Source organism: Streptosporangium sp. NBC_01639, from assembly GCF_045209755.1.
Lineage (GTDB): Bacteria > Actinomycetota > Actinomycetes > Streptosporangiales > Streptosporangiaceae > Streptosporangium.
This window is the reverse complement of record NZ_CP109272.1, coordinates 173015-227743: the sequence shown is the minus strand read 5'-3', so window position 1 is coordinate 227743 and position 54729 is coordinate 173015. Positions and strand designations below refer to the sequence as shown.

General features: G+C 69.6%; 58 protein-coding genes and 2 pseudogenes (2 of these 60 only partly in view). 33 read left to right on the top strand and 27 right to left on the bottom strand.

The window, feature by feature from the left end:
* A protein-coding gene (locus tag OHA77_RS01105; protein ID WP_406313722.1) for an IS630 family transposase crosses the window boundary here: on the top strand, positions 1-1032 show its 3' portion. The gene continues 60 nt to the left of window position 1, outside the view; only the last 1032 of its 1092 coding nucleotides appear in the window; its start codon lies beyond the left edge, outside the window; it ends in the stop codon at positions 1030-1032.
* Positions 1033-1091: 59 nt separating this feature from the next.
* Positions 1092-2327, top strand: a complete 1236-nt coding sequence (locus OHA77_RS01100) for an IS701 family transposase (protein WP_406315412.1) — start codon at positions 1092-1094, stop codon at positions 2325-2327.
* Positions 2328-2584: 257 nt separating this feature from the next.
* Here OHA77_RS01100 and OHA77_RS01095 read toward each other — a convergent pair.
* Positions 2585-2785 (bottom strand): annotated as a pseudogene (locus OHA77_RS01095) (transposase); the annotation flags it as partial.
* A gap of 72 nt (positions 2786-2857) precedes the next feature.
* Positions 2858-3034 (bottom strand): annotated as a pseudogene (locus OHA77_RS01090) (hypothetical protein); the annotation flags it as partial.
* Between the two features lie 436 nt (positions 3035-3470).
* Here OHA77_RS01090 and OHA77_RS01085 point away from each other — a divergent pair.
* A complete protein-coding gene (locus OHA77_RS01085; protein ID WP_406319967.1) occupies positions 3471-3647 on the top strand; it encodes a hypothetical protein in 177 nt (58 codons plus the stop codon).
* Here the strand turns inward: OHA77_RS01085 and OHA77_RS01080 are convergent.
* Positions 3644-4504: a phosphotransferase gene (locus OHA77_RS01080; RefSeq protein ID WP_406315410.1), complete on the bottom strand. Its 861-nt coding sequence runs from the start codon at positions 4502-4504 to the stop codon at positions 3644-3646. The genes OHA77_RS01085 and OHA77_RS01080 overlap by 4 nt on opposite strands.
* Positions 4505-4530: 26 nt before the next feature.
* Positions 4531-5610 (bottom strand): phosphotransferase family protein, encoded by a 1080-nt coding sequence (locus OHA77_RS01075; protein WP_406315408.1) that lies wholly within the window; start codon positions 5608-5610, stop codon positions 4531-4533.
* Positions 5611-5774: 164 nt separating this feature from the next.
* On the opposite strand from OHA77_RS01075, the gene OHA77_RS01070 reads away from it, so the two are divergent.
* Both OHA77_RS01070 and OHA77_RS01065 read left to right on the top strand, forming a co-directional pair.
* Positions 5775-6623, top strand: a complete 849-nt coding sequence (locus OHA77_RS01070; RefSeq protein ID WP_326822541.1) for a universal stress protein — start codon at positions 5775-5777, stop codon at positions 6621-6623.
* Between the two features lie 220 nt (positions 6624-6843).
* Positions 6844-7725, top strand: a complete 882-nt coding sequence (locus OHA77_RS01065) for a universal stress protein (protein ID WP_406315406.1) — start codon at positions 6844-6846, stop codon at positions 7723-7725.
* 115 nt (positions 7726-7840) lie between these two features.
* Here the strand turns inward: OHA77_RS01065 and OHA77_RS01060 are convergent, their stop codons facing one another.
* Positions 7841-8659, bottom strand: a complete 819-nt coding sequence (locus OHA77_RS01060) for an FAD/NAD(P)-binding protein (RefSeq protein ID WP_406315404.1) — start codon at positions 8657-8659, stop codon at positions 7841-7843.
* Between the two features lie 286 nt (positions 8660-8945).
* Here OHA77_RS01060 and OHA77_RS01055 point away from each other — a divergent pair, with 286 nt between their 5' ends.
* The 9 genes from OHA77_RS01055 to OHA77_RS01015 all read left to right on the top strand — a co-directional run bounded on the left by OHA77_RS01055 (position 8946) and on the right by OHA77_RS01015 (position 16839).
* Positions 8946-9800, top strand: coding sequence for a universal stress protein (locus OHA77_RS01055; RefSeq protein ID WP_406315403.1), 855 nt, complete (start codon positions 8946-8948; stop codon positions 9798-9800).
* Positions 9801-9942: 142 nt separating this feature from the next.
* Positions 9943-10809 carry a universal stress protein gene (locus OHA77_RS01050; protein ID WP_326822545.1) on the top strand — a complete coding sequence of 289 codons (867 nt, stop codon included), beginning with the start codon at positions 9943-9945 and terminating at the stop codon, positions 10807-10809.
* Positions 10809-11288 (top strand): CBS domain-containing protein, encoded by a 480-nt coding sequence (locus OHA77_RS01045; RefSeq protein ID WP_326822546.1) that lies wholly within the window; start codon positions 10809-10811, stop codon positions 11286-11288. Before OHA77_RS01050 ends, OHA77_RS01045 begins: the two co-directional genes overlap by 1 nt.
* A 64-nt stretch (positions 11289-11352) precedes the next feature.
* Positions 11353-12018: a CBS domain-containing protein gene (locus OHA77_RS01040; RefSeq protein WP_326822547.1), complete on the top strand. Its 666-nt coding sequence runs from the start codon at positions 11353-11355 to the stop codon at positions 12016-12018.
* A 13-nt stretch (positions 12019-12031) separates the two neighbouring features.
* Complete coding sequence (locus OHA77_RS01035; protein WP_406315400.1) at positions 12032-13033, top strand: Acg family FMN-binding oxidoreductase; 1002 nt, start codon at positions 12032-12034, stop codon at positions 13031-13033.
* 58 nt (positions 13034-13091) lie between these two features.
* Positions 13092-13961 carry a universal stress protein gene (locus tag OHA77_RS01030; RefSeq protein ID WP_406315398.1) on the top strand — a complete coding sequence of 290 codons (870 nt, stop codon included), beginning with the start codon at positions 13092-13094 and terminating at the stop codon, positions 13959-13961.
* Between the two features lie 192 nt (positions 13962-14153).
* Positions 14154-15257 (top strand): glycosyltransferase, encoded by a 1104-nt coding sequence (locus OHA77_RS01025; RefSeq protein ID WP_406315396.1) that lies wholly within the window; start codon positions 14154-14156, stop codon positions 15255-15257.
* The gene (locus tag OHA77_RS01020; RefSeq protein ID WP_406315395.1) at positions 15245-15517 is read left to right on the top strand and encodes a hypothetical protein; all 273 of its coding nucleotides are present in this window, start codon (positions 15245-15247) and stop codon (positions 15515-15517) included. Before OHA77_RS01025 ends, OHA77_RS01020 begins: the two co-directional genes overlap by 13 nt.
* Positions 15514-16839 (top strand): lipopolysaccharide biosynthesis protein, encoded by a 1326-nt coding sequence (locus OHA77_RS01015; protein WP_406315393.1) that lies wholly within the window; start codon positions 15514-15516, stop codon positions 16837-16839. The genes OHA77_RS01020 and OHA77_RS01015 overlap by 4 nt, the downstream gene beginning before the upstream one ends.
* Here OHA77_RS01015 and OHA77_RS01010 read toward each other — a convergent pair.
* The 5 genes from OHA77_RS01010 to OHA77_RS00990 form a co-directional block, all read right to left on the bottom strand.
* Complete coding sequence (locus OHA77_RS01010; protein ID WP_406315391.1) at positions 16747-17664, bottom strand: class I SAM-dependent methyltransferase; 918 nt, start codon at positions 17662-17664, stop codon at positions 16747-16749. The two genes, OHA77_RS01015 and OHA77_RS01010, sit on opposite strands and share 93 nt — an antisense overlap.
* A 269-nt stretch (positions 17665-17933) precedes the next feature.
* Positions 17934-18338 (bottom strand): nuclear transport factor 2 family protein, encoded by a 405-nt coding sequence (locus OHA77_RS01005; protein WP_326822554.1) that lies wholly within the window; start codon positions 18336-18338, stop codon positions 17934-17936.
* Between the two features lie 196 nt (positions 18339-18534).
* Positions 18535-19344 carry a putative protein N(5)-glutamine methyltransferase gene (locus OHA77_RS01000; RefSeq protein WP_406315389.1) on the bottom strand — a complete coding sequence of 270 codons (810 nt, stop codon included), beginning with the start codon at positions 19342-19344 and terminating at the stop codon, positions 18535-18537.
* Between the two features lie 217 nt (positions 19345-19561).
* The gene (locus OHA77_RS00995; RefSeq protein WP_406315387.1) at positions 19562-20557 is read right to left on the bottom strand and encodes an NAD-dependent epimerase/dehydratase family protein; all 996 of its coding nucleotides are present in this window, start codon (positions 20555-20557) and stop codon (positions 19562-19564) included.
* A 133-nt stretch (positions 20558-20690) separates the two neighbouring features.
* The gene (locus OHA77_RS00990; protein WP_406315386.1) at positions 20691-21524 is read right to left on the bottom strand and encodes a pentapeptide repeat-containing protein; all 834 of its coding nucleotides are present in this window, start codon (positions 21522-21524) and stop codon (positions 20691-20693) included.
* Between the two features lie 425 nt (positions 21525-21949).
* On the opposite strand from OHA77_RS00990, the gene OHA77_RS00985 reads away from it, so the two are divergent.
* Positions 21950-22474: a DinB family protein gene (locus OHA77_RS00985; protein ID WP_326822558.1), complete on the top strand. Its 525-nt coding sequence runs from the start codon at positions 21950-21952 to the stop codon at positions 22472-22474.
* A gap of 72 nt (positions 22475-22546) precedes the next feature.
* Here the strand turns inward: OHA77_RS00985 and OHA77_RS00980 are convergent, their stop codons facing one another.
* Complete coding sequence (locus OHA77_RS00980) at positions 22547-23281, bottom strand: TetR/AcrR family transcriptional regulator (RefSeq protein ID WP_406315385.1); 735 nt, start codon at positions 23279-23281, stop codon at positions 22547-22549.
* A gap of 260 nt (positions 23282-23541) precedes the next feature.
* Here OHA77_RS00980 and OHA77_RS00975 point away from each other — a divergent pair, with 260 nt between their 5' ends.
* Positions 23542-25005, top strand: coding sequence for a GNAT family N-acetyltransferase (locus tag OHA77_RS00975; RefSeq protein WP_406315383.1), 1464 nt, complete (start codon positions 23542-23544; stop codon positions 25003-25005).
* 47 nt (positions 25006-25052) lie between these two features.
* On the opposite strand, the gene OHA77_RS00970 is transcribed toward OHA77_RS00975, so the two are convergent.
* Positions 25053-25661 carry a TetR/AcrR family transcriptional regulator gene (locus OHA77_RS00970; protein ID WP_406315381.1) on the bottom strand — a complete coding sequence of 203 codons (609 nt, stop codon included), beginning with the start codon at positions 25659-25661 and terminating at the stop codon, positions 25053-25055.
* Between the two features lie 119 nt (positions 25662-25780).
* On the opposite strand from OHA77_RS00970, the gene OHA77_RS00965 reads away from it, so the two are divergent.
* The 5 genes from OHA77_RS00965 (at position 25781) to OHA77_RS00945 (ending at position 30698) form a co-directional block, all read left to right on the top strand.
* On the top strand, positions 25781-26704 hold the full coding sequence (locus OHA77_RS00965; protein ID WP_406315380.1) for an NmrA/HSCARG family protein: 924 nt from the start codon (positions 25781-25783) through the stop codon (positions 26702-26704).
* A complete protein-coding gene (locus OHA77_RS00960; protein ID WP_326822563.1) occupies positions 26701-27636 on the top strand; it encodes a TIGR03620 family F420-dependent LLM class oxidoreductase in 936 nt (311 codons plus the stop codon). Before OHA77_RS00965 ends, OHA77_RS00960 begins: the two co-directional genes overlap by 4 nt.
* A gap of 17 nt (positions 27637-27653) precedes the next feature.
* A complete protein-coding gene (locus OHA77_RS00955) occupies positions 27654-28175 on the top strand; it encodes a GNAT family N-acetyltransferase (protein ID WP_406315378.1) in 522 nt (173 codons plus the stop codon).
* Between the two features lie 247 nt (positions 28176-28422).
* Positions 28423-29052 (top strand): TetR family transcriptional regulator, encoded by a 630-nt coding sequence (locus OHA77_RS00950; protein ID WP_406315376.1) that lies wholly within the window; start codon positions 28423-28425, stop codon positions 29050-29052.
* Positions 29053-29135: 83 nt separating this feature from the next.
* Positions 29136-30698, top strand: coding sequence for an FAD-dependent monooxygenase (locus OHA77_RS00945; RefSeq protein WP_406315374.1), 1563 nt, complete (start codon positions 29136-29138; stop codon positions 30696-30698).
* 235 nt (positions 30699-30933) lie between these two features.
* On the opposite strand, the gene OHA77_RS00940 is transcribed toward OHA77_RS00945, so the two are convergent.
* The gene (locus OHA77_RS00940) at positions 30934-31353 is read right to left on the bottom strand and encodes a MerR family transcriptional regulator (protein ID WP_326822567.1); all 420 of its coding nucleotides are present in this window, start codon (positions 31351-31353) and stop codon (positions 30934-30936) included.
* Positions 31354-31408: 55 nt separating this feature from the next.
* Between OHA77_RS00940 and OHA77_RS00935 the strand changes: the two genes are divergently transcribed.
* The gene (locus tag OHA77_RS00935) at positions 31409-32380 is read left to right on the top strand and encodes an SDR family NAD(P)-dependent oxidoreductase (RefSeq protein WP_406315373.1); all 972 of its coding nucleotides are present in this window, start codon (positions 31409-31411) and stop codon (positions 32378-32380) included.
* A 135-nt stretch (positions 32381-32515) separates the two neighbouring features.
* Here OHA77_RS00935 and OHA77_RS00930 read toward each other — a convergent pair whose 3' ends face one another.
* The 5 genes from OHA77_RS00930 to OHA77_RS00910 all read right to left on the bottom strand — a co-directional run bounded on the left by OHA77_RS00930 (position 32516) and on the right by OHA77_RS00910 (position 37315).
* Complete coding sequence (locus OHA77_RS00930) at positions 32516-33112, bottom strand: HAD family hydrolase (protein ID WP_406315371.1); 597 nt, start codon at positions 33110-33112, stop codon at positions 32516-32518.
* Positions 33109-34524, bottom strand: a complete 1416-nt coding sequence (locus OHA77_RS00925) for a pyridoxal phosphate-dependent decarboxylase family protein (RefSeq protein WP_406315369.1) — start codon at positions 34522-34524, stop codon at positions 33109-33111. Before OHA77_RS00925 ends, OHA77_RS00930 begins: the two co-directional genes overlap by 4 nt.
* The gene (locus tag OHA77_RS00920; protein ID WP_406315367.1) at positions 34517-35143 is read right to left on the bottom strand and encodes a helix-turn-helix domain-containing protein; all 627 of its coding nucleotides are present in this window, start codon (positions 35141-35143) and stop codon (positions 34517-34519) included. Before OHA77_RS00920 ends, OHA77_RS00925 begins: the two co-directional genes overlap by 8 nt.
* A gap of 211 nt (positions 35144-35354) precedes the next feature.
* Positions 35355-36083 (bottom strand): SDR family NAD(P)-dependent oxidoreductase, encoded by a 729-nt coding sequence (locus tag OHA77_RS00915; RefSeq protein WP_406315365.1) that lies wholly within the window; start codon positions 36081-36083, stop codon positions 35355-35357.
* A gap of 299 nt (positions 36084-36382) precedes the next feature.
* Complete coding sequence (locus tag OHA77_RS00910) at positions 36383-37315, bottom strand: zinc-binding alcohol dehydrogenase family protein (RefSeq protein ID WP_406315363.1); 933 nt, start codon at positions 37313-37315, stop codon at positions 36383-36385.
* A 130-nt stretch (positions 37316-37445) separates the two neighbouring features.
* On the opposite strand from OHA77_RS00910, the gene OHA77_RS00905 reads away from it, so the two are divergent.
* The 3 genes from OHA77_RS00905 (at position 37446) to OHA77_RS00895 (ending at position 39857) form a co-directional block, all read left to right on the top strand.
* Positions 37446-37760: an ArsR family transcriptional regulator gene (locus OHA77_RS00905; RefSeq protein WP_326822576.1), complete on the top strand. Its 315-nt coding sequence runs from the start codon at positions 37446-37448 to the stop codon at positions 37758-37760.
* A gap of 428 nt (positions 37761-38188) precedes the next feature.
* A complete protein-coding gene (locus OHA77_RS00900; protein WP_406315361.1) occupies positions 38189-39124 on the top strand; it encodes a nitroreductase/quinone reductase family protein in 936 nt (311 codons plus the stop codon).
* 283 nt (positions 39125-39407) lie between these two features.
* The gene (locus OHA77_RS00895) at positions 39408-39857 is read left to right on the top strand and encodes a hypothetical protein (protein WP_406315360.1); all 450 of its coding nucleotides are present in this window, start codon (positions 39408-39410) and stop codon (positions 39855-39857) included.
* Between the two features lie 26 nt (positions 39858-39883).
* On the opposite strand, the gene OHA77_RS00890 is transcribed toward OHA77_RS00895, so the two are convergent.
* The 5 genes from OHA77_RS00890 to OHA77_RS00870 all read right to left on the bottom strand — a co-directional run bounded on the left by OHA77_RS00890 (position 39884) and on the right by OHA77_RS00870 (position 42645).
* On the bottom strand, positions 39884-40027 hold the full coding sequence (locus OHA77_RS00890) for a hypothetical protein (protein ID WP_406315359.1): 144 nt from the start codon (positions 40025-40027) through the stop codon (positions 39884-39886).
* Positions 40028-40148: 121 nt separating this feature from the next.
* Positions 40149-40343, bottom strand: a complete 195-nt coding sequence (locus tag OHA77_RS00885) for a ferredoxin (RefSeq protein ID WP_406315357.1) — start codon at positions 40341-40343, stop codon at positions 40149-40151.
* Positions 40344-40395: 52 nt separating this feature from the next.
* Positions 40396-41565 carry a cytochrome P450 gene (locus OHA77_RS00880; RefSeq protein WP_406315355.1) on the bottom strand — a complete coding sequence of 390 codons (1170 nt, stop codon included), beginning with the start codon at positions 41563-41565 and terminating at the stop codon, positions 40396-40398.
* 265 nt (positions 41566-41830) lie between these two features.
* Positions 41831-42496 (bottom strand): TetR/AcrR family transcriptional regulator, encoded by a 666-nt coding sequence (locus OHA77_RS00875; RefSeq protein WP_406315353.1) that lies wholly within the window; start codon positions 42494-42496, stop codon positions 41831-41833.
* Positions 42493-42645, bottom strand: coding sequence for a hypothetical protein (locus OHA77_RS00870; RefSeq protein WP_406315352.1), 153 nt, complete (start codon positions 42643-42645; stop codon positions 42493-42495). The genes OHA77_RS00875 and OHA77_RS00870 overlap by 4 nt, the downstream gene beginning before the upstream one ends.
* 367 nt (positions 42646-43012) lie before the next feature.
* On the opposite strand from OHA77_RS00870, the gene OHA77_RS00865 reads away from it, so the two are divergent.
* A complete protein-coding gene (locus OHA77_RS00865) occupies positions 43013-44047 on the top strand; it encodes a zinc-dependent alcohol dehydrogenase family protein (protein ID WP_406315350.1) in 1035 nt (344 codons plus the stop codon).
* A gap of 197 nt (positions 44048-44244) precedes the next feature.
* On the opposite strand, the gene OHA77_RS00860 is transcribed toward OHA77_RS00865, so the two are convergent.
* Positions 44245-44748, bottom strand: a complete 504-nt coding sequence (locus OHA77_RS00860; RefSeq protein WP_406315349.1) for a GNAT family N-acetyltransferase — start codon at positions 44746-44748, stop codon at positions 44245-44247.
* Positions 44749-44774: 26 nt separating this feature from the next.
* On the opposite strand from OHA77_RS00860, the gene OHA77_RS00855 reads away from it, so the two are divergent.
* On the top strand, positions 44775-45290 hold the full coding sequence (locus OHA77_RS00855) for a CGNR zinc finger domain-containing protein (protein ID WP_406315348.1): 516 nt from the start codon (positions 44775-44777) through the stop codon (positions 45288-45290).
* 6 nt (positions 45291-45296) lie between these two features.
* On the opposite strand, the gene OHA77_RS00850 is transcribed toward OHA77_RS00855, so the two are convergent.
* A complete protein-coding gene (locus tag OHA77_RS00850; RefSeq protein ID WP_406315346.1) occupies positions 45297-46505 on the bottom strand; it encodes a cytochrome P450 in 1209 nt (402 codons plus the stop codon).
* A gap of 199 nt (positions 46506-46704) precedes the next feature.
* On the opposite strand from OHA77_RS00850, the gene OHA77_RS00845 reads away from it, so the two are divergent.
* The 5 genes from OHA77_RS00845 to OHA77_RS00825 all read left to right on the top strand — a co-directional run bounded on the left by OHA77_RS00845 (position 46705) and on the right by OHA77_RS00825 (position 50919).
* Positions 46705-47259 carry a TetR family transcriptional regulator gene (locus OHA77_RS00845; RefSeq protein WP_406315344.1) on the top strand — a complete coding sequence of 185 codons (555 nt, stop codon included), beginning with the start codon at positions 46705-46707 and terminating at the stop codon, positions 47257-47259.
* Positions 47260-47492: 233 nt separating this feature from the next.
* Positions 47493-47633: a hypothetical protein gene (locus tag OHA77_RS00840; RefSeq protein WP_406315342.1), complete on the top strand. Its 141-nt coding sequence runs from the start codon at positions 47493-47495 to the stop codon at positions 47631-47633.
* Positions 47633-48478 carry a shikimate dehydrogenase gene (locus OHA77_RS00835; protein WP_406315340.1) on the top strand — a complete coding sequence of 282 codons (846 nt, stop codon included), beginning with the start codon at positions 47633-47635 and terminating at the stop codon, positions 48476-48478. Before OHA77_RS00840 ends, OHA77_RS00835 begins: the two co-directional genes overlap by 1 nt.
* Positions 48479-48487: 9 nt before the next feature.
* A complete protein-coding gene (locus OHA77_RS00830) occupies positions 48488-50251 on the top strand; it encodes a bifunctional sugar phosphate isomerase/epimerase/4-hydroxyphenylpyruvate dioxygenase family protein (protein ID WP_406315338.1) in 1764 nt (587 codons plus the stop codon).
* Positions 50248-50919, top strand: a complete 672-nt coding sequence (locus tag OHA77_RS00825) for a TetR family transcriptional regulator (RefSeq protein ID WP_326822592.1) — start codon at positions 50248-50250, stop codon at positions 50917-50919. Before OHA77_RS00830 ends, OHA77_RS00825 begins: the two co-directional genes overlap by 4 nt.
* Before the next feature lie 73 nt (positions 50920-50992).
* On the opposite strand, the gene OHA77_RS00820 is transcribed toward OHA77_RS00825, so the two are convergent.
* Positions 50993-52348, bottom strand: a complete 1356-nt coding sequence (locus OHA77_RS00820; RefSeq protein ID WP_406315336.1) for a serine/threonine-protein kinase — start codon at positions 52346-52348, stop codon at positions 50993-50995.
* Positions 52349-52961: 613 nt separating this feature from the next.
* Here OHA77_RS00820 and OHA77_RS00815 point away from each other — a divergent pair.
* On the top strand, positions 52962-53318 hold the full coding sequence (locus tag OHA77_RS00815) for a DUF2809 domain-containing protein (protein WP_406315334.1): 357 nt from the start codon (positions 52962-52964) through the stop codon (positions 53316-53318).
* A 783-nt stretch (positions 53319-54101) separates the two neighbouring features.
* On the opposite strand, the gene OHA77_RS00810 is transcribed toward OHA77_RS00815, so the two are convergent.
* Positions 54102-54729 carry the end of an ATP-binding cassette domain-containing protein gene (locus OHA77_RS00810; protein ID WP_406315332.1) on the bottom strand. 1295 nt of this gene lie beyond the right edge of the window, so the window shows 628 of its 1923 coding nt (coding positions 1296-1923); its start codon lies off the right edge, out of view — the gene reads right to left on this strand; its stop codon occupies positions 54102-54104.

Here is a 54729-nt window from a genome sequence, read left to right as displayed (position 1 = left end):
CTGGAGCGCTGGGCGCGGCGGGCGAAGTCCTCACAGATGCTGGCGATGCGCTCCAAGATCGTGCTGGCGTGTGCGGACGGCAGAGACAACAAGGAGATCGCCCGGGATCTGCGGGTGCATCGGGACACGGTGTCCAAATGGCGCAACCGGTTCATCACACTGCGATTGCAGGGGCTGGTGGACGAACAGCGCCCGGGCCGGCCACCCTCCATCACGCTGGATCAGGTGGAACAGGTCGTGGTGGCGACGCTGGAGCAGACGCCTCAAAGCGCCACGCACTGGTCGCGGACCTCGATGGCCGAGCGCAGCGGGTTGTCGAAGTCGACGATCGGACGGATCTGGCGCGACTTCGGCCTCAAACCACATCTCTGCGACACCTTCAAGCTGTCGACCGATCCGCTGTTCGTGGAGAAGGTCGTCGACGTCGTCGGCCTCTACCACAACCCGCCCGAGCGAGCGGTAGTGCTGTGCGTGGATGAAAAGAGCCAGATCCAGGCCCTGGACCGTTCGCAACCGGTGCTGCCGATGATGCCCGGCACGCCCGAGCGCCGCACCCATGACTACGCCCGCAGCGGCATCACCAGCTTGTTCGCCGCGTTCAACATCGAAGACGGCACGGTCATCGGCGAACTGCACCGCCGGCACCGGGCCGCCGAATTCAAGAAGTTCCTGACCACGATCGACAAGACGGTCCCGGCCGAGTTGGACATCCACCTGATCTGCGACAACTACGGCATCCACAAGACCCCCGCGATCAGGGCGTGGCTGGCCCGCCGCCCGCGCTTTCACCTGCACTTCACCCCGACCGGATCCTCCTGGATCAATCAGGTCGAGCGCTGGTTCGGCTTCCTGACCGACCAGATGATCCGGCGCGGTGTTCACCAGAGCGTGCAGGCTCTGGAGAAAGACATCCGCGCCTGGATCGCCGACTGGAACACCCATCCCCGGCCGTTCATCTGGACCAAGACCACCGAAGAGATCCTCGAATCACTCGCCCGATATTGCCGACGAATTTCCGGCGCAGGACACTAGTAGGACTTTGTTGCCTCGGGTAGGAGACGGTATGTCACCTGCTGTGGGGGTGAGGGAAGATGACCCCTCTGGAACTCGAGGCCGTGCGGGTGCGGCTGGAGACGTTTGCCGCTGAGATGTTCTCCGGTTTCGCCCGTGCTGATCAGCGGCGGTGGGGCGAGCGGTATGTGCGTGGCCTGCTGACCGACGGGGCGCGTAAATCGATGGAGCCGATGGCGGGCCGGCTGGGCGTGGACCGCCAAGGGCTGCAGCAGTTCCTCACCGATGCTCCCTGGTCGCATCAGCTGGTTTTGGCTGAGCTGGCCTGGCGGATGGACGCGGCGATCGGCCCGGCCGCCTGGGTGGTCGATGATGTGTCCTTTGTCAAGGACGGCCAGGAGTCGCCGGGGGTGGCCGCGCAGTATTGCGGGGCGCTGGGTAAGACCGCGAACTGCCAGGTCGCGCCGAGCGTGCATCTGGTCACCGATGCCGCGTCCTGCCCGGTGAACTGGCGGTTGTTCGTGCCTGAGCAGTGGGATGCGGCCGCGCCGCGCACGGAGGATCCGGCCGCGGTGGCGGCACGCCGGCGCCGGGCCCGGATCCCCGCCGACGTCGGTCATGTGCCCAAGTGGCAGCTGGCGCTGGACATGATCGACGAGCTGGGCAGTTGGGGGCTGCAGGCACCGCTGGTGGTCGCCGATGAGGGCTATGGCCAAGACGGGGCCTTTCGCCTGGGCCTGACCGAGCGCGGCATCGGCTATGTGGTGGGGGTGCGTTCCGATACCGCGCTGCTGGAGGCCGGGGCCTGCCGCAGCGTCGCGCCGTATGCGGGGACCGGGCGGCGGCCGGTGCCCCGCTACCGGCAGCGGCGGATCAGCGCCCGGCAGCTGGTGGCAGAGGGCGGGCGGCGCGCGCTGCACACGGTGCGCTGGCGGATGGGGTCCAAGGGGCCGTTGCGTTCGCGGTTCGCCGCGCTGCGGGTACGGCCGGCGGGGGTACGGATCCGCCGCGCGTATGCGGGCGGGGAATTGCCGGTGTGCTGGCTGCTGGCCGAATGGCCGCCAGGCGAGAGCGAGCCGACCAAGTACTGGCTGTCCACCCTGCCCGGCGATATCCCGCTGCGGCGCCTGGTGAGAATGGCGAAGATCCGCTGGCGCATCGAGCACGACTACCGTGAGCTGAAGACCGGGCTGGGCCTGGATCACTTCGAGGGCCGTACCTGGAGTGGCTGGCACCACCACGTCACGTTGGTCTCGGTCGCACACGCCTTTTGCACCCTGCAACGGCTCGACCCAAAAGTCCTAGCTGTGGCTTGAGCACCTACCAGGTCATCACCGAGCTGCAGCTCCTGCTGGCCTGCTGGCCTGCTGGCCTGCTGGGCTGCTGGGCTGCTGGGCCGGATCCTGCCCCACCTGCCGCCGAGCGTTACCCCGACATGCCCAGCCCGTCCCCACCTAACCAAGCCCTCCTAGTAGTGCTTTGTTAGGTGTCGGGTGGTCGTTGTTGGCAGGTTGGGCAACGGCCGGACCAGATCGCCAGCGTGATCTGCAGCTCTTTGGGATTGTGTAGAGGGTCAGGCCGCCCCTGCTGCTTTTGGGTGGCTCAGGCGCAGCTCGGTACGGAGCAGGTGCGCGGCGCCGACCAAGGTGACATGGCGATGCCAGCCCGCCCACGAACGGCCCTCGAAGTGGTCCAGGCCCAAGGCGGTCTTCAATTCGCGGTAGTCGTGCTCGATCCGCCAGCGGATCTTGGCCAGGATGACCAGGTCAGCACCGTACAGTTCGGAGACGGTCACCCACTGACCGTCGAGCATGAACTCCGGCCAGGCGAGCACCACCTGATGCGGGATCAACGCTCGCAGCCGGGGAAAGCGCGGGTGCCAGAAGCGCCCGTCCACCAGCAATCCTCTGACCCGGCTGGCGATCCCGCAGGCCCGACCCACCGCTTCCAGAACCGCCAGCCGCTGACTGCATGATCCACGCGCCAGGAGAAGTGTCCTGGAGGCCGACTGCGTGTCGTTCATCGCATACACCGGACGCACCCGTGCGGCGATGAGCCGGTGGGCCGCGATGAGAAGATCCCGATCCGTCCCGGGGTTTCCACGCTGGGCTTCGGTCGCCAACTCCAGGATCCGGGGATGCCCCCAGTCGAGGATAGGCGTGGCTGCCAGCTCGCTCTCACCCGTTTCCCGCTGGACGGCGGCAGCGCGACGACACCATGACGGCGAGAGAGCCGACTTCATCGAATCTCCTTGAGCGTGGATACCCCGGCTTCAGCCGTGGGGAGGAAGCCAATCCATGATCGCATCTCGGAAGACTCGCTTAGGGTCTGTTCGAGGTTCAGCTCATTGAGGTTGCGGATCCGTCTGCGCGGTGCCGTCCTGGGGACGGCACCAGGGATACGTGCAGCGCCTGTACGGCGCAGCGTGGCGGGCCGGGAAAGCTCTCGGCTGTCAGCGGATGATCACTTACACGCGAAAAGACGAGAGCAGCACGTCGTTGCGCGCGGCAGGGTGGGAGCCTGTGGCGATGCGGCCATCGCGCGGCGACTGGTCGTGCCCGTCGCGGCCGCGCGGCGATGAGGGCGCGGAGCGGATCGAGCGCACCCTGTGGCAGGCTCCCGGCTCGGCCGTCTAGGCGTTCTTCTCAAGCCAGGCGACGATGCTGCGCACATACTCCTCGACGTTCGCCAGCGGACGGCCGTCAAGGACTCCGACGAGATGTCCGACGTCGAATGGGGCGTCGTAGATGCGGGCGCGTCGGTAGGTCTCGGGGTCCACTGCCTTCCTGATGGTGTCCCAGCCGTGCCAGGCCATCAGGGCCGCGTCGATGGCGGGGTCGAACAGATGTGCCTGGTCCCAGTCCAGGACGCCGATCAGTTGGCCGTCCCGGCTCCAGTGCACGTTGGCGCCGCACAGATCGCCGTGAACCAGTGCATCCGGTACGGCTTCCAGGTCCCGCGCTGCTTCCAGACGCGTGCGGCACTCGTCCCGCCATCTGTCCGGCAGGCGCGGAACGACCTCCTCGGCCAGGACTTCGGCCCAGCCCTTTTCTCTCGGGGCGTTGAGCAGTTGCCTCAGGCGTGGAGTGACGGTGACCTCTCGCACGGCGCGCAGCAGTTTCCCGATCTGGTCGGGGTCGCCCTGACCCTCAGGCTGTGCCTCACCGTCAATCCAGGAGACGGCGACCGCCGTACGCTCCCCGAACCGAGTCACGGGCGTGAGCGGCTCCGGCACCGCGAAGGGCAGCCCGGCCTGGGAGATCTCCCGCTGCGCCTCCATGCGGCGCGGCATCTCCTGCGCCGACGACGGACGCTTGCTCACCCGTACGGCTGCTGTTCCTGGGAGGAGGACGACGTGGTGAAGATTGCCCTCCGTGACCCGGGCGTTGTCCAGGGAGTGGCCGGGGAGAAGTGCGTCGGCGATCTCCAGTAGTTCGTTGGTGGTCGGGGCGGCGGGTGTGGGGCTACCGGTCATATTTTCTTTGAAATCCATCTAGAGATCCGAACTCGGAACACGCCTTAGAAGCCACCGAGTCTGCGGGCCTCGTCGGCCCATCCGGCGAGGAACATCATCGCTGCGCCCCGCTCCCGGTAACGGCGGGTCGCCGACACCGTCCGCCCGCCGCCGTAGTCCACCTGCTCTGCGCCGGCGTTGCGGAGCATCAGCGGGACGAGCCAGTCGTATTTGACGGCCGAGGCGCACACCCCCAGCCGGACCAGCCGCTCGTCTCCCGACCAGCCGGCCTCCCGGAGCCCGCGGAGGTAGGCGCCGTAGACGGCGTGATCCAGCTCCGGCAGCGTCGCGGCGTCGAGGAACAGGTCGAAGACACTGTCGGGGATGTGGTTGCCGATGTCCTCGCCGATCGCACCGTCCCCGGCGAACGCCCAGTCCACCAGGACGCTCTCGTCGCCGCGGGCCATGACGTTGTTGGGCCACAGATCCAGGTGGCTGAAGACCCGGGGCAGCGACTCCAGGGTCTTCAGGAACCACTCGCGGTCGCGGTAGAGCCGGGTCATCTCGTCCCTCAGCCGTGGCGGGAAGTTCTCTCGCACCAGGGGATGACTCCAGGCGGCGTCGTCATCGAGAAGCTCGCCGACCATGGTCTTAGAACCGGTGTAGTCACGGATGAACGAGCTGGTCAGCCAGGGCCTGTCGATCCGGCCCGCCCGCCCCTGCGCGAGGCCGAGCTGGTGGCCCAGCAACTCGTGCCTGCGGACGGACCAGGTGCCCGCGGGCTCTCCCCGGACGTCCTCGGTCCACAGGGCGATATCGCCGTCGTCCCGTTCGATGACCGCCAGCAGCCGGGGGGCGACGATGCCCGATCCCTTCCAGGCCTCGCTGAGAGCGTCGGCGTAGACGTGGGCCTCACGCCGCCAGTAGTTCCAGTGGCGCGGCTCCTCCGACGCCCGCCACTCCTGGTGAGCGGCGTCTCCCCGGCTGAGAACCTTCAGCACCGCCGACCGGTCGCCGCTGACCACGCGCCAGATGCCCCGGGTGACCGCGTTGGCGGTGTTGTGCGTCAGCGGCTCGGCCCGCCAGCCGTCACGCGTGCCCTGAAACACCTGGGCGATCTCGTCGGGGAGGTGAGGGCTGTCCACCCGCGTGATCATAGCCGTCGGCCGGAGCCTGCTCCGCGTGGGGGACCGGGCGCCGTGAGGGCGGCCCGAGCCGCCGGGGAAAGGGCGAAGGTCCTGTCCATCTCGGGACGATCGCCCCTGGGGAAGCCGCCCGTGCTGCGGTCCGATGGACAGCGGGAGGAACCATGACCGAATCGATCGTCGCCGGGACGGACGGCTCGGCCGCCGCCGCGGCGGCCGTGCAGTGGGCGGTCGACGACGCCGACCGGCGAGGGCTGCCGTTGCACATCGTCCACATCGTCGACCGCCGGCCGCACGGCATCACCCCCTTCCCCCCGCCCTACCGGGTCGATCTCATGATGCGCGCCGGCGAACAGGTGCTCGCCGAAGCGGCCGAAGCCGCCGTGCGACGGCAGCCGGACGTGCGGGTGACGACCGCGCTGATCGAGGAAGAACCCGTCAAAGCGCTGCGCAAACAGGCCGGAGCGGATGCCGAGCTCGTGATCGGCAGCCGTGGTCTCGGGGGGTTCACCGGTGCCCTGCTGGGGTCGGCGGTCCTCCACGTCGCGGGTCATGTGCCCGGCGCCGTGGTGGTCGTCGGAGGGGAGGAGGGCACACCGTCCGGTGAGATCGTCGTCGGCATCGACGGCTCCTCCGAATCCGAGCCCGCTCTGGGCTTCGCCTTCGAACAGGCCCGGCTGCGCGGGTGCGCCCTGCGTGCCGTTCATGCCTGGCAGGTGCCTGTCCACGCCTTCGCGCCGGAGGTCGTCTACGGCATCGACGACGTACGGCAGGCGCAGCAGCAGACGACCGCCGGCCAGCTGGCCGCCTGGGAGGGGAAGTTCCCCGGGGTCGAGGTCGTCCCGGATGTGACGTACGCCCACCCGGTGTCGGCTCTCGTGGACGCCTCACCATGGGCCGCGCTGCTCGTCGTGGGGTCGCGCGGCCGGGGTGCCGTCAGATCGGTCGTTCTGGGATCGGTCAGCCATGGGGTGCTCCACCACGCTCACTGCCCTGTCGCGGTCGTCAGGTGACCGCCGCCGGAAAACGGCTGACCGGCAGCGGAATCGCCACGGCTTCCAGGGGCCGGGACGACGGCCGATGCCAGCGGGGAACGACGGGCTGACGTCGGAGCCTCTCCGGTGGCCGTGGGGTCTCGGGCGCGTGAAAGGTCGGAAGTCACCCGGGAACAGGGACGTTCCGCCCTGCTGCCTCAGCCTGGTGTGGCCAACCATGGAAACAGGGGGGATGGCCATGACAGAGCCGCACAGGATCGTCGTCGGTTACGACGGTTCGGACTTCTCCATGCAGGCCTTGGCATGGGCGATGGACGAGGCCGAGTTCAGAGGGCTGCCGCTGACCGTCACCCACGCCTGGCGGTGGCCGTACGGCGAGGCGGACGACGAGGCCAAGCTCCATCTGCGCAAGGCGGCCGAGCATGTGCTCTACCACGGCGCCAACTGCGCCCGCGCGTGCAGCGCGATCACCGACGTGGCGGCCGACCTCTATGAGGGCTCCGCCGTACAGCGGCTCGCCGAACTGTCGGCCGACGCCGAACTCGTCGTGGTCGGCTCCCGCGGCCTGGGTGCGGCGGCCCGGTCCGTGGTCGGCTCCGTCACGGCCTCCGTCGTGGCCGTCGCGTGCTGCCCGGCGGTCGTCGTGCGCGGAGCGGGTCCGATCCCGGTGTCGCCGCATCCGGGACCGGTCGCCCTGGGGGTCAGGGACACCACGGCCGACCAGGTGCTGGACTTCGCCTTCCACGAGGCCGCCCTGCGGCGCCTGCGCCTGCGCGTGCTGCACGCCGGTCATCCGCGCTCCCTGACATGGGGCGTCGCGATGACCCACCTGCCCGACCTCGACGACTCGACTCGGGCCTGCCAGGAATGGCTGACCGAACGCCTGGCGCCGTGGCAGGAGAAATACGCGGGTGTCCCGGTCGATGTACGTTTCACCACGAACGCTCCGAAAGAGACTCTGCGGGCCGCCTCCATCGGAGCCACCGTCATCGTCGTCGGCTCGGGCCGGACGGCACATCGCACCGGCCGCTCCGGAGCGATCATCCGTTCTCTGGTCAGGCACTCGTCCTGCCCCGTCGCCGTCGTTCCGTCCGCCTCGGACGAGCTCCACGACCTTTGATGGGCGGCGCGGCGGGATCGGGGGCCGGTAGACCTTGTCCGGAGCCGGGTGGCCGCCGGGCGTGTGCGGTCCGGGGTCGATCCGATGACGGTGACAGAGCCACGGCGGGGGACCGTCACGGCTCCATCACCGCCAGCAGTCCGGCGGCCCGCTCGTAGCTCAGCACGGGGCCTTCGAGGCAGGCCGACAGCGGGTCGAGCCGGTGGTGACCGCACCGGCCGGCACCGCACTTCATGGTCCGCTCCACCGACAGCGCCACCTGCCCGGCGGGGACGCCCCGCCGTACCAGTTCGGCGGCGGTCACGCGCATCATGACCCCGGGGCCGCAGACGAAGGCGAAAGTACGGTGGGGCTCGAAGACGATCCGGTCGACCAGCTGGGCGACCGGCCCCACCTGCCCCCTCCAGGAGCGGTCGGGATGATCGACAGTGATCTTGACGTCGATGCCGTGCAGGTCCCGCCAGCGGACCAGCTCACCCGGATAGACCAGGGTCGCGGGTGAGCGGGTGCCGACGATCACGCTGATGCGCCCGTACCGGGAGCCGTGGGCGGCCAGTTCGCGGACGACCGGCCGCAGCGGTGCCAGGCCGAGCCCGTCGGCGGCCACGACCACGTCCAGTCCCGCCGCCGCCGGCACGTCCCAGGCCGTGCCGTACGGCCCGCGGACCCCCACGACGTCCCCGGGCCGCATGCGGCACAGCGCTCCGCTGACCGCGCCCACCGCGCGGATCGTCTGCGCGTACCCGCCGGACCGGGCACGGCCGCTGATCGAGATCGGTATCTCCCCGACGCCGGGGGCGTGCAGCATCGTGAACTGGCCGGGCAGGAACGGCGGGCAGGGGCCCTCGACCGGTCTGAGCGTCAGGGTCACCGTGTCGGCCAGATCCGGCCGGCGCGAGCACACCCGGTAGGGCGCCGGCGTCATCGGATGCATCCCAGCTCCTGGGTGAAATACGGAGGCGATGGTGTCTTCCTTCCACCTGAACTCGCCGGCCACGCCGGGGGCGTGCCGGGTTTTCACGGCAGTCGTACCAGGAGTGGGTGAAATACCGATTTATCCGGGCGTCATGGCGCGGAGTACGGGCGGGGCCGAAGGTCCTCAGGGGGCCGTCGGGAGAGAAGGGGCGGAGGTCCCGCGGGCGAGGGACGTTCGGCCGCTGTGGGATGCCGGCAGGAAGTGTGCGATGGAGATGACAGGACCGCGAGGCGGAGGAGGGGACATGGCCGGGCATGTTCTGGTAGGTACGGACGGTTCGAAACCGGCGGCCACCGCGGTGAAGTGGGCGGCGGAGGACGCTGTCCGCCGGCACCGCGCCCTGCGCGTCGTCCATGTGTGCGAGGCGTGGGCCTACGACGTGCCCTACCTGCAGGTGCCCGAAGCCCCCGAAGGCGTGTCACGGTCCTGCGAGGAGATACTCGCCGCCGCGGCCGGCTTCGCCCGGACCCGGGCACCCGGCCTGGAGGTGACCACCACGCTCATCTCCGGCCGGATCATCGAGACGCTGCTCCAGGAGTCCGAGCGGGCGGTCCAGGTCGTCGTCGGCAGCCGGGGGCTGGGCGGTTTCACCGGCATGCTGGTCGGTTCGGTGGGAATGGGACTGGCCGGTCATACGGCCTGCCCGCTGGTCGTCGTGCGCGGTGCGCAGGACACCGTCCACGCGGAGGTCGCCACCGGGTTCGACGGGTCGGAGTCGTCCCACGCCGCGCTGGAGTACGCCTTCGCGGAGGCCGTCCGCCGCGGAGCACGTCTCCGGATCGTCCACGCCTGGCAGGTGCCGTACGCGGTCGGCCGTGCCGCCCCTCCCGGCGACGTCTTCGGCTCCGATGAGAGCGCGGTGCGAAAGACGCTGAAGGCGTGGCTGGAACGTCGGCCGCAGGTGGAGACGGTCGAGACAACGGTCCAGGCCCATCCGGTGTCCGCCCTCCGCGACGCCTCGGCCCAGGCCGACCTGGTGGTGGTGGGATCACGGGGGCTCGGCGGCTTCGGCGCGGCCATACTCGGCTCGGTGAGCCGTGGCGTGCTGCTCCATGCCCACTGCCCGGTCGCGGTGGTGCCGCACCCGCCCGAGGCCTGACAGGCGAGGGGAGGCTCACCTCCGGGCAGGTTCCGGAGGGCGCCGCAGCCAGGGCCGGAAGTCCCTGACGACCAGGTCTTTCGGCCGCTGCGAAAAACACCGGGAGACGGTCGGATGGAAGCAAGGACCTGAGGAGGACGACATGACAGCGCATGTAGTGGTGGGCGCGGACGACTCACCTTCCTCGCGGGCCGCGGTCGCATGGGCCGCCGCCGACGCGGCACGGCGGGGACGAGCCCTGCGGATCGTCCACGTGTGCGAGCCGTGGGGCTACGATATCCCGCTGCAGACCCCTCCCGGTTTCCGTGACTCCATGACCGACTACTGCCAGGGCGTGCTCGACACCGCGATCGAACTGGTACGTGAACGCGCGCCGGGAGTCGAGGTGGACACCGTGCTCGAAAGGGGCCGGATCGTCGAGGTCCTCCAGCGGGAGGCCGAGGACGCAGAAGAGGTCGTGGTGGGCAACCGGGGACTGGGCGGGTTCACCGGGTTGCTGCTCGGCTCGGTCTCCCTCGCGCTGACCGGGCACGTGACCGTACCGCTCGTGGTCGTCAGAGGATCACAGGAACGGACGTACGACGAGGTCGTCGTCGGCTTCGACGGATCGGCCCACTCGGCGGCGGCCCTGGAGTACGCCTTCGAGGAGGCCACCCGGCGCGGCGCCCGGCTGCACGCGATCCACACCTGGCAGATGCCCATCCTGGGGCAGGGCGCCACCGCCTACCCGTTGCTGATCGAGGAGATCATCGAGACCGAGCAGCGCGTCGCGGCGGACACGCTCACTCCCTGGCGAGGGAAGTATCCGCAGATCGAGGTCGAGGAGACGGTGGTCTGCGGGCACCCCGTCGCCGTCGTCTGCGAGGCGTCGGTCACCGCGGACCTGGTGGTCGTCGGCACGCGGGGGCTGGGCCGGCTCGGCGCGGCCGTACTCGGCTCGGTGAGTCACGGGGTCCTGCACCACGCCCACTGTCCCGTCGCGGTGGTGCGCGCCCGGGGTGAGGCGTGATGGACGTACAGAACCTCACGGTGGGGCAGGTGATGAGCAGGACGCTCGTCGCCGTCGCCCCTGACGAGTCTCCGCTCATGGCCTGGGAGATCATGTGCCGGGCGGGCATCCATCACCTGCCGGTCATCGAGGACCACGGCCGCCTGCTGGGTGTGCTCACCCGGGAGGACCTCACCGCCCACTGGTCCGGCGGCCCGATCGAGCAGTCACGTGTGCGCGTCCATGCGTTACTGGCCGATCACCGCTGTCCGCACATCACACTCGACACCCGCTTGACGGAGGCCGCGGCCACCATGATCGACGCCGGCGTCGACGCGATCCCGGTCCTGGGTGAGAAGAACAGGCTGGTGGGGATGGTGACCGCCACCGACGTGCTCCAGGCCGTGGCCGGCCGGGTCGCCGAGCGGCAGGAGCCCCCCGAGGTGATGACCGGGATGTTCCGCCTGACGCCGGTCCTGCCCCGGGCAGGGTGGGAATGACGGGGACCTTCGCCGCTGCCGCCGCGGGTGCCGTTCCGGGATTCTCGTAACGAGGAGGTCAGCCATGAAGGTCAAGGACGTCATGGGAGCGAGGGCGGTCGCGGTGCGGCCGGAGGCGTCGTTCACCGAGGTCGTCGACGCCATGCGGCTGTTCGAGGTCGGCGCGGTCACCGTCATCGACGCCGACGGCCGTCCCGTCGGCATGGTCTCGGAGGACGACCTGCTGCTGAGGGAGTTCGACTCCCGCGAGCACCTGGGCGGCGTCTTCGGCGGCCACCGGAACCGCGAGGAACACCGGAAGGCGATGGGCGCCACGGCCGGGGAGATCATGACCGTCTCGGTGGTCACCGTCACGGAGGACACCCCCGTCCGGGACGCGGCGCGACTGATGCACCTCAGCCGGATCAGGCAACTGCCCGTGATCGACGCGGACACCGGGCGAGTCATCGGATGCGTCCAGCGGAGCGACCTGCTCAAGGTCTTCGTCCGGCCGGCCGCGGAGATCGATCGCGAGGTCGCCGAGGTCTGTGACCGGCTCCGTATCAACCGGGAAAAGCTGGTCGTCGGCAACGAGGCCGGTGTGGTCACGCTGACGGGCCGGGTCGACCGCCACTCGCAGGGTTCACAGCTCGTCGCCGCCGTCCGCGGGATCGAAGGCGTCCTCGACGTCGAGGACGGCCTGGTCTACGAGTCCGACGACCTGGCCCGCATTCCACCCCTCTACCTGTGACGGAGGAGATGTGATGAACACCCGCACAGCCGAGGAGATCGCTTCGGTACTGCACCGGGCGGTGCAGGCCGCCGTATGGGCGCCGTCGGTGCACAACACCCAGCCCTGGTCCTTCGTCATCGACGGCGACGAGATCGCACTACGGGCCGACAGCGCCAGGAAGCTGCGGCTCGGCGACGCCACGGGCCGGGAGCTGTCGATCAGCTGTGGTGCCGCCCTGATGAACGTACGGCTCGCGCTGCGCGTGCTCGGCTGTGAGACGCAGGTGCGCGTGCTACCGGACCCCGACCGCCCCGCCCTGCTCGCGACGGTGCGGCCAGGAGCGCCGCTGGCACCCGACGAGCACATCCGGCTGCTGCACGCCGAGATCGAACGGCGCCGCACCCACCGTGCCGGATTCACCGCGTTGCCGGTGCCGGACCGTCTTGTCGAGACTCTCGCCGCCCAGGCGGCTACCGAGGGAGCCCGGCTGACACCGATCCGGTCCGAGGCCGCCGTCCGGGTGATCGCCGGGCTGACCTGCGCGGCCCAGGACGTGCAGTCCCAGGACCGGCTGTTCACCCTGGAGATGATCCGCTGGGCACAGCCGCCGGGAAGCACACACCGGGAGGGGGTCCCGGCGCAGGGTTATCCCCGCGAATCCGAGCCGACCCAGCCGGATTTCGCCCAGCGCGACTACGCCCACGGCCGCCCGTGGGGCAGCGACGCCGACCAGTCCGTGTCCACCTCCCCCGGGACCGTGACGGTACTGACCACGCCGGGGGATGCACCCGAGGACTGGATCGCGGCCGGTCAGGCGCTGCAACGTGTCCTGCTGCACGCCTCCGCCTACGACGTGAGCGCGGCCTTCCACACCCAGGCACTGGAGATGTTCCACCTGCGGGAGTTCATGAGGCAGGAACTCCTGTCGGGCGAATACCCCCAGATGGTCATGCGCCTGGGGTTCGCCGTCGACGAGAGCGAGGGCGTCCGCCGGCCGGTCACCGAGGTGCTGGAGGAACGCCGGCCCCACTGACCCGGGGGTTCCGGCATACCGTCCGGCGCGGTGAGGGAGACACCAGAAGGAGGAGATCATGATCCTGGTGGGAGTCGACGGCTCGCGGGCCGGTCTCGCGGCCGCGAGCTGGGCGATACGGGAGGCCGGTTTACGCAGAACCGGGCTGCGCGTCGTCCATGTCATGCCGGCCTGGCCACTGGAGATGTCCGAGGACGCTCCGCACGCCGACGTGGGCCGATGGATGCGCGACGGTGCCGCCTCCATGCTGGCGGAGGCCGTGGAACGGGTCCAGGAGGAAGACGGCCGCGTCCAGGTGGAGTCGCGACTGTTGCCGGGCGACCCCCGCCTTGTCCTGGCCGAGGCCGCGAAGGACGCCGAGCTCCTGGTGGTCGGCAGCCATGGACTGGGGGGCTTCCGCGGCATGCTGCTGGGGTCGGTCCCGCTGGGAGTGACCGGACGGACCACCTGCCCGGTCGCCGTCATACGCAGCTCGCCGGCGCAGCCCCACGGTGAGGTGGTCGTCGGTGTCGACGGTTCCCCGACCGGTGTGCCCGCTCTCGCATTCGCCTTCGCCGAGGCGTCCCTGCGGGGCGCCGGCCTGCGAGCGGTCCACGCATGGCACCTACCGGTCATCAGCGGCTGGGGGCCGTCGGCCCTGTCGGTCGCGGAGGAGACCGCCGAGGGGGAGCGGCGGCTGCTGTCCGAGGCGCTGGCGGGCTGGGGCGAGAGCCATCCGGATGTCAAGGTCATCGAACACGTGGAGTGCGGGCATCCGGTGGACGTTTTGAAGTACGCCTCGGCGCAGGCCGATCTGCTGGTTGTCGGATCGCGTGGCCGAGGCGATCTGACCGGGCTGCTCCTGGGCTCGGTGAGCCACTCGCTGCTTCACCACGCCACCTGCCCCCTGGTCGTGAGCCCCGGCCCGGCGGCGCCGGGCCTTCTGTGATCGCCCGATGCCCCCTGGTCGTGAGAGGGGTGTGCGGGTTGGCGTGGATGGTCACCTTTTACGACACGCTTGCCGGCCATGGCGACACCTCACCCGCCAGTGCTGATCACTCAAAGTAAGATCACGAAAGTGAAGAGTAGTCACAGGGTGATCTTGTCTACTGAACCAGCATTTAACGGACCCCGTCGTGTCGTGCTGCTGATCGGGCAACTGAGGGTAGGGGGCACCGAAAAGCAGGTTTTCCTGCTGGCCACGGGGCTGGCCCGCAGCGGTGTGGCGGTCGACGTGGTGACGTTGCACTCGGACGGGCCCTACCGTGACGCGCTGGAACTCGCGGGTGTTTCCGTGCACAACGCCAGGTTCACCGGGCTGTCGACGGGACCGATGGCCCTTCCTCGCAACCTGCTCGCGGCGGCACGCCTCCTGAGGTTGGTGCGGCGGCTCAGACCGGACGTGCTGCACGCCTTCCTCTACCACGCCTACGTGGTCGGCGCGCCGATCGCCTGGCTCGCCCGGGTGCCGGTCGTCGTGGCGGGGCGGCGCAGCCTGAGCGTCTTCAAACGGGTCCGGTACGGGAGCTACACGTTGGAACGCCTCTCCACCCGGCTGACGCGGCATGTGGTGGCCAACGCCGTGGCCGTCGCCGAGGACGCCAAAAGGGTGGAGGGCCTCGCCCCCGAGAAGATCAGTGTGATCTACAACGGGCTGCCCGAGTCGGCCTTCCTGCCGGCCGTACCGGCTCCCATCGTCACCGACCTGCCGGTCGTGTGCTCCGTGGCCAACCTGAAGACACACAAAGGCCACCGCTGCCTCATCGAAGCCGCCGCGCTACTGGCCACCCGGGGCACGCCGTGCACCCTGGTACTCGCCGGTGAAGGACCCGAACGCGACACCTTGGCACGGCAGGCGGCGACCCTGGGCGTGGACCTGCGCCTGGTCGGCCTGCGCTGCGACGTCGAAGCCCTGCTGCACCGGGCGTCGGTGACCGTGCTCGCCTCCCTCCACGAGGGGATGAGCAATGCGATCATGGAGGCGATGGCGGCGGGTAAGCCGATCGTCGCCACCGCGGTCGGCGGGACCTGCGAACTACTGAACGGGCGCGGCCTGCTGGTCCCTCCGGAGAACCCCCAGGCGCTGGCCGACGCCCTGGCGCGCGTGTTGGGTGATCCCTGCCTGAGCGCGTCCCTCGGCCGTGCCGCGCGCGCCTGGGCGTTGGGCAACCTCAGCCTCGACTCCATGATCGACCGGCATCTGGGACTGTACCGGCGCCTCCTGGAGGAGCGATGTGCGCGATAGCGGGTGCCGGCTGCCCGGCCGGAGTGGACCCCGAGACGGTCCGCGACATGTGCCAGACGATCGCGCACCGTGGCCCTGACGGCAGCGGCCTGCACGTGGAGCCCTCGGCCGTACTCGGCATGCGCCGCCTGGCCATCGTCGAGGTGACCGGCGGCGACCAGCCCGTCTACAGCGAGGACGGCACGGTGGTGGCGGTGTTCGACGGCGAGATCTACAACTCCCCGGCTGTGGACGGCCAGCGGCGACTGCGGCTCACGTGAGCGCCCCGGTGCTCCCCCCGGCCGCGACCGACGGCCGGGACACGACCGCCACCCGCCTGGCCCACCTGCTCCTGACCCGCCTGGCACTCGTCGTGGCCGGAGGTCTCACCAGCGTCATCGTGGCCCGTGCCCTGGGGCCGGGCGATCGCGGCGTCTACTGGGTGATCGTCACCATCGCGACCACAGCGGCGGCCATGGGGAACCTGTCGGTGGAGAAGTCGCAGACGGCCCTGTGGTCGCAGGAAGGCAACCGGCCGGCGATCGCAGCGAACGCCCTGTGGCTGGGGCTCGCCGTGGGCGCGGCGGCCGCGGGGGCCGCGTTCGCCGTCGTGCTCCTTCCCGGTGCCACCACGGTGCCCGCTGCGGGGCGCTCCACACTGACCTGGGGGCTGGCCGCGGTGCCCGTCATGTTGGCGATCGTCTACGTCAACAATGTGCACGTCCTGCGCGCCCGTACCGGGGTCGTCAACCGGGCCTCGCTGGCCGGAGCGGCCCTCCAATGCTCCGCACTGGCGGCTCTGGGGTTTCTCGGACGGCTCACCGTCGAGTGGGTAGTGATCATCTGGACCGTCTCGGCTGTGGCGAACCTACTGTTGCTGCTGCCGTCTCTACCCGTATGCCGGCCGTGTGAGTGGCGGCTGGTCGGCCGTACGCTGTCGTGCGGGCTGCGCCACCACCCGGGCTCCGTCTGTCATTTTCTGCTGCTGCGGCTCGACATACTGCTCCTGAACGCCATGAGCACACCCACGGCGGTGGGGATCTACTCCATGGCGGTGACGCCGGCCGAGCTGCTGCGGGCCATGACCGACGCGGTGGTTCAGATCGCCTTGCCCCGGCAGGTGGAGTCGAGCCAGGAGACGGCTGCGACGTACACGGCTCGGACGATCCGGCTCACCGTCGTCCTCGCTGCTTCGTCGATCATCGTTTTCTGCCTGGCGGGACCGTTCCTGGTGGTGGTCGCCGCCGGTCCGGCTTTCGCGGCGTGCATCGTTCCGATGCTGGTGCTCGCACCGGGCGTGGCGGCCGCAGCGGCGGCGAAGCCGGCCGCGGTCTATCTGCTCCGCCTCGACCTGCCGGTACTCACCTCGCTGATGTACGGTGCGGCGCTGCTGGTGAACCTCATCCTGAACATCCTGCTGATCCCTCGGATGGGCGTCGCGGGGTGTGCTCTGGCGTCCACGGTCGCCTATACGGCGCTCGCGGCAGCCCAGGTGGGCTGGTTCGTGCACTCAACGGGAGTGCCCGTGCGCCGGCTCCGCCCGGGCGCCGCCGAGGTGCGCGAGATCATCTGCCGGCTCCGCGGGCTCCTGCGCGCCGGCTGACCCGCCCGGCCTGCGGAGCACGTACTGGTTGCAACCGAGTCCGCCTCCGCACGTCTGGAGATACAGCAGACCGAGGTCGTGCCTGCGTGCCCGGGCGAGGACCTGCTCGGGCTTGGAGACCTCGAACGGGTAGCCGCCCACCCAGTCGAGCATGTCGTGCCAGCGCGACATGCCCCGGGGCCGGGCAGGCGCGGAACGGTTCCGGCCGGGGAGCAACCCCATGACCTTGACCAGGGGCCACGCCCGGTAGATGTACACCGAACTACCGGCGATCAGGGCGCCGCGGACCACCGGTCCCGACCGGTTGTAGCGCCGCTTCACGGCCGTCCAGATCCGGCTTTCCCGGCCTTGGTCGTTGTAGAGCGAGACGAACAGCAGCCCATCAGGGGCGACGAGTCCGACGGCGGCGTCGAAGGCGTCCCACATGGCACCGGTGTGGTGCAGGACCCCCCAGGCGTAGACCACGTCGAAGGTCCCCAACCGGGCGAGGTAACCGCCGTCCAGGATCGATCCCTGCTCGATCGTCCATGACGCCTCGGGAGCGAAGGCGCGCCGCAGCCGCAGAGCGGACTCCACCGCTTCGGCGTCGAAGTCGAAGGAACGCACCCGTGCTCCCAGGCGGTGCGCGGCGAGGGAGAACAGGCCGCTGCCACAGCCCACATCCAGGAAGGTGCGCCCCGCGAGGTCCTCGACACCCAAGGCCGCTCGCAACGAGTCGATCGCGCACCGGATGCGGCTTTCGTCGACGAGGCCGGTGAAGGACTTCCAGTTGCGGCCGAAGGCGAACCGGTCACCCCGCTGGACCTGAAGAAGGTTGTCATCCATCGCTGTCTCCTGCCATGTGCCGCGCGCCGTGCGCGGTGATGTGCACAGCGGGTCGGCGAAGGGACTCCGAACATGATCGATAACTTATCGCAGTCGGTCGACGACACTATGAAAGAAACGCTGAGATGGCCGGTGCTCCGCTCCTCATCAGAAGCGCGGTGTCCGACCGGCCCGGGGCGCCGGGGTGGGAAGGTCGCACCGGCCGGGAGAGAAAGGTCCGCGCCCGGTTTCCGTCCGCTCGCATGCCGTACGAGGGTGTGGCGTCGTTCCTACCCGGCGCCCAGCGGGGCCCGCCGCGCGATGATCCTGCGATGGCTGATCCGCCAGCCCCGGTCGCCTCGCGAGATCGTGTCCTCGTAGGTCACGCTTCCGCAGGTGCCGTCCGCCATGACGCCGATGCCCTTGGACAGGGCGCGTACGTGATCGTCGGCGAGCTCGGTGATGACGATGTTCGTCACATGGTGGCCGACCGGATTGCGCTCGCCCATCTCCAGTGACGCATCGCGGAACGCGGCCAGCCCTTCGATGGTCCTCCCGCCCAGGTCGCTGACGTCGTAGGTGACGTCGGCGGTGAACAGTTCGTGCAGTCGGTCGAGTTCCCCGGCGTCGATCAGGTGGCCGTGCATCGAAATCAGCTCGGTGATGGCCACGCGATCCTGGGTGGCAAGCGCCATGGTGGTCCTTCTGTCAGGGCTCCAATGCGAGCCACCCGTCGACCCGGGTCGGCGACCCACCTGGAGCATCGATATGGGGACTTCCCCATTTGTGCGCACCAGACTAAACGGGGAAGTCCCCATAAGCAACTCCGGAGCAGACCGGCGGCGCGTACGGCCGCGGGTCGCACACGTCACGGACGGCCGAGCCGTCCCTCTACGGGGCGGGCCTGGTGCCGATGACGACGGTGGCGTCCAGTTCGTCGGAACCGGCCACCCGCGCGGTCAGTCCGCTACGGGCGACGGCTTCGACGGTCTGCGGCGCCTGCCGCTCGCTCGTCTCGACCAGCAGATGACCGCCCGGTGCCAGCCACAGCGGCGCCTCGGCGATCACTCGCCGCACGACGTCAAGCCCGTCCGCGCCGCCGTCGAGCGCCACCTGCGGCTCGTGCACGCGAGCCTCGGGCGGCAGCAGCCCGATCGCCTCGGTGGGCACGTAGGGCGGGCTGGCGATCAGGACGTCGACGCGCCCCCGCAGCGTCGCCGGCAGCGGCTGATAAAGGTCGCCTCCGTACACCCGGCCACCGGCGGCGGCGAGGTTGCGACGGGCGCACTCCACCGCTGTGGGGTCGACGTCGGTGGCGTGCAACTCGACCCCCTCCAGTGCCATGGCCAGCGCGGCGCCCATCGCGCCCGTCCCGCAGCACAGGTCGACGATGACAGGCCGTGGCCCGGCGGGGATCTGACGGGCGAGGGTGATGGCCTGCCGGATGAGGAACTCGGTCCGGGGGCGGGGGACGAAGACCCCGGGGCCGACGGCTATCCGCAGGCCGCAGAACTCCGCCCAGCCCAGGACGTGCTCCAGGGGCAGGCCGACGACGCGCTGCTCCACCATGACGGCGAGATCGTCCGGCGTCCGTGCCGTGGAGATGAGCAATCGTGCCTCATCCTCGGCGAAGACACAGCCGGCGGCCCGCAGCCTGGTGACGATGACGGACGGTGGGAGAGGCGACGGGGAAAGCGACATGAGAACCTTTCGGAATGCCGAAGGGCGCTCTCTCGGTCACCTATGCCGGGTGGACCGTACGGCCGTGAGGTGAGAGCACCCGGCCTGATACAGCGGTAATGGGTCTCACCTCCTTCTCGGTACGTCCACTTCTGGAGAGGGAAACCCTACCAGCCGCATGCGGCGGACAGGTCCCGGTGCCCCTCTGGGGCGTCTCCAGGTCAGGGAGACGGGTCCGTCAGGCGAGCCCGTCGAGCACCTGCCTCTCCTTGGCGGGGTCGAGGCCGGGCCGGGGTCTGTCGGGGCGGAGCAGCGGGTCGCCCTCGGCCTGGAGCCAGGCCCAGGTGTCGCTGACCGTCTCCTGGATCGGACGGCAGCTGAGACCGGTGTTGTGGGCCGCGGAGACGTCCGAGTCGTGCATACCGCCGTACTCGGCGTCGTCGGGCAGCCAGATCGGCAGTTCGGTCCACGGGCTGATGCCGGCTTCGTCGAGCACCTCGGGGGCGACCCAGACCAGCTCGGCCTCCGACCCGGTCACCTTCACCGCTGCTTCGAGCAACTCGCCCATGGTGGTGTGCCCGGAGTGGCTGACGGCGTTGAAGGCGCCGCCGACCCCGCGTTCGGCGGCGGTGAGCATCCATCCGGCCAGGTCCCTGGCGTCGATGTACTGCAGCGGGCGGCCGGGATCGCCGGGCGCCAGAACGCGACCGCCGCGCTCGATACGCCGCAGCCACCAGGGCAGCCTTCCCACGTTCTCGTAAGGGCCCAGCACCAGCCCGGCGCGGGCGAGCAGGGCTCGGTCGCCGAACTCCCGGAGGACGGCGAGTTCGCCGCCGCGTTTGGTGACGGCGTAGTCGTCGCTGTCGTCGGCGTCCGGATCGCCGTCGACCAGTGGCGCCTGTTCGTCGCCACCGAGCGGCATCGGCCACCGGTAGACCGACCGGCTGGAAACGTAGCCGTAGTGGCCGGCCCGGTCGGCGAGCAGCCCGCATGAGTCGCGGAGCACGCGCGGTGCTCCGCTCCAGGTGTCGATGACGGCGTCCCACTCCCGGCCGTCGACGGCCCGGCGCAGTGCCTCGGGGTCGGTCCGGTCGGCGATGATCGAGGTCACCGCTGCCTCGGCGGGCCGGCTCACTCCCCGATTGAGCGTGGTGACCTCGGCGCCACGTGCCAGCGCCGTCTCCACCACGGCCCGGCCTACAAAATGCGTCCCACCTAGTACAAGAAGTCTCATATCGCCCAGCTTGCGCCAAGCGGAACGGGCCTCGCCTCGGATCCGCTCAGAGCTTGACCTTCTTCGCTGAGGGCATAGCCGTGCCGTTCTCTCCGCGCGGGGAGTCGTCAGCGCCTCCTCGGCGTGACGCCGACTACCAGCGCGCGGGGCGGGTGAGGGCCGCCGGCAGTTTGGCGGTGGTATCGCCCCTGGCGGCGTTGAGCTGAGACTGGGTCAGGAAGATACTGCCGGTGAGGTCGGCGCCGCTCAGATCGGCGTCTCGCAGGTCGGCACCGATCAGGTCGGCGTCTCGCAGGTCGGCGCCCCGCAGATCGGCGGCGATGAGGTAGGCCCCGCGGAGGTTGGCGCCCCGCAGGTCGGCGCCTCTGAGTTTGGCCCCGATGAGATCGGCGCCCCTCCGGTCCTTCTTACGGCCCGCCACCCCGGCCCGCACGAGTTCGCTCGTGCGCAGCAGTAGGGCGTTGACGTCGCTCCGGTGCGCTGCCACGTCCAACTCCGTGAGCTCCTGCGCGCTGCCGCCGGTGAGGCGTTCGGTCTCCTCCAGCGCGCGGCGCAGCTCGCCGTACAGGGGGCGGGCCGGTGGCAGTGTCAGAGCTTCGGCCAGATACCACAGGAGTTCGTGGAGCTGCCGCATGACAGGGAACACGTCGAACATCTGCCGGGCGGTGTGCGGAGCCTGCCGCCAGTCCTGTCCGCCGAAGGTGCCCTGGGAGACCTTCTGTCCCGCGCCGAAGCAGTCGAAGACGGTGCAGCCGGAAAAGCCCCGCTGCCGCAGCTGGGTGTGGATGCCGCAGCGGAAGTCGGCCTGCAGGTTGGAGCAGGGCTGCCCGGCGGCCTTGTCAGTCGCGAAGTCGGCCGAGGCGGCGAAGGGCAGCGCGACACAGCACAGTCCGAAACAGTTGCCGCAGTCGGACAGCAGGTTGAGGCCGACGGCATCAGGAGATGGGTGTCCGTGCTTTTGTGACAACGTGCCTGAGCTCCTGCTGCGAGGGAGCACCGCTTCTTGGCGTGCTCGGGATGAGACTGCATTCTCTCAGAACCCGATGCTACCGGCTCGCTCCGGATGCCACCGGCCGCGCCGGCTGTCGCTTCCTCCGCCGGTGAGGGGGCAGACCTCGCCCTGCTCGACGGGGCCGAGTCGGTGCCGGCCGTCATCGCGCACGGAGACGACCTGGAGGCCGCGCTTACCCGGTACGAGCCGCCGCGGCCGAAGGGTCGGCCCAAGGTCTGGAAATGTGTTTCGCTCCGGACGCGCCGCGTGCCACGGTTGATTTTTTCACCGGTGACGGCGTGCCCGTGGAGCACTGAGTCGTGGTCCGTCCACTCGAACCCGTACCATCGGTCCCGATTCTCCCTGCTCGACGGCGGGGTATCCCCGCTCAAGGAGATCTGATGACCTGGACCGCTCCGCAGAGCACACGCGCCGACGTGCCGCCGGTCGGTGATGAGCGCACCCTCCTGGAAGCCTGGCTCGACCATCACCGGCAGACCCTTGCGTTGAAATGCGCCGGGCTGACTCCCGAACAACTCACACTGCGCAGCGTCGAACCGTCGGGCTTGACGTTGCTCGGTCTGGTGCGCCACATGGCGGAGGTGGAGCGCTCCTGGTTCCGGCGCAGGTTCGCCGGCGAACCGGTCGACTTCCTGTACTGCGACACGGACACCAACCCCGACGGCGACATCGACGACATCGACGCCGCCGACGCGGAGGCGGACTTCGCAACCTTTGCCCGTGAGATCGAACTGGCCCGGGTGGCGGCGGCCGGGCATTCCCTCGAGGAGACCTTCCACCACGCACACCGGCAGGTCGAGATGAGCCTGCGCTGGGTGTTCCTCCATATGATCGAGGAGTACGCCCGCCACAACGGCCACGCGGACCTTCTCCGCGAACGGATCGACGGCGCCACCGGGGAGTGAGACCGAGACGGCGCGGTCGGGCCTCGGGACGGCCGCAGAATGCGCTGCCCCGCCGGGTGAACGCCGCCGGTTTCAGAGGCCCATGCGTGCGACGATGCCGTCGAGCACACAGTCCAGCCCGGTCTCGAACCGCCACTGCGGGTCGTCCTTGCGGGCGGCGTTGTCAAGGTAGCGCTGGTAGGCCGGGTAGCGGCCGGTGCCTATGAGCCACATCATCTGCGGCGCCAGTCCCTCCCTCGTCTCGTCACCGCTGGACCATCCCCGGCCCTCCATCAGCCGGAGCACGGCGATCTCGGAATGGGTGGCGCCGTGTACGTAGGAGTCGACGGTGTAGACGACGGCCATCATGGTGTCGCCGTCCAGCCCCAGGCCGTCGAGCGCGGTCAGCGCCCGCTCCGCCACGGCCATCCGGTTCGGGGTCAGGGAGAACGTCACCTGCGGGGTGAGCTCGGTGAGCCATGGATGTCTCAGCATCAGGGCGCGGGTGTGCAGGGCGAGAGTCCGCAAAGTCTCCCGCCAGCCGGTGGCGTCGGAAGGTTCCAGTTCGGCGTGGACCAGGTCGACCATCAACTCCAGGACGTCGTCCTTGCCTGACACGTAGCGGTACGCCGCCATGGGGGCGACACCCAGCTCGGTGGCCAGACGTCGCATAGTGATGGCGTCAAGCCCCTCCGCGTCGGCGATCTCTACTGCCGTGGCGGCGATCCGATGGGGCGTCAGTGGCTGGCGGGGTGCCGATGCGGGGCGTTCAAGACGTTCCCACAGGGAGGTGTGCGCCCTGTCGTCGCCCTTCTTCTGAGCGGCCACGGATGCGGCCTCCTTCCTGGTCGCGATGTGTACATCGCATCAGAATTATACAACGTACCCAACATGTGTACGTTGTATTCGCATAGATGCGATGTACGCAGAGCGCGAACCCAGAGCCGCCCGTACGCGACCTGACATCCAGGCGGAGACGGACCGGATCCACCATCAAGGATGCCTTGATGACAGCTGAAGGAATTTGAAGTAGACCTTGCTGATCGGAACACGCGAAACTGTGACCTCGCGACATGAGGAGTAGAGCGTTGTCCCAGGTAACGGTGATTGAGGTGCCCCAGTGGCAGGGATCGTCCTCGTTGACGGCCGCCCGGCTGGCCGCCGGGGCGGACCGGCTGGCCGCCATGGTCCCCGACGCCGAGCACGTACGCGTGGCGATCGGCGAGACCCTCGCGGAGACCGCTGCGAGGACCCGTGACGCGCTTTCGCGGATCGAGAGCGGCTTCGTGGTCACGGTCGGCGGAGACTGCGGTGTGGAGCTCGAACCGATCTCGGCGGCCCTGCGGCAGCACGGTGACCGGTTGACGGTCGTATGGTTCGACGCTCACGGCGATCTCAACACCCCCGACTCGTCCCCTTCGGGCGCCTTCCACGGCATGGTGCTGCGCACACTCCTCGGTGACGGGCCCCCCGACCTGGTGCCCGATCAGGCGCTCCGACCGGAGCAGGTCGTCCTCGCCGGGGTCCGCGCGCTGGATTCCGGCGAATCCGATTTCATACGGGAGGCGGGCCTGGGTGACCTGTCCGCACTCGCAGACGGGGCGGTGCTCTACATCCATCTCGACCTCGACGTGCTCGACCCGGAGGTCTTCGGCTCCGTCGGCACCCCGGAACCCGGAGGGCTGCTCCCCGAGGGGCTGATCGATCAGATCGCCGCCCTGGCCTCGCGGTTCGAGATCGTGGGACTGGGTGTGACCGAATACGAGCCCGCCCGTCCCCAGGACGAAGACCTGCTCGCCAAGCTGGTCCCCGAACTCGTGAGGCTCTGCGGCGCCTCGGCCGCCTGGCAGATCGAACGGCGCGCCGTCCAGGCCTGGCCCGCCTCGTCCGTGGAGGACCGCGGGGGCTGGCGGCTGAGGCACACCCCCGGCGTGACCCGGAGACGCTCGAACTCCGCGCTGCCCCTGTTCGGCCGGGCAACCATGATCGACGAGGTCGAGACCTTCTACGGAGAACGGGGACAGCCGGCATGCGTCCAGGTGTGCCCCGCCGAACACCATCGCTCGCTCGACGCCTCGCTGGCGGCCCGCGGCTACATCCTCAACGGCAGGACCCTGGTGCTCACCGCCCCGACCGCCGACGTCATCGCCGCGACCGCCTCGACCACCACCGTCGAAACGGTGGACGACCGTGCCCGCTGGCCCCGGCTCTTCGCCGAGCTGAACGACCGCCCGGACGGCAGCGAGGTCATCGCCCGTATCGCCGCTCCCACCGCATTCCTGGCCGTCACGACCGCCGGGCGGACGGCCGGCATGGGCCTCTTCGTGGCCGACTCCGGCTGGGCGGGCGTCTTCTGCATGGCGACCCATCCCGGCCACCGCCGCCGGGGCGTCGCGACCGCGGTCCTGGGCGCCGGCGCCCGCTGGGCGGCCGATCAGGGAGCCGGCCGTCTCTATCTCCAGGTCGAAGAGGAGAACGAAGCGGCCCGCGCCCTCTACACCCGGATCGGATTCATCCCCTCACACAGCTATCACTACCGATCCCGGCGCTGAGCCCCGCCGGACCGAAGGTCTCGGCGAGGCCGACCGGTCGCGGAGCCTCACCCCTCTGCCATCGGGCCGGGCTGTACGCCGTTGATGGCGAGGGTGAGCAGCCGGTCGGCCTCGGCCGCGCCGTCGGGTTCCCGCTCGGTGGCCAGTGAGATGGCGTTGACGAGCTTCAGCAGGTCGGTGATGGCGACGTCGGAGCGGATGGCACGTGCCTGGCGGGCGCCCTCCAGCAGTTCACCGCCGGCGTTCAGGATCATCGTGTGGCAGGTGTCGCCCCAGGTCGAGTCACTGTCGTGGGCGCCGCGCAGCAGCGACGTCGCCAGGCCGCGGTTGGACGCGGCGTGTACGCCGACGGCGCGCAGCCAGGCGATCAGCGCGGGCCCGGGGTCGAGCTCGGCGGCCAGGCGGCGCGCGCCCGCGCAGAGGGACTCCACCTTGTCCCGGAAGACGGCCTCCAGCAGTGCCTGGCGGGAGGGGAAGTGCCGGTGCAGGGTGGCGGAGCCGACCCCGGCATGCCGGGCGATCTCCTCCAGCGAGGCTTCGGCCCCGTGCCGGGCGATGGCGGCTTCGGCGGCGACGAGGATCCGGTCGTAGTTGCGACGCGCGTCGGCGCGCGCCGGCCGCCCGGCCGGGATCGGCGCGGCACTGCCCTGGGACATCGAACCTCCGGTGAACTTGCCAAACGGGGTGGTCCTCCATATCGTAGCCGAACATAAACGGAAGGCCACCCCACTTATTGGGATGGCCCCCTCTGGGCAAACGACCTCCAGGAGAGACCGTGGACACCGGAAAGACCATCGTGGTGGTAGGCGCGACCGGACTGCAGGGCGGCGTCGTGACGGCGCATCTGCTCGCCGGCGGCTGGCAGGTGCGGGCACTGACCCGCGATCCGGACGGCGCGTCGGCGAAAGCCCTGGCCGGAGCGGGCGCGCAGATCGTACGCGGCGAGATGGAGGACACCGCCTCCCTGATCGCGGCGGCGGAGGGCGCCTACGGCATGTTCAGCGTCCAGCCCACCGTCGGTTCCCCCGGCACCGCGCCGGACTTCACCGCGGACGACGAGGTCCGCTGGGGGGTCAACGTGGCCGAAGCGGCCCATGCCGCCGGTATCCGGCACCTCGTCTACACCTCCGTCGCCGGGGCGGGCCGCCACGGCAGTGAGGCGCTGCCGCAGAACCTGGTGAGCAAGTGGCGGATCGAGCGGCACATCGCCGAGCTCGGCCTACCTGCGACGATCTTGCGGCCGGCCTCCTTCATGGAGAACTACACCGGCGGATATCACCTGCACGACGGTACGGTGACCACCGCGTTCGAGCCCGACGTGCCGCAGCAGATCATGGCCGTCGACGACGTCGGCGTCTTCGCCGCGCTGGCCTTCGATCACCCGGCCGAGTGGATCGGCCGGGTGATCGACCTGGCCGGTGACGAGCTGACCCCCCGGCGGATCGCCGAAGCCATCGGGGAGTCGATTGGCCGGCCCCTGCCGTACGTGCAGATTCCGATCGAGGCGATCCGGCAGGTCGGTGCGGAGTTCGCGTTCGCCTACGAATGGCTCAACGAACGTGGCTACCGGGCCGACATCGCCGCCGCGCGGCAGATCCACCCCGGTCTGATGGACTTCCGCACCTGGCTTGAGCGGACCGGTGCGGCTCAGATCACGGCGTTCCTCACCGCCCAACGCGCTGGGGAGCGGGACGCGTGAGCGGTCAGGGGCCCGACCTCGGGCGCATCGGGGTCTGGGCGGGCGGCCTGGACGACTATCCCATGGCCGGGGTCCGCGACGCCGCGGCGGCCATCGAAGACGCGGGCTACGGAACGCTGTGGTTCCCTGAGACGACCGGTCGCGAAGCCATGGCGCAGGCCGGGGTCCTGCTGTCGGCCACCCGGCGGATCGTGGTGGCCGCCGGAGCCGCCGACATCTACGCGCGCGACGCGGTGACCGCCGCAGCCGGACAGCGCACCCTGGATGAGGCGTTCCCCGGACGTTTTCTGCTCGGACTCTGGGAGAGCCATCCCAGCCTTGCCGAAGACGTCCGCGGCCACCGTTTCGGCCCCCCGCCGGAGACCATGCGCGGCTACCTGGACGCGATGGACGCCGCGCCGTCCGTATCACCATCACCCATGCCGCGCCGGGTGCTCGCGGCGCTGGGTGCGGAGATGCTCGAACTCGCGGGTGAACGGACCTGGGGCGCGCACCCGTTGGGCATGCCGGTCCAGCACACCAGGAACGCCAGGGCCGTGCTCGGGCCGGAGGCGCTGCTGGCCGTCACCCAGCTCGTCATCCTGGATCCGGACCGCTCGAACTCCGCCGAACTGGCGAGGTCCTTCGCTGCCGCGTTGCTCCCCAACCGGCGCGCGTTACTGCACGACCTGGGGTTCGAGGAGGTCGACTCCCTGGACGACCGGCTCGTCGACGCGCTGGTGGTCCGCGGGAGCACCGACGACATCGCGTATCGCGTCGGAGAACACCTTGAGGCCGGCGCCGACCATGTAAGTCTCTACGTCCTCACGGCCACTCCCCGGACGCCGCCCATCCGGCAGTGGCGCGAACTCGCCGGCGTCGCAGTGCGGTGGCAGGATGGTGCGGACCACTCGAAGTTCACGCCCGGCACCACGAATCGATATTCGCCATAGAGAAATGGGAAGGACTCATGTCGACTCGGGAAGGTGTCGTCCGGCCGGCCGGAGCCGGGGACCTCGACCGCATAGCCGAGATCTTCTCCCACTACGTCATCAGCGGTGTCAGCACCTTCGAAGAGGTTCCGCCGGTCGTCGCGCACTGGCGGCAGCGGCTCGACGACCTGGCGGACCGCCGGTTGCCGTTCCTGGTCGCGGAGGTGGGCGGAGAGGTGATCGGCTATGCCTACGCGGGGCCATGGCGGCCCAAGCCCGCCTATCGGCACACCGTCGAGGACACCATCTACCTCGCCCCCGGCTGGACCGGCCGGGGGTGGGGGCGTGCCCTGCTCGGTGCCCTGCTGGCCGGGTGCGCGAACGCCGGGGTGCGGCAGGTGATCGCGGTCATCGCCGACACCGGTGACGACGCCTCGGTCGCGCTGCACCGCGCGTTCGGGTTCACGCACGCGGGCCGGCTCGGCGGTGTCGGCCACAAGCACGGCCGCTGGATCGACACGACACTCATGCAGTGCGACCTCACGCCGGCCGGTGACTGATACCCGCCCGGCCGCCTCCGCCGAACCGCCGACGCCCGGGTCGGCGGGATGAGGTCGTCACCTCTCGCCCGGGGATGCTCTGGGGATGTCCAGGGGCGCGGGCGGCCGACGGGTGCTGCCGGCTGTAAGGCGGGCTCCCGTGCCCGTTCCGGAACCCCCCGGGCCGTATGGGAGAGAACGATCAAGCCGGAAATTTTGCGTGATACGAATATTTTCTGATCACGAAAAAATTGCTAGAGTGGTCGTCATGAGCACCGAAGACGGCGAGCGCGTAGGACTGCGGGAGCGTAAAAAGCAGGAGACCCGCACCGCATTGAGCTGGGCGACCATCCGCCTCACCGTGGAGCGCGGGCTGGACAACGTCCGGGTGGAGGACATCGCCGCCGAAGTCGGCGTCTCCCCCCGCACCTTCAACAACTACTTCTCCAGCAAGGCCGAGGCGATCGCCGACCGGCACCTCGAGCGAGCCCGGCGGATCGCGGCGGAGCTGCGCGCCCGGCCGGCGACCGAACCGCTCTGGGAGTCGATCACCAACGCGGCGCTGGCGCAGTTCACGCTGGGGCAGGAGGCCGAAAAGGAGAGCACGCTGGAGCAGCGATGGCTCGCCGGGGTCCGTCTGATGGTCACCGAGCCGTCTCTGCAGGGCGAGTTCTTCAAGGCCAACGCGGCCGCCGAGGCCGAGTTCGCCGCCGCGATCGCCGAGCGCACCGGCACCGACGTCGCCCGCGACCTGTACCCGCGGCTGGTGGCCGGCACGGTCGGGAGCGCCATCGCGGTGACGATGGAACAGTGGCTGCGCGCCGACCCGCCCGTCTCGATCGTGCCACTGCTGCGCGATGCGCTCCGCCAGATCTCCGCAGGGCTGCCCATTCCCTGATTCTCGGGCCCCGGCCTGACCCGATCCGATCAACCGGCGCCGCCGGTCGATCCGCCATGCCCTTATCCCCAAGGAGGACCGCCATGTCCGTCGACGTGGTCATCGCCGGAGCCGGCCCGAACGGTCTGATGCTGGCCTGCGAACTGAGCCTGGCCGGAGTCCGGCCGGTGGTGCTGGAACGACTGCCCGGACGCACCGAGGAGAACCGGGCCAACGGCCTGGTCGGCCAGGTGGTGCGGATGCTCGACCGCCGAGGCCTGTACGGACGCCTCAGCGACAGCAAGGAGCCGCCGCGACCGGGGCCGTCCTTCGTCTTCGGCGCGCTGCCGCTGGATCTGAGCACACTGGACGACAATCCGCTCTACGGGCTGCCGGTGCCGCAGCGCCGCGTCGAACAGGTCCTGGAGGAGCGCGCCATCGAGCTCGGCGTCGAGATCCGCCGAGGACACGAACTCACCGGACTGTCACAGGACGACGACGCGGTCACCGCCGACATCGCCGGACCCACCGGCTCCTACCGGTTGCGTACCCGCTACCTGGTCGGAGCGGATGGCGGGCGCAGCCTGACGCGGAAGCTGTCGGGCATCGGCTTCCCCGGCGTGACCACGGACAACATGGTCTCCCGCACCGCGCACGCCACCGTTCCGGCCGCGATGATCGATCCGGTCACCGGTGGACTGAACCTGCCCGGCTACGGGGCCATCCCGCCGTTCATGCACCACCGCACCGAGCGCGGTTTGTTCGTGTTCGCCCCGTTCCCCTCCCGCCCGACCGTGGTGAGCGCCACGGAGTGGGATCCGGCCGAGGCCGAGGGTGACGACCGGCCGCCGCTGACCCTGGACGAGTTGCGGGAGAGCGTCCGCCGGGTGCTCGGGGCCGACCTGCCGCTCGGCCCGCCCGAAGGGCAGGGGCCGCACCTCCTGCGCCGGCTGACCGGCGGCAACACCCGGCTGGCCGACCGATTCCGGGATCGCCGGGTACTGTTGGTCGGCGATGCCGCCCACGTGCACTCCGCGATCGGTGGGCCCGGGCTCAACCTGGGCCTGCAGGACACGGTCAACCTGGGCTGGAAGCTCGCCGCCGAGATCCGCGGCTGGGCCCCGCCCGGGCTGCTGGACAGCTACGAGACCGAGCGGCGACCGGTCGCTCAGCGGGTGGTCATGCACACCCGGGCGCAGGCCGCGCTGATCGCCCCAGGCGGTGAGGTCACCGCGCTGCGCGAGCTGTTCACGGAACTGCTCCACGACCGGCGGAACGTCCAGCACATCGCGGACATGATGGCCGGCGCGGACATCCGCTACGACATGGGCGCCGGCGACGCCCATCCGCTGGCCGGCCGGTGGGCCCCCGACCTGCTGCCGGACACCGGGACCGGTCCCGTCCGGCTCGCCGAGCTGACCAGGGACGCCCGGCCGCTGCTGCTGGACCTGACGGAGGACGCGTCGCTCACCGAGGAGCTGTCCGGATGGCGCGACCGGGTGGACGTCGTCGCCGCACGCTCCCCGGACCCCGCTGCCCCGGCCACCGCTCTGCTGCTGCGGCCCGACTGCTACATCGCCTGGGCCTCGTCCTCACCCCGCCCGGACCCGCACGAGAGGGAAGTCCTCCGTACGGCCCTGACCCGGTGGTTCGGCGCCGCGGGCTGACACGGTGAGACCGTCCCATGCGCGACAACGGGTGGACGGGGCCTTCCCCCGGCGATGTGTCGCCGGGGGAAGGTGCGGCCGGACGGCAGATCGCCGGAGGAGACGATCCCGGTGACCCGCGCCACGGAACGCGGCACCGGCTGCCGGGCCGTCCTTCTCGCGGTGCGGTGCCGTTCTGCGTCGAATCACCTGGGCCACACCGGCGGTGCCTGTGCTGTTCCGGCAGCCGGGGAGGTCACCGAGGCGATGTCGGTGACCAGAGTCCGACGGCGGTCCCGTCACGGAGGTGCTTTTTGTAGGTGACGACTTTGCCGTGGATGACCTCAAGGCTTGCGTTCAGATCGGCGATCTTGGCTCGCACGGCCTGTTCGTGCTCCTGCAGAAGCGCGAGACGGGCCGGTTCGTTGCCCGGGCCCGATCGGACGAGCCGGGCGAACTGCTGCAGTGTGGCGATCGGCATGCCCGAGTCGCGGAGCCGGTTGCACAGCATCAGCCAGTCCACGTCCGCGGCTTCGTAAACCCGCTGCCCGCCGTTGGAACGGGGGATCGGACGCAGGAAGAGGTCTTCGCGTTCGAAGAATCGCAGAGCGTGCACGCTCAGCCCGGTCGCTTCTGCGACCTGCCCGATGGACAGGCCGTCCGCATCCTTGGTCATGGCGCCGATTGTATCGCTTGACCTAGATTGCACTCTAGCTTCTAGAGTCGTGGGCATGGCAACGAAACAACACAGTATCGGCACTGGATTCGACGCCCGGAGCACGGCGGACGACGTTCTCGCCGGAGTCGACCTGTCAGGCCGGACCGTTCTGGTCACCGGCGGCTACTCCGGTCTCGGACTGGAGACCACCCGCGCCCTCACCCGCGCAGGAGCGCATGTCATCGTCCCCGCACGCAGGCCCGCCGCAGCGGAAGAGGCCTTGCGCGGCATCTCCGGGGCGGAGGTGCGCGAGCTCGATCTGGCGGACCTGGAGAGCGTCCGGTCATTCTCCGGCCGGTTCCTGGAGACCGGCCGGACCCTTGACGTCATCATCAACGGCGCAGGCGTCATGGCCTGCCCGGAGACACGAGTCGGCCCGGGCTGGGAGGCGCATTTCGCGATCAACCACCTTGGCCACTTCGCCCTCGTCAACCTCCTCCGCCCGGCGTTGACCCCCGGTAGGGCACGGGTGGTGTCGGTAGCCTCATCCGGGCATTTCCTGTCCGGCATCCGCTGGGACGACATCCAGTTCCGCGACGGTTACGACCGGTGGCTGGCCTACGCGCAGGCGAAGACCGCGAACGCCCTCTTCGCCGTGCATCTTGACAGGCTCGGCGCCGGCAGCGGGGTGCAGGCCTTCTCGCTGCATCCGGGCAGCATCCTCACCCCCCTGCAGCGGCACATCCCCCGAGACGAGCAACTCGCCCAAGGGTGGATCACTCCAGACGGCGAGCCGGCCGCCGGGTTCAAGACCCCGGCGCAGGGTGCGGCGACGGCCGTATGGGCGGCGACCTCGCCGCTGCTCGACGGCCATGGCGGGGCGTACTGCCAGGACTGCGACATCGCCGAGCCCGCCACCACCGACGACATGCTCATCGGTGGAGTCAAGCCCTGGGCGGTCGACCCTGAGGAGGCGTCCCGGCTCTGGGCGCTCTCCAGCGAGCTCACCGGGCTGGACGCGTTCTCACAACGTACCTGCGGGTGATCTCCAGGGCGCGGGCCCCGGGCAGCGACCGGCGCCGATCATCAACTGCGCACGATGTCTCATGCCGGCCGGTGCTCTTCCCGGACTGCCGCGAAACTCCTCCGCATCCCTTCCGGAGCCGCCACGCTGCCCGGTTCATGGATGCAGGGCCTGCGTGACGGTCTCCGGACCGCGGAAGTGGAAGGCCGTCCAGCCGAAGGCGCGCGCGGCGTCGACGTTGGCGGGACTGTCGTCGATGAACACGACCTCGTGGGCGGCCGCGCCGAGGCGGTCGGTGGCGGCGGCGAAGGCCGCGGGCTCGGGTTTGCGGTGCCGGAGCCGATGGCTGAACAGCAGGTGCCCGAAGCCGTCGAACGCTCCGGGGTGCAGGCGGGGCAGGGCCTCCTCCTCCAGCGGGCCGTTGTTGGTGAACACCGTCAGTGTCAGGCTGCCCCGATGGCGGCGCAGCTCGTCCAGGACGGCCTGATCGGGGTGGAAGGCGCTGCACCACTCGGTGTCGAGCCGCTCGTCGTCGCCGTCGAATCCCGTGGCGGCGGCGATGGCCGTGCGCACCTGTGCCGCCGACGCGTATCGGCCCCGGTCGCAGTCGCCGCTGAACCCCGAGCTCCACAGCAGCTCGTCGACCTGGTCCGGGGAGAGCGAGAACGCGGCGGCAAGCCGTTTGAGGCGGTGGGCGTGGTCGAAGCGGAACAGCACACCGCCGAGGTCGACGACCAGGTGACGGATGCTCATCGAACCTCCTGGGCGGCGGCGCGGATTTCGTTCAGCAGGACCGTGAGATCGGCCTCGGTGGTGGCGGGGTGGAGGATGCAGGCGCGCATCGCCGCGATGCCGGATAGGCGGGTGCCGGTGAGGAAGGCGCGCCCGCGGCGCTGCACGGCGGCGGGGAGCGCCTGGTTCAGCGCCTCGACCTCGTCGGGGGTCGCTGCCGGAGGCCGATAACGGAAGGCGGTGACGGAGGTGGCGACCGGGGCGAGGAGGTCGAAGTCGTCGGCGGCTTCGACCATGGCGGCGAGCGTACGGGCGAGGCCGGTGGTGTGCCGCACCAGTTGGACGACTCCGTCGCGCCCGAGGTGCGCGATCGTGGCCCATACCCGTAACGCGCGGAGGGGGCGGGTCTGTTCGGGGCCGTACTCGGAGAACCAGCCCAGCTCGTCGGCGTCGTCGTCACGCAGGTAGGGCGGGATGAGGCTGAAGGCGTCGCGAGGCTCGGCGGCGTGGCGGAAGAGGATGCAGCCGCAGTCCACGGGGACGCCGAGCCACTTGTGCGGGTCCAGGGCGAGGGAGTCCGCCCGGTGCAGTCCGGCGTAACCGGGGTCCGCTCCTTCGGCGAGGACGCCGAGCGCACCGTAGGCGCCGTCGACGTGGAACCAGAGATCGTGTTCATACGCGATCTCGGCGATGCCCGCCAGGGGATCGACGGCGCCGGTGTTCACCGTTCCCGCGCTGGCCGCGACGTAGAACGGCCGCAGTCCTGCGTCCGTGTCCGCTGTGATCAGGTGTCGTAGCGCGGCGGTGTCCATGCGGAAGGCGTCGTCGACCGGGACCGTGCGGATGTGGCGGCTGCCCAGGCCGAGGAGTTCGGCCGCCTTGCGCAGACAGCTGTGCCCTTCGGCGGATATGTACATCGTCAGCGGTCGTCGCCGGTAGAGACCGGCTTCGCGTGCGTCCCAGCCGTCCTGGCGGGCGGCCCGCTGACGGGCGGTGGCCAGCGAGATGACGGTGGCCATGGAGGTGCCGCTGGTGAGGAGTCCGGCGCCCGGCGGGTGAGGGTAGCCCACCAGCTCCGCCAGCCACCGTACGGCGGTGCGCTCCAACAGGACGCCCGCGTGATCGCCCCCGGCGCAGCTCGGGTTCAGAGCGGCGGCCAAAGGGGCGACCAGGACGCCGGCGGGCGAGGGCGGGGAGTTGACCCAGCCGAAGAACCGGGGGTGTCCGTTGCCCATCGGGTAGGGCAGCACATGGTCGCTTACGTCGTGGAGCAGGTCCCCCAAGGGGCGGCCCGCAGTGGGGAGTGGCTGACCGGAAAGCCAGGAGCGGTCCTCGTCGGGCACCGGTTGCCATACGGGTCTGCCGGGGACGGCTGCCAGGTGGTCGGCCGCCAGCTCGGCTGCCAGCCGGCCGGCTCGGCGCAGGTCATTCATCGCTCTCTCCGTGGCGTGGATCGCGGTGGGCGCCGGCCGGTTGGCCCAGCTCCATGGCCAGGTAGTACACGCACACGTCGGTTGCGTCGTTGGCGAAGGCGTGCCGGCGGTCGCCGGGGAAGTAGGCGGCGTCTCCGGTGCCCAGGATGTGAGGCATGCCGTCGACGGTCAGGCGGAGACGCCCGCACTCCACGGCCACGTATTCGCGCGACCCGGGTGGATGGGGCGAGAACTCTCCGGCGTCGACGCCCGGGTTCAGGGTGGTGCGCATGAATTCGAACTCCACACCGGGCAGCGCGGGGGAGAGGATGCGCCGCTCCCAGCCGGAGGGATCGCGCAGCAGGTGCTGTCGTTCGTGGGGCAGGACCACCACTTCGGTGCGGTCGGGTTCGTCCAGCAGCCGGGAGATCGAGGTGCCCAGGGCGGTCGCCAGATGGTCCAGGACCAGCACGCTCGGCGTTTTCGTGCCGCGTTCCACTTCTGAGAGCATGCTCCTGCTCACCCCGCTCAGCTCGGCCAGTCGTTCCAGAGCCAGGCCGCGAGTTCGTCGTTCAGCTCGGAGCCTGGCTCCCAGTTCGGCCATCGACAGGCCGCTGGACAGGGTGCTGTCCTCTCTCATTTATCCACTATAGCAATAATTTTCCGCTATTGAGGAAGCGGGGGATGGTGCCGCCGGCCGAATTCTTTCGCAGGGAAGGCCGCCCGCTCCGCAGGCGCCGGCCCAGGAGTCCTGGCGCCGACCGGATTGACCATCAGGGCTGGCAGGACCGAAGCCTGCAGGCAACCGCCTGCCTGATCCACCCTGGTTGCCTCGGTCATTCTGGATTTGCTCAACGCCCCAGAAGAGCACCACCGTTGCTGTTGAGGAACTCTCCCGTGATATATCCGGCCTCCGGCGAGGCCAGGAAGGCAACTGCGGCTGCGATGTCGTCGGGCTCTCCGACCCGGCCGACCAGTGTCTGGGCGCGGCGCCGGACCAGGTCCGCCTCGTTCGGCGACGTCCCGAAGAACTCAGTTCCCGCCACATAGCCGGGGACCACGACATTGGCCGTGATGCCGCCCGGGCCCAGTTCCTGCGCCAGCGTGTGGTTCCAGCTCAGGAGGGCCGCCTTCACTGCTCCGTACGCTCCGTTGCCGCGCAGTGCAGCAATGGAGCTGATGGTGACGACCCGGCCGCCTGGCCGGGTCAGCCGGGGCAGCACCGCCTCCGTCAGCAGGACGACCGGAAGAACGTTGTTGTCGAAGTCCCGCCGCCACCGTTCGGCCACTGCCGACAAGCCGCTGTTCCGCGTCCGTGTACCACGCGAACCAGCGTTGTTGACCAGCACGTCCACCTGCTGTGGGAGCCGGTTCACCGCTCGTTCCAGAGCCACCGGGTCGGCCAGGTCAACGGCGACCGTGACCACCGGATACTTCCCTTCGATGTCCTCGGCCGCCGAGCGCAGCACCTCGGCCCGTCGCCCTACGATGGTCACCTGGTCGCCGTGACGGGCGAACCAGGCGGCGACAGCCCGCCCGATGCCCGTACCGCCGCCGCTGATCACTACTGAACGCGGCATGCTCCTCCTTCCGTTCCGTTTCGCTCATGTCGGCGAAACGCTGCCATGGCTGCCATGCACCCCACGACCTCCCCTGCGATGGCTCAGCCATCCTCTCAGCTGTCACCTGGGTGGCTGCACGGGGAACCCGACCTTTGACTGTCAACCGCCGCGTGGCATCGTTACCGCTATACGTCCACTGGTGCGCGGGCCGCTCGAAGGGCTCCATGCTGCCGCCAGCTTCGCTGTCCTCCAGGACGCCGCCGACGTCCCGCGGCTCCGCGCCGCCGTCTAGGAGCGCCTGCTGAGGTACGCGAACTCTAGGCGACTTTCAGGAGCAGCTTGCCGGTGGTGGTCCGGGTTTCGACGAGACGGTGTGCCTCGGCGGCCTCGGCGAGGGCGAACTCGGCTGTGACGGGTAGTTCGACCCGCCCGGCCGTGACGGTGTGAAAAGCGCGTCCGGCGATGTCGGCCAGTCTCCGCGGGTCGGTCTGGGAAAGGGTGAGGATGGAGAAGCCGCTCACCGAGCGTGCTCCGGCGTAGAGTTCGGCCTGACCCACCCGCCAGGGGGCGGCATCGCCGGCGTTGCCGAAGGAGACGAGGCGGCCGAAGAGGGCAAGGGTATCCAGACTCCGGAGGAGGGTCTCGCCTCCGACCGGATCGAGGAGGAGGTCCACGCCGAGACCGCCGGTCGCGCGGCGTACATCCTCGGGGAAACCGTCACCGACGAACACCTCGTCATAGCCGTACTTCAGCGCCTGCTCCGCCTTCTCCCGGCTGGAGACCACCCCGTACACCGCACCCGCGCCGCCGAGCCGGGCCAGTTGACCCGCGGCTATGCCGACACCACCTGCAGCACCGTGGATGAGGACGCTTTCGCCTTCGCGCAGCCGTCCCACCTCATGGAGAAGGGCGTGTGCGGTCGGCAAGACGGTGGGCAGGGTCGCGCCGGTACGCAAGGAGATTCCCTCCGGCAGCGGGAAGGCGGTGACGGCGGGGACGGCGACGGTCTCGGCATAGCCGCCGCCGCTGATGAACGCGACGACCTCTTGTCCGGGCCGCAGACCGCTCACGCCTTCACCGACGGCGTGGATACGGCCGGACACCTCCAGGCCGGGGACGAAGGGGAGGGCGCTCACCCGGTAGCCGACGCTGCGGGCTTTGATGTCGGCGAAGTTGACGCCCGCGTAGGCGACGTCGATGGTCACCTCGCCCGGCGCGGGCTCCGGTGTTCCGACCTCGGTGAGGCTCATTACCTCAGGTCCGCCAAGTTCTCTCACCACGATTGCGCGCATGCCGGATCGCCCCTGTCTAAACTGTTCACTGAAAATCGAACACTCCAGAGTGTACGTATTTGATCGAACACTTTGCAAGGAGAGCGCTTTGAGTCATCGGTCCACGCCACAGCACGCCCATCCCGACGACGTGCCCGTCCTCGCCGCGCTCGCCGCGCTCGCCGATCCGGTCCGGCTTCAGCTCGTCCGTGAACTGGCCGTCTCCGAGGACTGGTCGCGATCCTGCGGCACCTTCGATGTACCTGTGGGCAAGCCCGCACTCAGCCATCACTTTGCGGTGCTGCGCTCGGCCGGGCTCATCGAGCAACGCGACGCCGGCCCCAGGCGCGTCAACCGGCTCCGCCGGGCGGAGTTCGACCGGCGGTTTCCGGGACTGCTGGACCTGGTGTTGCGCGAGGAGTGACCTTCGGCGCCCCCCGGGGGTGGGCCGTGGCCTCGGGCGGTCGTCCGCGTTGACAGAAGGCGGCCGGGTGGCTGTAATGGTGCGCGTGCCGTGTGGCGCCGGCCAAAGAGCAGTGGGCAGGTCGGCGAGTGGGCGGCACCATTCATCAAGGGGCCACGCCATGAGTTCATACTCCGCACCCTGCGTCTGACGTAAGCGTTCCGCACGTCGTCCCTTGTCCTCCGCGGTGCCCAGCGCCGCCGTGTGACGTCGGCACGCCATGGCCTTCCCGAACGCCGCCGCATTCCGGCGAGCGTCCACGGCTCCGCGCGCCCGATCGATGTCCGTCTCCGGACGAGGGTCCGCGTGTGGTCACCGCGCGCTGCGCGCACCACCGTCATCCGCCGTAACAACGGACCCGCACACTTTTCTTTGGAGCCCGACACCGTATGCCCGCGTCATTCAATCAACCGATCATCGAGGAGTTCCGAGCCAACGGAGGAAAGGTCGGTGGCCCCTTCGAGGGCGGCGACCTCCTCCTGCTGACCACCACCGGTGCGAAGTCGGGGACGGAGCACACCGTCCCCCTCGGCTACGTCCGTGACGGCGACCTGTTGCTCGTCGTCGCGTCCGCCGCCGGCGCCCCCCGTCATCCCGCCTGGTACCACAATCTGCTCGCCCACCCCATGGTGCGGGTAGAGGTCGGCACCGAGGTGTTCGAGGCGATCGCGGTCCCCGCCGAGGGCGCGCGGCGCGAGCGGCTGTTCGAGCACGTGGTGCGCACGGCGCCCGGATACGCCGACTACCAGACCCGCACCACCCGGACCCTGCCGGTCGTGGCGCTGGAGCGGTCCGAGCCCGAGCCGGGGGAGGGCCCCCGGGAGGTCGCCAATTTCGCCGACAAGCTCATGGAGATCCATACCTGGCTGCGCTCGCAGTTGCAGCATGTGCGTGCCGAGGCCGACGCCCATTTCGCCGCGCGGGCGGCCCACCCGGGCCCCGGCGGACCACCGGAACCGGGACTGGGACTGCAGCTCCGGCAGCACTGCCTGGCGTTCTGCGAGTCTCTGAAGTTCCACCACACCAGCGAGGACGCGCACGTCTTCCCCGCGCTCGCGGACCATCACCCGCACCTGCGCGACGCCCTCGACCGGCTCCGCGACGAACACCGGACGGTCGCGCGTATCCAGGACGAGCTCCTCGCCCTGCTGACCGGCGTCGGCACCGCCGACCCCTGGCGGTTCCGTACCGAACTGGACCGGATGTCGGAGGAACTGCGGGCGCACCTCGACTACGAGGAGGAGTCGCTCCTCCCCGTCCTGGCCGAAATTCCGTGGCCCCCGGCCCCGCCGAGAGCCGGCAGGGCCGAAAGCTCCACCGGCTGACCGGCTGACCGGCTGACACGGCCGGGTGCCGGATCCCACGGGAGCCGGCACCCGGGGCGCCGAGGCGCACCCGGCCAGGAAGCTCGGAAAGCGCGTACCCTCTCCGGCGCTGCCGCAGCTATGGCGTCCGCCGCCGGATTGAGCAAGGATCGATGTCGTCGGATGCCGGAGCTCGACAGCGGCCCCGGTCAGGTCCCCCGCGCCGACGTACCACCTCGGACGAGGCCAGGTCGGCGGATCACCCCCGCCGGGGCGCGTACGGAAGAACAACGGAAGGAAGACCATGGCCCAGACGACCGTTGCCCTCCTGATGCTCACCTCCGCCCTGACCGGCGGCTTGGCCCAGACCGCCGGAACACCACGGACACAGCCGGACCTGACGCCGGTGAAGTCCCAGACCGCCGCTTCCGTACCGGCTTCGAGCACCACTCCGGTGACGAGTGCCGCCGCACCAAGAAGCGCGACCGGCCCGAATCTGCGCGCATGCTACGACGGAACGTGCAGACTCACCCTCTCGAAGCCGGTGAAATTCCGGGTCAGCCCCCGCTTCGGCGTCACTCGGCTGTCCGTCTCCTTCGGCCCGGACAGCGTGCGGGTGAAAGCCACCGGGTCTGGTGTGTCCTCACAGGTGTTGCTCGGCGCCGGTGCGTCGGGTTCGGTCAACAGCATCGGCGTGCGGGTGGTGACGACCTCCAGCAGCAAGGCGGTGCTGAGTATCTCTCCCGTACGCTGACGACAGCGGTGCCTTCCTCCGGTCGCTCAGTGGAAGCGCTTGACGAAGGCCGGCGCCGTGTCGGCGACCTCGCGCCAGCCGATCACTTCAACGGCATGCCGCACTCCGGTGGCCGGCCCGACCTTGCGGTCGGTCCTGTTCGGCGACCACCGCCATCGTGTGCTCCGCAAGCGTCATGAGCGGGGCGTGCCGCCCGCCTTCAGGGAGGGGAGGACGTCAAGTCGCGGAGGGCTTCCACCGCCGACGGATTCGGGGTGGAAGCGCCAGGTCACGACTCGATCGACTCGGACGTCATTCCTCGATGTGGATGGCCAGCGCCGGGCAGACCGCCACGGCGTGTCGGACGTCGGCGGCCTGCTCTGTCGGCGGAGTGGGGTTGAGCAGGACGGCGATGCCGTCCTCGTCGCGCTGGTAGAACACGTCCGCGGCGGCGACCACGCACTGTCCGGAAGCGACGCACTTGTCCTGCTCGATGGTTACCTTCATGAGATCCCTCTTGGTTGACGTCGTCGTTGTTCGTTCGTCGTGCGGGAGAAGGTCACCAGGTCACGGGGAGTTCGTAGACCCCGTAGACGGACCCGTCGTGCTTGAAAGGGATCTTCTCCAGATCCGTGGCCAGCCGCAGGGTGGGGATGCGCCGGTAGAGGGTGCTGTAGACGATCTGCAGCTCCAACCGGGCCAGCGGCTGGCCCAGGCACTGGTGCACCCCGAAGCCGAAGGCCACGTGGTGGCGGGCGTCACGCTGGATGTCCAGCCGGTCAGGGTCGGGGAAGACATCGGGGTCGCGGTTGCCGATGTCGTTGGCCATGATCATCCCGTCGCCGGCGCGGATGAGCTGTCCGGCGATCTCGATGTCCTCCAGGGCCACCCTGCGCCGCCCGTTGTGCGTGATGTGCAGGTAGCGCAGCAGCTCCTCCACCGCCGAGGTGACCAGCTTCTCATCGTCCGTGTCGCGGAGGAGAGCCAGCTGGTCGGGGTGCTCCAGCAGGGCGAGCGTGCCGAGCGCGATCATGTTCGCGGTGGTCTCGTGCCCGGCGATCAGCAGCAGCACCCCCATCTGGGCCGCCTCCTGCCGGGACAGCTCCCCGTTTTTGATCCGCTCGGTCAGCTGGGACAGCATGTCGTCACCGGGGTCGGTGAGTTTCTCGCCCAACAGGTTGTCCAGGTAGCCCGCCAGGTGACCGAAAGCGGTCGCCCGTTGCTCGGGCGTCGCGTCCCGCTTGATGATGGTCTTGCTGTTGTCCTGGAAGAAGTCGTGGTCGGAGTACGGCACACCGAGCAACTCGCAGATCACCAGGGAGGGCATCGGCAGGGCGAACGCCTCGACCAGATCAACCGGTTTCGGGCCGGCGAGCATGTCGTCGATCAGCTCGTCGACGATCTTTTCTACGGCCGGCCGCATCGCCCTCACCCGCTTGATGGTGAACGGCGCCGTCACCATCCGCCGCAGCCGGGCATGCTCGGGATCGTCCATCAAGATGAAGCTGATCGTCGACGAGCCGTTGATGGGGGCCGGGCTCGGGTAGCCGGGCTGGGTGATGTCGGCACTGACCCTCGGGTCGGCCAGCAGCGCCCGCTGTTCGGCATAACGGGTCACCAGCCACGGAGTGCTGCCGTCCCACAGGCGGACCTTGGCGAGCGGGCCCTCCTCCTGCTTGGCCCGCAGAGCCGGGGGCGGATCGAACGGGCAGCCCGCAGCCCTGGCCATCGGATATCCCGGAATTTCAGCGGAGTACTCACCCGCCGGATGCAACGTACCGGTCATTGATTCCTCCAACAGAACATGTACCGCAACGTGCTTGCGGCAAGCATTGATGAGCGCTTCCCCGGCGAGGGGTCAGCGAGTCGAACGAGAGCGAAGTAGGCCGCAGCACCCGGCCTCGTTCACAATGACTTTCATCGTCAGGTGCTCCTCTGCCTGCAATTCGCTGAGACGTATCGGATCCGGTTGTGAAAGGGGTCGCGCGGCTCCGTCACGAGCAGGGCGTGACCGGTGCCAGCCACAGCCCGACGAGCGCGTCGATCAACCCGGTTGCGGCGTCGTGCCAGCTGGACCGGGGGGTGAAGGTGCCCTCGGCGAGAGCTCGCTCGCGCTCGGCGTACATGTGCACCATCAGCTGACGGGCCATGTCGCTGCGCTCTGCGCGCACCTCGACCGGCAGTTCCGGGAGGCATCGGTTCAGCCCGTCGAGGACCTGGTGCAGCGACGGCGAGGTGAGAGACTCGTCGACCATGATCTCGCGGAGTGCGGGGTCGGTCATCACCTGGGCACCGAACCGGGCGTACCACGTGGGGTTCCCCAAAGCGGCCAGATGCTCGGCGCTCGGGCGTACCAGGCAGGCCACCCAGTCCCGCACATTCGAGCTGTCGCCGATCTCGGCCAGCATCTGCAAACGCACCCGTTCGATCTGCTCGGCGTTCTTGCGCACGATGGCGCGCACCAAATCGGTCTTGGTGCCGAAGTGGTAGCCGACCGCAGCATTGTTTCCCTGTCCTGCGGCCTCGCTGACCTGGCGGTTGGACACGGCGAACACCCCGTGCTCGGCGAACAACCGCTCCGCCGCCGCCAGGATCGACTCCCGGGTCGCCCCAGCCCGTTCGGCCCGCTCGGTCCGGACGGCCTTGCCGGCCGCGGTCACCACCGCACCGGAACTTCGCGCAACCCGCCGACGGCGAGTCCCTCGATCTGGCGCAGGTCTTCCACCGGGGCGGTGGGTTCCGGAGAGGGAAGTCGGCGCAACGGCATCGGATGGCTCAGTATCGGCCCGTTGTCGCTCTGGCCCACCATGACCTCCTCCGAACCGGCCTCATTTCATGGTCATTCAACCTGGGTCACCAAATTAAGTCAAGTGACTGATTTAAAATCTACCCAGTCATTCATGTCCGCAACCGCCGGACCGGAAACTTCTCCACGACCCTGCCGCAATGGTCGTCGGACGGACTGGTCCCTGTTCGGTACGGCCGTCGCCGATGCCTGCCTGGCGCAGCACCGCCTCGTACGCAGGCGGATCATCACCCGGGAAGCGATATCGCCGGTGCCGGTCGCGTGAACAGGGCGAATTTACCGACAACGGACAGAGACCATGCCTGCCGATCAGGAAGCGTCGGCCACCTCTGGGTAGGTCCGACGACGACTACAGGATGGGAAGGCTCTCATGCGAGCAACCTTGATCTACGGTGCCGGTGACGTGCGCGTGGAGGACGTGCCCGACCCGGTGCTGCAGGAACCCACCGACGCGGTGGTGCGGGTGCTGCGCTCGTGCATCTGCGGCAGCGACCTGTGGCCGTACGGGTCGATGCCGGCCACCGAGCAGGGGGAGCGCATCGGCCACGAGTTCCTCGGCGTGGTGGAGGACGTCGGCTCGGAGGTGTCCGGGCTGAAGGCCGGTGATGTCGTGGTGGCGCCGTTCGTATGGTCGGACAACACCTGCGACTTCTGCGCCGAGGGCCTGCAGACGTCCTGCCGGCACGGCGGTCTGTGGGCCGCCGACGGCGTGGACGGCGGCCAGGGCGAGGCGGTGCGGGTGCCGCTGGCCCAGGGCACGCTGGTGAAGCTGCCCGCCGGTGAGGACTCCGCGCTGCTGCCGTCCCTGCTCACCCTGTCGGACGTATTCCCCACCGGCCACCACTGCGCGGTGTCGGCCGGGGTCGGGCCGCGCACGTCGGTGACGGTGATCGGCGACGGCGCGGTCGGGCTGTCGGCGGTACTGGCCGCCAAGAGGCTCGGCGCCGAGCGGATCCTGCTGATGGGCAGGCACACCGACCGCACCGACCTGGGCCGCGAGTTCGGCGCCACCGACGTCGTCGCCGAGCGGGGCGCCGAGGGCATCGCACGGGTACGGGAGCTGACCGGCGGCGACGGCACCCACACCGTGCTGGAGTGCGTCGGAACCCGGCAGGCGATCGAGACGGCCTTCGCCGTGGCCCGCGACGGCGGCGTGGTCAGCCGGGTCGGCGCCCCTCAGTACGAGGAGGTGCCGATGGGCTTCCCGGAGTTCATGCGCAACATCACCCTCACCGGCGGCGTGGCCCCGGCCCGCGCCTACATCGAGGAACTGCTGCCCGACGTGCTCGACGGCACGATCGAGCCGGGCCGGGTCTTCGACCGCACCATCGGCACGGAGGACGTGCCGGACGGCTACCGCGCCATGGCCGACCGCGAGGCGCTGAAGGTGCTCATCCGCCCCTGAGCGCCATGGGCCGCGCGATCAACCTGCGCCTCGCCGACGAGGTCGCGGCTTCCCGCAGCCGTTGGTCGGTGCTCTGATCCGGGGAGGCGGCTCTACCTTCGTTCTCCGCGGGCCGTGACCGTCAGGGCGACCGGCGGTGAAGCAGGAAGCCTCACGGGTGACTGTGGGAATCTCCTCCCTTCCAGGAAGGGAGGAGATCAAGGACGCCAGTACAGCGAGGGGTCCGGGTGGTCGACGAAGCCGAGTTCCCGGTAGAGCGGTTCGCCGGCGTGGGAGGCGTACAGGTCCACTCGGGCGACCTCGCGTTCCCGGAACCAGTCGAGCAGCCCCTGCATGATCGCGCGACTGTGGCCGCGCCGCCGGTACGCCGGATCGGTGACCACACCGATCACATGTCCGATCCGGCCGTTGCGCAGGTGCGGGCCGGGCAGTCGTTGCTCGACGGTGCCGATGCCACAGGCGGCGAGGCCGTTGTCGCCGTCCACGACGATGATCCGTACGGCATCCGCCGTCAGTTGTTCCTTCAGCACCGCGGCAAGGTTCTCCCGCCAGTCCTCACCTGCTGACGAGGGGTTGAAGAAGTCGCCGCCGAGGGTCTCGAACAACAACGCCCGCAGGCGTACGAGTTCCGCGACGTCGTCCACCACCGCCTGCCGTACATCGGTGCGGTGTCCGGTGGGGTGTCCGATGTTCCGTTCCATGCCGATCAGACTGGTGTAATAGGCTTATGCATCTCAACCCTTACGGCGAGGATGCCGTGAACCTGGCCGCGGACCTGGCCAACCGGCGCCCGGCGAGCGCCGAGGAGCTCGCGGACCGCTGCCGCGCCGCCGGACTGGTGCTGGAGCACCCGGTCACCCCGCAGGACCTGGACCGTACCCACACCGTGCTGGAGGCGTGGGAGAAAGTCGTCGACGCCACCGACGAGCGTGAGCGCGCCGAGCTGGTCAACCGGATGCTGGCGGCGGCCGCCGCCTACCCGCGGCTGACGGAGCACGCCGGCGACGGCTGGCACCTGCACTACCGCGACGACCGGCAGCCGCTCGGCTCCGTGCTGTTCTCGCTGATCTCCGTCGGTACCGCGCTGCACCTGGCAGGGCGGGGCATGCACCGGCTGCGGCGGTGCGCCGTGACCGAGTGCACCATGATCTTCGCCGACACCTCTCGCACCGGGCGGCAGCGCTACTGCTCCCATCGGTGCGCCAACCGTGACGCGGTACGCCGGCACCGCGCGGTCAGGTGAGCGCCGTCACCACTTCACCGGGACCTGCTGCAGGCCGCCGACGATGAGCCCTTCACGGCGCTTGAGAGCGTCGGAGGGTACGGCGAGTTCCAGCGTGGGCAGGCGGTCGAGCAGCACCTTGAGTACGGTCTGCAGTTCGGTGCGGGCCAGCGACTGGCCCAGGCAGGCGTACGGCCCGGCGCCGAAGATCAGGTGTGGGTTGGGGGAGCGGGTCAGGTCCATGTCGGCGGCGTGCTCGAACTCGTGCTCGTCGCGGTTGGCGGCCGACAGGCTGCACACCACGGTGGTGCCCTTCGGGAGGGTGGTGTCGGCGATCTCCACCTCTTCACTGATGTAGCGGGGGATGCCGAAGCCGAAGTTGGCGTCGTAGCGCAGGCACTCCTCCACCGCCGGGCGGATCAGCGCGGGGTCGGCGACGAGCTGCTCCCATCGGGTGCGGTCGGACAGCAGCATCGCCACCATCTTGCCGATCATGTTGGCGGTGGTCTCGTGCCCGGCGACCAGCAGGCCCTTGGCCGTCATCAGCGTGACCTCTTCGGTGACCCGGCCGTCGAGCGCGCCGATGAGCGAGATCAGCTCGCTGATCAGGTCATCGCCCGGCTCGGCGCGCTTGGCCGCGACGTGGGCGCGCATGTACTCGGCGAACTCGGCCTGGGCGGCGTCGATCTCGTCCTGGGTGAACTTGGTCAGGCTGAGCAGGGTGTCGGACCAGTAGGAGAACTTGTCGCGGTCGGAGTCCGGCACCCCGAGCAGCTCGCAGATCACCTGGACCGGCAGCGGGAAGCCGAGGCCGGCGGCCAGGTCGGCGGTCGGGCCCTGCTTGATCATCTCGTCGACCAGGTGCTCGGCCATCGCCTCGATCCTGGGCTGCATGGCCAAGACGCGCTTGGCGGTGAACGCCTTGCCGATCAGCTTGCGCCACTCACGGTGGGCGTCGCCCTTCACACTGGTGCCATCGCCGCCGAACACGCCGCCGGACTCGTTCGCGGTGATGTTGGCGGCGTCGTCGGCGACGAGATGGTGGGTGAATCGGGGGTCCGACAGCAACTGCTTCACATCGGCGTAGCGGGTGAGCAGCAACGCCTCATCCCCGCTGGCCAACCGGATCGGCGCCACGGGGCAGCCTTCGCGCAGCTGCGTCCACTCCTGGGGCGGCTCCAGGGCGCTGGGGACCGGGAAGGGGTAGTGCGGTGCCTGCTGACTGGTGTCGCTCACATGTCCTCCTGCGTTTCGGTATGCGCTGGACGCGATGGTGAGGCCGGAAGGCGGCCTCTGGCCGCAGCGGGCCGCTTCCGGCTACCGGACAGGTGTGTCCGGTATTCACCGTATCCGTTCTGTCTGATCAATGTCGAACATGTGAAAGATCTGATTTCGCAGAATCGGACTATGTTGTCCGGTTGCTATCGTGGCCACCATGCCTGATGTGCGCCGGACGAACAAAGGACCCAGTGTCGCGGCGGCGAACCGGGCGGCGCTGATCGCGGCGGCCCGCGAGGTGTTCGCCACCACCGGGTACGACGCGCCGCTCAGCACGGTCGCCCGCGCGGCCGGGGTCGGCCAGGGCAGCCTCTACCGGCACTTCCCCGATCGCGTCAGCCTCGCCTTGGCCGTGTTCGAGAACGGCGTCGCCGACTTGGAGGCGCTGGCCGCCGAACCCGGCGCCACGCTCGACGACGTGCTGGCTCTCATCACCGAGCAGACCATCGCCTCGACCGCGTTCATCGACATGGTGAGCGGGATCCCGGCTGACGCCCGCGTCATCGCGATACGCGAGCGCGTGGCCGGTCTGCTGGCGGGCCTGCTTTCCGAGGCGCGGAGCGCCGGGCGCGTCCGCCAGGACCTCACCACCGAGGACCTGGTCCTGGCCGTCGGCATGCTCGCCGGGGTCCTGGCCAAAAGGTCGGCGCTCGCCCGGCGGGTGGCCGCCGCACAGGTGTGGGCGCTGCTCCGCAAGGGGATGGACGCCTGATCACGGCCCCCGGTCTCAACGCAGGGGTTCTTGCGCGACGCCGGTGATGACCGTGGTCACCACCGTGCGGACGGCCCCGGTCTCCGGCGGGATGCCTTTCCGGTCGGCGAAGAGCAGGTGCCCGTATGCGGTCAACCTTGATCGAGCGAAGGGTTGGCCGTCGGCGCGGCTGCTTCGACCTGGTCCGTCCTTCGGCTAGCCAGCTAACGTACTAGTACGTACATTGGAGGGCGATGCCTGGCGTCCTGATCCACCGGCGTGAGCCGTACCGGCACAAGGCGCTCGTCGCCGACGTCATGATCTGCGTCGCCGGGGCGCACGGGTACGTCCTCGCGCCGACTCACCTGTCGCACCTGCCGAAGAGGGAGAACTGATGGCCTCGTATCTGACCGGGTTGATCGGCTCGGGCATCGGCCCCTCACTCAGCCCCCCGCTGCACGAGCGCGAGGCCGCCTACCACGGGCTGCGTTACGTCTACCGGCTGCTCGACACCGACCGCCTGGGGCACGAGGTGGGGGAGCTGATCCGTACGGCCCGCCGGTTCGGCTACGACGGACTCAACATCACCCACCCGTGCAAGCAGGCCGTCATCCCGCACCTGGACGAGCTGTCGGCGGACGCCCGCATGCTGGGCGCCGTCAATACGGTCGTCTTCGACGGCAAGCGGGCCATCGGCTACAACACCGACTGGACGGGCTTCGCCGAGTCGTTCGCCCGCGGCCTGCCGGACGCGCCCACGCAGCGCATCGTCCAGCTCGGCGCGGGCGGCGCGGGCGCGGCGATCTCACACGCGCTGCTCACCATGGGCGCCGACCACATCACCGTCATAGACGCCGACCCCACGCGGGCGACGGCGCTGGCCGCCCGGCTGAACGACCGCTTCGGGCCCGAACGGGCCCGCCCCGCCACCCAGGAGGACCTGCCCGGGCTGCTCGCCCACGCCGATGGCCTGGCGCACGCCACACCCACCGGCATGGCGTTCCATCCCGGGATGCCGCTGCCGGCCGAGCTGCTCCACCCCGGCCTGTGGGTGGCCGACATCGTCTACCGGCCGCTGGAGACCGAGCTGCTCAAGCAGGCTCGCGCCCTGGGCTGCCGGACACTCGACGGCGGGGGCATGGTCGTCTTCCAGGCCGCCCACGCCTTCCACCTGTTCACCGGCCGCACTCCGGACACCGAGCGGATGCTCACCCACCTGACCGACCTGGTCACCTCCTGAGGAGGAGCCATGCGCACGTCCATCGCCACCGTCTCCGTCAGCGGAACCCTCACCGAGAAGCTCACCGCGATCGCCGCCGCCGGGTTCGACGGCGTGGAGATCTTCGAGAACGACCTGCTCGTCTGTCCGCACCCACCCGAGGAGATTCGCGCCCGCGCCGCCGACCTCGGCCTCGGCATCGACCTCTACCAGCCGTTCCGCGACTTCGAGGCCGTGCCCGCCCCCGTGCTGGCGGCGAACCTGGAGCGGGCCGAGCACAAGTTCCGGGTGATGGAACGCCTCGGCGCGGACCTGCTGCTGGTCTGCTCGAACGTCTCGCCCGCCGCGATCGACGACGACGGCCTCGCCGCCGAGCAGCTGCGGCGACTCACCGAGCGGGCCGCCGAACACGGCATCCGTATCGCCTACGAGGCGCTCGCCTGGGGGCGGCACGTCAACGAGTACCTGCACGCCTGGCGGATCGTCCGCATGGCCGACCACCCCGACCTGGGCACCTGCCTGGACAGCTTCCACATCCTGTCGCGCGGCTCCGATCCGATCGGCATCGAGGCCATCCCCGGCGAGAAGATCTTCTTTCTACAGCTCGCCGACGCGCCGCTGCTGGCCATGGACGTGCTGCAGTGGAGCCGCCACTACCGCTGCTTCCCCGGCCAGGGCACCTTGGACCTCGCCGGCCTGGTCCGCCACGTACTGAACACCGGATACACCGGACCGTTGTCGCTGGAGGTGTTCAACGACCACTTCCGCCAGGCCGACACCGCCCGCACCGCCCGCGACGGCATGCGCTCGCTCATCGCCCTGGAACAGACCCTGCACGGCGCCGTGCATCCCGCAGTACCCACCGGCTTCGCCTTCGCCGAACTCGCCGGCACCGACTCCCTGGGCGACGTGCTGAGCGCGCTCGGCTTCGCCCCCACCGGCTCCCACGCCGGCAAACCGGTCGAGCTGTGGACTCAGGGCGAGGCCCGGCTGCTGCTCAACGCCACCGGAGCCGACCCCGCTCTGATCGCCATCGGCCTGGACAGTCCCGACCCCGCAGGAGCGGTCGAACACGCCGAGACGCTGCTCTCACCCGTGCTCCCACGCGAACGTGCCCCGCAGGACGCCCCGCTGGACGCGATCGCCGCCCCGGACGGCACCGAGATCTTCTTCTGCGACACCACCTGGCTCGGCGACTTCGGCGCCGTCCAGACCGTCCCCGGGCAGATCACCCGCATCGACCACGTGGCCCTCACCCAGCCCTGGCACCACTTCGACGAGGCCGCGCTGTTCTACCGCAGCGTGCTGGGCCTGCACCCACAAGAAAGCCTGGAACTGCCCGACCCCTACGGCCTGCTGCGCAGCAAGGCGATGTCCACGATGCCGGCGTCCGGCGCAGCAGCCGGTGCCGCCGAACAGGTGCGGATGGTGCTCAACATCGCCCAGGTCGGTGCGGGCGACACCCCGTGGCAGCACGTCGCCCTGGCCAGTGATGACCTGCCGGCCGTCGCCCGCAGGCTGCGCGCGGAGCATCCGGAACTGCTGCTGCCCATCCCGGGCAACTACTACGACGACCTGGAGGCCCGCCATGACGTCGACCCCGAGCTGCGCCGGCTGGGCGTGCTGTACGACCGGGACGAGCACGGCGAGTTCCTGCACCTGTACACCGTCACCGTGGGACGCGTCTTCTTCGAGATCGTTCAGCGCATCGGCGGCTATCAGGGCTACGGCGCCGTCAACGCCCCGATCCGGCTCGCCGTACAGCATGCGGGCCATCCTAAGATGAGCGAATGACCTCGCAGCCCGCCACCGCCGAACGCCGGCGGGACGCTGACCGCACCAGGGCGGAGATCCTCAAGGTCGCCCAGCACGAGTTCGCGCGCCACGGCTACACCGGCGCGCGGGTCGACGAGATCGCCGCCCGTATGCGCACCACCAAGCGCATGATCTACTACTACTACGGCAGCAAGGAACGGCTCTACATCGCCGTGCTGGAGAAGGCGTACGCCGAGGTCCGTGCGGCCGAGCGCACGGTCGACGTCGAGCATCTGGCCCCGGTCGAGGCCATCCGCACGCTGGCCGAGCTGACCTTCGACCACCACGACGCGCACCGCGACTTCATCCAGCTCGTCGCCATCGAAAACGTCCACCGGGCCGAGCACATCCGCAAGTCGCCGGTGCTGGCCGGTCTCGGCACCCCTGTGCTCGACCTCATCGAACGCATCCTCGACGCGGGCCAGGAGTCCGGCGACTTCGTCACCGAGGCCGACGCCGTCGACGTGCACATGATGATCAGTTCGTTCTGCTTCTTCCGGGTGGCCAACCAGCACACGTTCGGCGCGCTGTTCGGCCGCGACATGACCGCGCCCGAGCACCGGGCCAGGCTGCGCCGGATGGTCGGCGAGATGGTCGTCGGCTACTTACGCGGGGAAGGACACTCAGCGCCGACCGCCACGACGTGACACCGCTCGGTCCGTCCGTCGCCCGGATTCCCGGTCGTCGGCCGATGCCGCGTACGGATCCGGACGGTACACGTCATGATCGTGTCCGACATCTGAGCGTTTCGCGTCGATCGAGGCGCTGCGAGCTCCAGGCCGACCCGACAGCGACGAGGACGACGACGCTGATCAAGGCCAGCGACACTGCCGCGGACTCCCGCCCGGAGAGCTCCATCGCGCTCCGGAAGGTCTCGCCGGCGCCGTGCAAGGCGAAAGCAGTCGCGCCACAGCCGAAGACGAGCCCGGCGACACCGACGACAGCGGTGACGGTCTTGCCGACGTTCGCCGGCAGGAACCGCGCGAAACCGGCGCACACCAAGCCGGCGAGAACGACATCGGCAACGGCGGCGATCAATACGGCGAGGCTGACCACGGTGTTGTCCCCGTAGTGCTCGAAGTGCTCCCAGGTTTCGCCGGCATCGGGGAGCCCGGCGACGCCGAGCGCCGTTATGACCGCCATCGCCGTTATGGCCACCACCAGCGCGGCAACACCTAACGGCTGCCACTTCTTCGGCCGGGCCGGGAGGATCCTGGTGTCGCGCCGCAGGCGGACTGTGGTTGCGGGCTGCTCACCCGCGATGTCACCTGCCATGGCCAGTGCTTCGTCGACCGTCGGCCTACGGCCCGGGTCCTTGTCCAGGAGCCGGGTGATGAGCTGTGTGAGCGGCCCGGTCCGCTGCGGCGCCGGGGCCTCCTCCAGTAGTACTGCGGCCAGCGTCGCTTCCTGGGTATCGCGGCGGAACGGTGAGACGCCCTCGACGGCCTGGTAAAGGGTCACGCCGAGGGAGAACAGATCCCCGGTGGGAAGGCCGTCGCTGCCGCGCAACCGCTCGGGCGCCGTGTACTCCGCCGAGCCGATGAACATCCCGGTGGCGGTCAGTGCGGTGTCGGTGGAGTGGACCGCTGTCCCGAAGTCGGTGAGCAGGACTTTCCCGTTCTCGGCGAGCATGATGTTGGCCGGTTTGATGTCGCGGTGCACGACACCTTCCCGGTGTGCTGCGCCGATCGCCCTCAGCAGCGCCACGGCGACTTCGATGGCCCTGCCCACCGGAAGAGGTCCGTGCTTCTTGACGTGCTCGCTCAGCGAGCAGCCGTCGACCAGTTCCATGACGATCCAGGGAAGGCCGTCGTCGATGACGACGTCGTGGATCGCGACGATGCCGTCGTGCTTGCGCAACCGGGCGGCAGTGCGGGCCTCGCGCGTGGCGCGCGCCAGCCGCTCGGCTCGTTCGGTTTCCGGCATCCCCGGCGGCAGTCGCAGTTCCTTGATCGCAACGTCCACGTCGAGGGTCTCGTCACGCGCCCGCCAGACCCGCCCGAAACCACCGGACCCCAGTTCGGCGGCAAGTCGGTAGCGGCCACCGACCACGTCACCGGCCAGCCTCGAAGTCATGCCCCGTCTCCTGCCATCGTGCTTGGCACGAACAGTTGATCAGGCTACAGCCACCGTCATCGGTGCATGCCCGTTCTGCTGCACTTGGTGCGCAATGCGAAGGCAGCGGTCATCGCGCATCATCTACAGGTGGTGACCCCGGCTGGTCCGCTTCATCCGACCTGGTCCGCTTCACCCGACCGAGCATGCCCGGCGAGACGGCCCACATCGCGGTCTTGTCGCCTCTTGGACGTGCCTGACGCGCCAGACAAGATCATCGCACGTTGGCCTGCGCAGAGAGACCAATAACCCAAGATGCCGATCGGTCAGCCTCGGCATCGACACCTGGCTCACCCCCAAGGGCGTGGGGGAGGACGGCAGAAGCAGTGGCGCCACCATCTGATTACCGGCTCACCTCCACAGTACGAGGGGAGGGTCACTGTTTCATCTGGTCGGGCCTCATTCCGGATGGATCGTCACTACGTTCCAGCGTGCTGGCATGCCGTCGCCATGGCACTCCACCGCGGTCGCTGACCTGCCGCAATCAGCATGCCGCCATAAGGGACGAGCTCTATGATCAGGTTCGTCCTGATCGTTGAGATTCGGAGAAGATGTCAATCTCATGCGCCGTGCCATGGTCCTTTTGGGTGGCGTCGCCCTCGCCGTCGGCGCGTTCGTCCTCTTCTACCGGGGTCCGGGACAACCGTTCATCCGCGGTTACGTGAGCGACGTCGGCGCCACCATGCTGGTCTACGCGTTCTTGGGGCTGCTGTGGCGCACCACCGCCGCACGCCGCACCCTGGCCACGGCCGCGATCGCCGCCGCCGCCGTCGAGTTCTACCAAATAGTCGGCATGACCCCGCCGGGCATCGGCGGTGTCCTGGTCGGCGCGTTCCCCGACCCATGGGACCTGGTCGCCTATGCCATCGGTGTGGTCGCGGCCCTGGCCTGGGAACGCCGATTGGTCCGATCCGGTGATCAGACCGGCTGACTCTCGGACTCCACCCCACCGGCACGCTGACGGTACGGATGCCCCACAGCGGCGAGGTCATCGGGTTCGTCCTGCGCGGCGGCCAGCTGTTACAGAGCAGGACGAGGTCCGGCCCGTATAGGGTCTAGCCAAGGTAAGCCGGAAAGCCACAACGCATGATCGTTAAGTGACACAAACGTACGTTCGTGATGCACAAAGATCAACCTGGTGTTTCTGCAGGTCACCTTTGTAACGCATGCCGTGTACGCGCCTATGGAACGCACAACCCCCTTCGCGATACGGCAAGCCCGGCGAGAAGCTTGCCCGCTGGCCTACCCCCGATGGGGCCTTCCTCGTCGCGCAGGCCACGGCGCTGTTGATCTTGCATTGCGGCTTTTCGGCTTACCTTGGCTGGACCCCGGGTACGCCGGGACGGTTCAGGCTTATCCCCACGGGTGTGGGGAGGACCGCGCGAGCCCGCACCAGGCGTTCATGGGGCGCGGCTCACCCCCACGTGGGGGTGAGCCGCGGTGAGCGGCCTCATTCAGGGCGCCGTAGAGGTCCTCCCCACGCACGTGGGGGTGAGCCGGAGGACCGCGCGGAGTTCTACCGCAACCTCCGGTCTCCCCACGCACGTGGGGTGAGCCGGCCGCTCACTTCGACGACTGGGGGGCGTGGCTGTCCTCCCCACGCCCGTGGGGGTGAGCCCATCCCCACCAAACAGTAAGGGCCCGTAGTATCCGCCGACTTTCCGGCGGATACTACGGGCCCAAGGCGTGGTGAGCGTGAACAGTGAGCCTCAGCTCACCGCGCGGAGTCCTCTCGTACGGAGGGATCTGCGCGGTCTTGCTGCAAGAGCCACAAATCGCGGAAGAGTCCGGGGCGAGTGGTCAGGTCGGAGAATGTGCCTTTGGCAGTCACGCGCCCGCGCTCCATGACCACGATTCGATCGGCGACGATCGTGTTGGCGAGGTTATGGGTGACCAGCACGATCGCCCGGTCACGGGCGAGTTCACGCAGCCCGGTGAAGATCCGGTGCTCGGCGCGCGCGTCCAGGTCGGAGGTGGGCTCGTCCATCACCAGCAGGCCGGCGTCGCGGTGGATCGCCCGGGCGCCGGCGATGCGCTGCCATTGTCCGGAGGACAAGGCCTGGCCTCCCCACCATTCACGGGCCAGCAGCGTGCCCAGGCCGCTGCGCAGCACTTCGATCACCGCGTCGGCGCCGCTGGCGATGGCCGCGTGCCGTACGGCGGCATCCGCCTGGGGCCGGGGCTGACCGAGGTGGATGTTCTCGCGGGCGGTCATCGGCCAACGGGCGAATTCCTGCGGGACGACCGCGCACTGCTTCCACAGGGCGTGCGGGTCCAGATCACGGGTGCTGACGCCGTCCCAGGTGACCACGCCAGAGGCGGGCAGGTTGAGCCCGGACAGC

What these genes read in the sequence shown, in the direction of transcription:
- OHA77_RS01100 (WP_406315412.1), top strand. Translation starts at nt 1,092, where the DNA reads ATGACCCCTCTGGAACTCGAGGCCGTGCGGGTGCGGCTGGAGACGTTT.
- OHA77_RS01085 (WP_406319967.1), top strand. Translation starts at nt 3,471, where the DNA reads ATGATCACTTACACGCGAAAAGACGAGAGCAGCACGTCGTTGCGCGCG.
- OHA77_RS01080 (WP_406315410.1), bottom strand. Translation starts at nt 4,504, where the DNA reads ATGGATTTCAAAGAAAATATGACCGGTAGCCCCACACCCGCCGCCCCG.
- OHA77_RS01070 (WP_326822541.1), top strand. Translation starts at nt 5,775, where the DNA reads ATGACCGAATCGATCGTCGCCGGGACGGACGGCTCGGCCGCCGCCGCG.
- OHA77_RS01065 (WP_406315406.1), top strand. Translation starts at nt 6,844, where the DNA reads ATGACAGAGCCGCACAGGATCGTCGTCGGTTACGACGGTTCGGACTTC.
- OHA77_RS01060 (WP_406315404.1), bottom strand. Translation starts at nt 8,659, where the DNA reads ATGCATCCGATGACGCCGGCGCCCTACCGGGTGTGCTCGCGCCGGCCG.
- OHA77_RS01055 (WP_406315403.1), top strand. Translation starts at nt 8,946, where the DNA reads ATGGCCGGGCATGTTCTGGTAGGTACGGACGGTTCGAAACCGGCGGCC.
- OHA77_RS01050 (WP_326822545.1), top strand. Translation starts at nt 9,943, where the DNA reads ATGACAGCGCATGTAGTGGTGGGCGCGGACGACTCACCTTCCTCGCGG.
- OHA77_RS01045 (WP_326822546.1), top strand. Translation starts at nt 10,809, where the DNA reads ATGGACGTACAGAACCTCACGGTGGGGCAGGTGATGAGCAGGACGCTC.
- OHA77_RS01040 (WP_326822547.1), top strand. Translation starts at nt 11,353, where the DNA reads ATGAAGGTCAAGGACGTCATGGGAGCGAGGGCGGTCGCGGTGCGGCCG.
- OHA77_RS01035 (WP_406315400.1), top strand. Translation starts at nt 12,032, where the DNA reads ATGAACACCCGCACAGCCGAGGAGATCGCTTCGGTACTGCACCGGGCG.
- OHA77_RS01030 (WP_406315398.1), top strand. Translation starts at nt 13,092, where the DNA reads ATGATCCTGGTGGGAGTCGACGGCTCGCGGGCCGGTCTCGCGGCCGCG.
- OHA77_RS01020 (WP_406315395.1), top strand. Translation starts at nt 15,245, where the DNA reads ATGTGCGCGATAGCGGGTGCCGGCTGCCCGGCCGGAGTGGACCCCGAG.
- OHA77_RS01010 (WP_406315391.1), bottom strand. Translation starts at nt 17,664, where the DNA reads ATGGATGACAACCTTCTTCAGGTCCAGCGGGGTGACCGGTTCGCCTTC.
- OHA77_RS01005 (WP_326822554.1), bottom strand. Translation starts at nt 18,338, where the DNA reads ATGGCGCTTGCCACCCAGGATCGCGTGGCCATCACCGAGCTGATTTCG.
- OHA77_RS01000 (WP_406315389.1), bottom strand. Translation starts at nt 19,344, where the DNA reads ATGTCGCTTTCCCCGTCGCCTCTCCCACCGTCCGTCATCGTCACCAGG.
- OHA77_RS00995 (WP_406315387.1), bottom strand. Translation starts at nt 20,557, where the DNA reads ATGAGACTTCTTGTACTAGGTGGGACGCATTTTGTAGGCCGGGCCGTG.
- OHA77_RS00985 (WP_326822558.1), top strand. Translation starts at nt 21,950, where the DNA reads ATGACCTGGACCGCTCCGCAGAGCACACGCGCCGACGTGCCGCCGGTC.
- OHA77_RS00970 (WP_406315381.1), bottom strand. Translation starts at nt 25,661, where the DNA reads ATGTCCCAGGGCAGTGCCGCGCCGATCCCGGCCGGGCGGCCGGCGCGC.
- OHA77_RS00955 (WP_406315378.1), top strand. Translation starts at nt 27,654, where the DNA reads ATGTCGACTCGGGAAGGTGTCGTCCGGCCGGCCGGAGCCGGGGACCTC.
- OHA77_RS00950 (WP_406315376.1), top strand. Translation starts at nt 28,423, where the DNA reads ATGAGCACCGAAGACGGCGAGCGCGTAGGACTGCGGGAGCGTAAAAAG.
- OHA77_RS00945 (WP_406315374.1), top strand. Translation starts at nt 29,136, where the DNA reads ATGTCCGTCGACGTGGTCATCGCCGGAGCCGGCCCGAACGGTCTGATG.
- OHA77_RS00940 (WP_326822567.1), bottom strand. Translation starts at nt 31,353, where the DNA reads ATGACCAAGGATGCGGACGGCCTGTCCATCGGGCAGGTCGCAGAAGCG.
- OHA77_RS00935 (WP_406315373.1), top strand. Translation starts at nt 31,409, where the DNA reads ATGGCAACGAAACAACACAGTATCGGCACTGGATTCGACGCCCGGAGC.
- OHA77_RS00930 (WP_406315371.1), bottom strand. Translation starts at nt 33,112, where the DNA reads ATGAGCATCCGTCACCTGGTCGTCGACCTCGGCGGTGTGCTGTTCCGC.
- OHA77_RS00925 (WP_406315369.1), bottom strand. Translation starts at nt 34,524, where the DNA reads ATGAATGACCTGCGCCGAGCCGGCCGGCTGGCAGCCGAGCTGGCGGCC.
- OHA77_RS00920 (WP_406315367.1), bottom strand. Translation starts at nt 35,143, where the DNA reads ATGAGAGAGGACAGCACCCTGTCCAGCGGCCTGTCGATGGCCGAACTG.
- OHA77_RS00915 (WP_406315365.1), bottom strand. Translation starts at nt 36,083, where the DNA reads ATGCCGCGTTCAGTAGTGATCAGCGGCGGCGGTACGGGCATCGGGCGG.
- OHA77_RS00910 (WP_406315363.1), bottom strand. Translation starts at nt 37,315, where the DNA reads ATGAGCCTCACCGAGGTCGGAACACCGGAGCCCGCGCCGGGCGAGGTG.
- OHA77_RS00900 (WP_406315361.1), top strand. Translation starts at nt 38,189, where the DNA reads ATGCCCGCGTCATTCAATCAACCGATCATCGAGGAGTTCCGAGCCAAC.
- OHA77_RS00895 (WP_406315360.1), top strand. Translation starts at nt 39,408, where the DNA reads ATGGCCCAGACGACCGTTGCCCTCCTGATGCTCACCTCCGCCCTGACC.
- OHA77_RS00885 (WP_406315357.1), bottom strand. Translation starts at nt 40,343, where the DNA reads ATGAAGGTAACCATCGAGCAGGACAAGTGCGTCGCTTCCGGACAGTGC.
- OHA77_RS00880 (WP_406315355.1), bottom strand. Translation starts at nt 41,565, where the DNA reads ATGGCCAGGGCTGCGGGCTGCCCGTTCGATCCGCCCCCGGCTCTGCGG.
- OHA77_RS00870 (WP_406315352.1), bottom strand. Translation starts at nt 42,645, where the DNA reads ATGGTGGGCCAGAGCGACAACGGGCCGATACTGAGCCATCCGATGCCG.
- OHA77_RS00865 (WP_406315350.1), top strand. Translation starts at nt 43,013, where the DNA reads ATGCGAGCAACCTTGATCTACGGTGCCGGTGACGTGCGCGTGGAGGAC.
- OHA77_RS00860 (WP_406315349.1), bottom strand. Translation starts at nt 44,748, where the DNA reads ATGGAACGGAACATCGGACACCCCACCGGACACCGCACCGATGTACGG.
- OHA77_RS00855 (WP_406315348.1), top strand. Translation starts at nt 44,775, where the DNA reads ATGCATCTCAACCCTTACGGCGAGGATGCCGTGAACCTGGCCGCGGAC.
- OHA77_RS00845 (WP_406315344.1), top strand. Translation starts at nt 46,705, where the DNA reads ATGCCTGATGTGCGCCGGACGAACAAAGGACCCAGTGTCGCGGCGGCG.
- OHA77_RS00840 (WP_406315342.1), top strand. Translation starts at nt 47,493, where the DNA reads ATGCCTGGCGTCCTGATCCACCGGCGTGAGCCGTACCGGCACAAGGCG.
- OHA77_RS00835 (WP_406315340.1), top strand. Translation starts at nt 47,633, where the DNA reads ATGGCCTCGTATCTGACCGGGTTGATCGGCTCGGGCATCGGCCCCTCA.
- OHA77_RS00830 (WP_406315338.1), top strand. Translation starts at nt 48,488, where the DNA reads ATGCGCACGTCCATCGCCACCGTCTCCGTCAGCGGAACCCTCACCGAG.
- OHA77_RS00825 (WP_326822592.1), top strand. Translation starts at nt 50,248, where the DNA reads ATGACCTCGCAGCCCGCCACCGCCGAACGCCGGCGGGACGCTGACCGC.
- OHA77_RS00820 (WP_406315336.1), bottom strand. Translation starts at nt 52,348, where the DNA reads ATGACTTCGAGGCTGGCCGGTGACGTGGTCGGTGGCCGCTACCGACTT.
- OHA77_RS00815 (WP_406315334.1), top strand. Translation starts at nt 52,962, where the DNA reads ATGGTCCTTTTGGGTGGCGTCGCCCTCGCCGTCGGCGCGTTCGTCCTC.